43 protein-coding genes (1 of these 43 running past the window's edge) are annotated in these 57,671 nt (G+C 73.4%); 17 read left to right on the top strand and 26 right to left on the bottom strand.

The window, feature by feature from the left end; translation table 11 throughout:
• The 9 genes from ACWEJ6_RS37710 to ACWEJ6_RS37670 all read right to left on the bottom strand — a co-directional run.
• A protein-coding gene (locus ACWEJ6_RS37710; RefSeq protein ID WP_452430064.1) for an amino acid adenylation domain-containing protein crosses the window boundary here: on the bottom strand, window positions 1-314 show its 5' portion. The gene continues 2,818 nt to the left of window position 1, outside the view; only the first 314 of its 3,132 coding nucleotides appear in the window; it begins with the start codon at window positions 312-314; the stop codon falls past the left edge of the window.
• A complete protein-coding gene (locus ACWEJ6_RS37705) occupies window positions 311-3,451 on the bottom strand; it encodes a non-ribosomal peptide synthetase (RefSeq protein ID WP_452430062.1) in 3,141 nt (1,046 codons plus the stop codon). Before ACWEJ6_RS37705 ends, ACWEJ6_RS37710 begins: the two co-directional genes overlap by 4 nt.
• Window positions 3,444-3,659 (bottom strand): MbtH family protein, encoded by a 216-nt coding sequence (locus ACWEJ6_RS37700; protein ID WP_452430060.1) that lies wholly within the window; start codon window positions 3,657-3,659, stop codon window positions 3,444-3,446. Before ACWEJ6_RS37700 ends, ACWEJ6_RS37705 begins: the two co-directional genes overlap by 8 nt.
• Window positions 3,656-9,073, bottom strand: coding sequence for an SDR family NAD(P)-dependent oxidoreductase (locus ACWEJ6_RS37695; RefSeq protein ID WP_452430058.1), 5,418 nt, complete (start codon window positions 9,071-9,073; stop codon window positions 3,656-3,658). The genes ACWEJ6_RS37700 and ACWEJ6_RS37695 overlap by 4 nt, the downstream gene beginning before the upstream one ends.
• Window positions 9,070-13,680: an amino acid adenylation domain-containing protein gene (locus ACWEJ6_RS37690; protein WP_452430056.1), complete on the bottom strand. Its 4,611-nt coding sequence runs from the start codon at window positions 13,678-13,680 to the stop codon at window positions 9,070-9,072. Before ACWEJ6_RS37690 ends, ACWEJ6_RS37695 begins: the two co-directional genes overlap by 4 nt.
• Window positions 13,677-15,155 (bottom strand): thioesterase domain-containing protein, encoded by a 1,479-nt coding sequence (locus ACWEJ6_RS37685; protein ID WP_452430054.1) that lies wholly within the window; start codon window positions 15,153-15,155, stop codon window positions 13,677-13,679. Before ACWEJ6_RS37685 ends, ACWEJ6_RS37690 begins: the two co-directional genes overlap by 4 nt.
• Before the next feature lie 598 nt (window positions 15,156-15,753).
• Complete coding sequence (locus ACWEJ6_RS37680) at window positions 15,754-17,043, bottom strand: phosphatase PAP2 family protein (RefSeq protein WP_452430052.1); 1,290 nt, start codon at window positions 17,041-17,043, stop codon at window positions 15,754-15,756.
• A gap of 115 nt (window positions 17,044-17,158) precedes the next feature.
• Complete coding sequence (locus ACWEJ6_RS37675; protein WP_452430050.1) at window positions 17,159-17,632, bottom strand: DUF6463 family protein; 474 nt, start codon at window positions 17,630-17,632, stop codon at window positions 17,159-17,161.
• An 86-nt stretch (window positions 17,633-17,718) separates the two neighbouring features.
• Window positions 17,719-19,650, bottom strand: a complete 1,932-nt coding sequence (locus ACWEJ6_RS37670; RefSeq protein ID WP_452430048.1) for a fumarylacetoacetate hydrolase family protein — start codon at window positions 19,648-19,650, stop codon at window positions 17,719-17,721.
• Window positions 19,651-19,774: 124 nt separating this feature from the next.
• Between ACWEJ6_RS37670 and ACWEJ6_RS37665 the strand changes: the two genes are divergently transcribed.
• Both ACWEJ6_RS37665 and ACWEJ6_RS37660 read left to right on the top strand, forming a co-directional pair.
• Window positions 19,775-20,494, top strand: a complete 720-nt coding sequence (locus tag ACWEJ6_RS37665) for a helix-turn-helix domain-containing protein (protein WP_452430046.1) — start codon at window positions 19,775-19,777, stop codon at window positions 20,492-20,494.
• A gap of 48 nt (window positions 20,495-20,542) precedes the next feature.
• Complete coding sequence (locus ACWEJ6_RS37660) at window positions 20,543-21,613, top strand: flavin-containing monooxygenase (protein WP_452430044.1); 1,071 nt, start codon at window positions 20,543-20,545, stop codon at window positions 21,611-21,613.
• Here the strand turns inward: ACWEJ6_RS37660 and selA are convergent.
• Window positions 21,591-22,901 carry an L-seryl-tRNA(Sec) selenium transferase gene (gene selA / locus ACWEJ6_RS37655; RefSeq protein ID WP_449921818.1) on the bottom strand — a complete coding sequence of 437 codons (1,311 nt, stop codon included), beginning with the start codon at window positions 22,899-22,901 and terminating at the stop codon, window positions 21,591-21,593. The genes ACWEJ6_RS37660 and selA overlap by 23 nt on opposite strands.
• 127 nt (window positions 22,902-23,028) lie before the next feature.
• On the opposite strand from selA, the gene selD reads away from it, so the two are divergent.
• Window positions 23,029-24,021, top strand: coding sequence for a selenide, water dikinase SelD (gene selD, locus ACWEJ6_RS37650; RefSeq protein ID WP_452430042.1), 993 nt, complete (start codon window positions 23,029-23,031; stop codon window positions 24,019-24,021).
• A 31-nt stretch (window positions 24,022-24,052) separates the two neighbouring features.
• Here selD and ACWEJ6_RS37645 read toward each other — a convergent pair whose 3' ends face one another.
• From ACWEJ6_RS37645 to ACWEJ6_RS37615, 7 genes are all read right to left on the bottom strand, one after another.
• A complete protein-coding gene (locus tag ACWEJ6_RS37645) occupies window positions 24,053-25,129 on the bottom strand; it encodes a hypothetical protein (protein WP_452430040.1) in 1,077 nt (358 codons plus the stop codon).
• 71 nt (window positions 25,130-25,200) lie between these two features.
• Window positions 25,201-25,593: a MauE/DoxX family redox-associated membrane protein gene (locus ACWEJ6_RS37640; RefSeq protein ID WP_452430038.1), complete on the bottom strand. Its 393-nt coding sequence runs from the start codon at window positions 25,591-25,593 to the stop codon at window positions 25,201-25,203.
• Entirely contained in the window at window positions 25,590-26,132 is a 543-nt protein-coding gene (locus ACWEJ6_RS37635) for a hypothetical protein (RefSeq protein ID WP_452430036.1), read from the bottom strand. Before ACWEJ6_RS37635 ends, ACWEJ6_RS37640 begins: the two co-directional genes overlap by 4 nt.
• An 18-nt stretch (window positions 26,133-26,150) precedes the next feature.
• Window positions 26,151-26,324: a hypothetical protein gene (locus tag ACWEJ6_RS37630; protein ID WP_452430034.1), complete on the bottom strand. Its 174-nt coding sequence runs from the start codon at window positions 26,322-26,324 to the stop codon at window positions 26,151-26,153.
• Window positions 26,325-26,333: 9 nt separating this feature from the next.
• A complete protein-coding gene (locus tag ACWEJ6_RS37625; RefSeq protein WP_397159905.1) occupies window positions 26,334-26,846 on the bottom strand; it encodes a hypothetical protein in 513 nt (170 codons plus the stop codon).
• Window positions 26,843-27,352: a hypothetical protein gene (locus ACWEJ6_RS37620; RefSeq protein ID WP_452430031.1), complete on the bottom strand. Its 510-nt coding sequence runs from the start codon at window positions 27,350-27,352 to the stop codon at window positions 26,843-26,845. The genes ACWEJ6_RS37625 and ACWEJ6_RS37620 overlap by 4 nt, the downstream gene beginning before the upstream one ends.
• A 1-nt stretch (window position 27,353) precedes the next feature.
• Window positions 27,354-28,103 carry a hypothetical protein gene (locus ACWEJ6_RS37615; protein WP_452430029.1) on the bottom strand — a complete coding sequence of 250 codons (750 nt, stop codon included), beginning with the start codon at window positions 28,101-28,103 and terminating at the stop codon, window positions 27,354-27,356.
• Window positions 28,104-28,466: 363 nt separating this feature from the next.
• On the opposite strand from ACWEJ6_RS37615, the gene ACWEJ6_RS37610 reads away from it, so the two are divergent.
• The 3 genes from ACWEJ6_RS37610 (at window position 28,467) to ACWEJ6_RS37600 (ending at window position 31,532) form a co-directional block, all read left to right on the top strand.
• The gene (locus ACWEJ6_RS37610; RefSeq protein ID WP_452430027.1) at window positions 28,467-28,994 is read left to right on the top strand and encodes a hypothetical protein; all 528 of its coding nucleotides are present in this window, start codon (window positions 28,467-28,469) and stop codon (window positions 28,992-28,994) included.
• A gap of 190 nt (window positions 28,995-29,184) precedes the next feature.
• Window positions 29,185-29,841, top strand: a complete 657-nt coding sequence (locus tag ACWEJ6_RS37605) for a CBS domain-containing protein (protein ID WP_387676402.1) — start codon at window positions 29,185-29,187, stop codon at window positions 29,839-29,841.
• A gap of 275 nt (window positions 29,842-30,116) precedes the next feature.
• Window positions 30,117-31,532 (top strand): OmpA family protein, encoded by a 1,416-nt coding sequence (locus ACWEJ6_RS37600; RefSeq protein ID WP_452430025.1) that lies wholly within the window; start codon window positions 30,117-30,119, stop codon window positions 31,530-31,532.
• Window positions 31,533-31,556: 24 nt separating this feature from the next.
• Here ACWEJ6_RS37600 and ACWEJ6_RS37595 read toward each other — a convergent pair whose 3' ends face one another.
• Entirely contained in the window at window positions 31,557-32,426 is an 870-nt protein-coding gene (locus ACWEJ6_RS37595; RefSeq protein ID WP_452430094.1) for a LysR substrate-binding domain-containing protein, read from the bottom strand.
• Window positions 32,427-32,577: 151 nt separating this feature from the next.
• Here ACWEJ6_RS37595 and ACWEJ6_RS37590 point away from each other — a divergent pair, with 151 nt between their 5' ends.
• Window positions 32,578-33,723, top strand: coding sequence for an alpha/beta hydrolase (locus ACWEJ6_RS37590; protein WP_452430022.1), 1,146 nt, complete (start codon window positions 32,578-32,580; stop codon window positions 33,721-33,723).
• Window positions 33,724-34,000: 277 nt separating this feature from the next.
• Here the strand turns inward: ACWEJ6_RS37590 and ACWEJ6_RS37585 are convergent, their stop codons facing one another.
• A complete protein-coding gene (locus ACWEJ6_RS37585; protein ID WP_452430020.1) occupies window positions 34,001-34,333 on the bottom strand; it encodes an STAS domain-containing protein in 333 nt (110 codons plus the stop codon).
• 284 nt (window positions 34,334-34,617) lie between these two features.
• On the opposite strand from ACWEJ6_RS37585, the gene ACWEJ6_RS37580 reads away from it, so the two are divergent.
• Window positions 34,618-35,145, top strand: a complete 528-nt coding sequence (locus tag ACWEJ6_RS37580) for a hypothetical protein (protein WP_452430018.1) — start codon at window positions 34,618-34,620, stop codon at window positions 35,143-35,145.
• A gap of 88 nt (window positions 35,146-35,233) precedes the next feature.
• Here ACWEJ6_RS37580 and ACWEJ6_RS37575 read toward each other — a convergent pair whose 3' ends face one another.
• The 4 genes from ACWEJ6_RS37575 to ACWEJ6_RS37560 all read right to left on the bottom strand — a co-directional run bounded on the left by ACWEJ6_RS37575 (window position 35,234) and on the right by ACWEJ6_RS37560 (window position 42,633).
• Entirely contained in the window at window positions 35,234-36,670 is a 1,437-nt protein-coding gene (locus ACWEJ6_RS37575; RefSeq protein WP_452430016.1) for a non-reducing end alpha-L-arabinofuranosidase family hydrolase, read from the bottom strand.
• Entirely contained in the window at window positions 36,667-39,387 is a 2,721-nt protein-coding gene (locus ACWEJ6_RS37570) for a beta-L-arabinofuranosidase domain-containing protein (protein WP_452430014.1), read from the bottom strand. Before ACWEJ6_RS37570 ends, ACWEJ6_RS37575 begins: the two co-directional genes overlap by 4 nt.
• 476 nt (window positions 39,388-39,863) lie before the next feature.
• Window positions 39,864-41,327 carry an endo-1,4-beta-xylanase gene (locus ACWEJ6_RS37565; protein WP_452430012.1) on the bottom strand — a complete coding sequence of 488 codons (1,464 nt, stop codon included), beginning with the start codon at window positions 41,325-41,327 and terminating at the stop codon, window positions 39,864-39,866.
• 484 nt (window positions 41,328-41,811) lie between these two features.
• A complete protein-coding gene (locus ACWEJ6_RS37560) occupies window positions 41,812-42,633 on the bottom strand; it encodes a MerR family transcriptional regulator (protein ID WP_397159927.1) in 822 nt (273 codons plus the stop codon).
• A gap of 127 nt (window positions 42,634-42,760) precedes the next feature.
• Between ACWEJ6_RS37560 and ACWEJ6_RS37555 the strand changes: the two genes are divergently transcribed.
• Window positions 42,761-43,774: an outer membrane protein assembly factor BamB family protein gene (locus ACWEJ6_RS37555; RefSeq protein ID WP_452430010.1), complete on the top strand. Its 1,014-nt coding sequence runs from the start codon at window positions 42,761-42,763 to the stop codon at window positions 43,772-43,774.
• A 75-nt stretch (window positions 43,775-43,849) separates the two neighbouring features.
• On the opposite strand, the gene ACWEJ6_RS37550 is transcribed toward ACWEJ6_RS37555, so the two are convergent.
• A complete protein-coding gene (locus tag ACWEJ6_RS37550; protein WP_387676442.1) occupies window positions 43,850-44,455 on the bottom strand; it encodes a CBS domain-containing protein in 606 nt (201 codons plus the stop codon).
• 202 nt (window positions 44,456-44,657) lie between these two features.
• Between ACWEJ6_RS37550 and ACWEJ6_RS37545 the strand changes: the two genes are divergently transcribed.
• On the top strand, window positions 44,658-45,839 hold the full coding sequence (locus ACWEJ6_RS37545) for an acetate/propionate family kinase (protein ID WP_387676445.1): 1,182 nt from the start codon (window positions 44,658-44,660) through the stop codon (window positions 45,837-45,839).
• 15 nt (window positions 45,840-45,854) lie between these two features.
• On the opposite strand, the gene ACWEJ6_RS37540 is transcribed toward ACWEJ6_RS37545, so the two are convergent.
• Complete coding sequence (locus tag ACWEJ6_RS37540) at window positions 45,855-47,108, bottom strand: hypothetical protein (protein ID WP_452430007.1); 1,254 nt, start codon at window positions 47,106-47,108, stop codon at window positions 45,855-45,857.
• 228 nt (window positions 47,109-47,336) lie between these two features.
• Between ACWEJ6_RS37540 and ACWEJ6_RS37535 the strand changes: the two genes are divergently transcribed.
• From ACWEJ6_RS37535 to ACWEJ6_RS37525, 3 genes are read left to right on the top strand one after another with little or no spacing between them, the layout of a single operon-like run.
• The gene (locus tag ACWEJ6_RS37535) at window positions 47,337-48,182 is read left to right on the top strand and encodes a universal stress protein (RefSeq protein WP_452430005.1); all 846 of its coding nucleotides are present in this window, start codon (window positions 47,337-47,339) and stop codon (window positions 48,180-48,182) included.
• Window positions 48,179-48,679, top strand: a complete 501-nt coding sequence (locus tag ACWEJ6_RS37530; protein ID WP_452430003.1) for a CBS domain-containing protein — start codon at window positions 48,179-48,181, stop codon at window positions 48,677-48,679. The genes ACWEJ6_RS37535 and ACWEJ6_RS37530 overlap by 4 nt, the downstream gene beginning before the upstream one ends.
• 1 nt (window position 48,680) lies before the next feature.
• A complete protein-coding gene (locus ACWEJ6_RS37525) occupies window positions 48,681-49,199 on the top strand; it encodes a flavodoxin family protein (protein ID WP_387676455.1) in 519 nt (172 codons plus the stop codon).
• Window positions 49,200-49,244: 45 nt separating this feature from the next.
• Here ACWEJ6_RS37525 and ACWEJ6_RS37520 read toward each other — a convergent pair whose 3' ends face one another.
• Complete coding sequence (locus ACWEJ6_RS37520) at window positions 49,245-51,758, bottom strand: cation-translocating P-type ATPase (protein ID WP_452430001.1); 2,514 nt, start codon at window positions 51,756-51,758, stop codon at window positions 49,245-49,247.
• A gap of 218 nt (window positions 51,759-51,976) precedes the next feature.
• On the opposite strand from ACWEJ6_RS37520, the gene ACWEJ6_RS37515 reads away from it, so the two are divergent.
• The 4 genes from ACWEJ6_RS37515 to ACWEJ6_RS37500 form a co-directional block, all read left to right on the top strand.
• Window positions 51,977-52,537, top strand: coding sequence for a universal stress protein (locus ACWEJ6_RS37515; protein ID WP_452429999.1), 561 nt, complete (start codon window positions 51,977-51,979; stop codon window positions 52,535-52,537).
• A gap of 16 nt (window positions 52,538-52,553) precedes the next feature.
• Window positions 52,554-53,402 (top strand): universal stress protein, encoded by an 849-nt coding sequence (locus ACWEJ6_RS37510; protein WP_387676464.1) that lies wholly within the window; start codon window positions 52,554-52,556, stop codon window positions 53,400-53,402.
• A 73-nt stretch (window positions 53,403-53,475) separates the two neighbouring features.
• The gene (mgtA, locus tag ACWEJ6_RS37505; protein WP_452429997.1) at window positions 53,476-56,226 is read left to right on the top strand and encodes a magnesium-translocating P-type ATPase; all 2,751 of its coding nucleotides are present in this window, start codon (window positions 53,476-53,478) and stop codon (window positions 56,224-56,226) included.
• 42 nt (window positions 56,227-56,268) lie between these two features.
• A partial coding sequence (locus ACWEJ6_RS37500) for a phosphoketolase family protein (RefSeq protein ID WP_452429995.1) occupies window positions 56,269-57,671 on the top strand: 1,403 nt, incomplete at its 3' end.

Below are 57,671 nucleotides of genomic sequence, written 5' to 3'. Positions count from 1 at the left end.
TCCACCGCGGGGAAGCGGGCCCGCAGCATCGGGTGCCGCGCCGCCACGGTGGCCAGCGCCCCGGCCAGGTCACGGATGGACAGCTCGCCGCGCAGCCGCTGCACCATGTACATGTTGTAGGAGGCGTCGGCGGGGTCGAGCCGCTGCAGGAACCAGAGCCGCTCCTGCCCGTAGGAGAGCGGCGCCGGCGCGTCCGGATCGCTGCGCGGGGGGATCCCGGCGGGCCGGGCCTTCGGCTGCCGCTGGAGCCTGCGCTCCAGCGCCGCGCGCTGCTCCGGGCTGAGGCGGGCCAGCCGCCCTCTCACCTCGCTCATCCGTCCGCGTCCTCCGCCAGGAGATCGTCCAGCTCGACGTCGCCGAGCTGGAGTTCCAGCACGGCCAGCGCGTGCTCGGCCACCGTGGTGAGCTCGAAGCAGACCCGCAGATCCATCTCGATCCCGTACGCCTCCCGGTACCGGGTGATCAGCAGGACGGCCAGCAGCGAGTGCCCGCCGAGCGCGAAGAAGTCGTCCTCGACGCCCACCCGGTCACGGCCGAGCAGCTCGCCCCAGAGCGCGCACAGCTCCTCCTCCAGCGGCGTCTCCGGCGCGACGTAGGTGGTGCCCAGATCGCTGCGGCCGGGCCCGGTGGGCGGCGGCAGCGCGGCCCGGTCGAGCTTCCCGCTCGGGCCCAAGGGGAACTCGGTGACCTGCACGAACGCCTGCGGCACCAGCGCCGCCGGCAACGTGCGGGCCGGCCCGGTGCGCAGCTCGTGCGACAACTGGCTGGGCTCGCCCGTCCAGTCCACGTAGGCCACCAGCCCGCGGCCGCCCGGCGCGTCGTCGCGCAGCGCGACGACGACCCCGCGCACCCGCGGGTCAGCGGCCAGCGCCGCCTCGACCTCGCCCAGCTCGACCCGCCAGCCGTGCACCTTGACCTGGTCGTCGATGCGGCCGAGGAACTCCAGCTCACCGTCGGCGCGCAGCCTGGCCAGGTCGCCGGTGGCGTACAACCGCGCGCCCGGCGGGCCGTACGGGGCGGGGACGAAGCGCTCGGCCGTCAGCCCCGGCCGTCCCGCGTAGCCGCGGGCCACCTGGACGCCGCCGATGTGCAGCTGGCCGGGCACGCCGACGGGCATCGGCTCCAGGCGCTCGTCGAGGACGTGCAGGCGGCAGCCGGGCATCGGACGGCCGATGGGGATCACCGTCTCGCCCGGCCGGCAGGCGTGCCAGGAGACGTCGACGGCCGCCTCGGTGGGGCCGTACAGGTTGTGCAGCTCCACGCCGGGCAGGCGCTCGAAGAAGCGGGCCGCCGTCCTGGGCGGCAGTTCCTCGCCGCTGCACACCACGCGCCGCAGGGACGTGCACGACTCGATGTTCGCCTCCTCCAGGAAGAGGGCGAGCATCGACGGCACGAAGTGCATCGTGGTCACCGCGTGCCGCTTGACCAGGTCGCGCTGGTGGGCGGGGTCGCGGTGGCCGCCCGGCCGCACCGGCACGAGGCAGGCGCCCCGCAGCAGCGGCCAGAAGAACTCCCACACCGACACGTCGAAGCTGGTCGGCGTCTTCTGCATCACCACGTCGCCGGCCGTCAGGCCGAACGTCTCCTGCATCCAGGCCAGCCGGTTGACGATGCCGCGATGGGTGTTGACCACGGCCTTCGGCCGCCCGGTCGAGCCCGAGGTGTAGATCAGGTACGCGGCGTCGTCCGGCCCGGTCACCGGGTCGAGGTCGCCGGAGCCGAGGTCGTGGTCGTCCTCCAGCAGCACCGTCTCGACCGGCCCGAAGGACGGCAGGTGGCGCTGGGTGAGCAGCACCCGCGCGCCGGAGTCGGACAGCATGAACTCCAGCCGGTCCCGCGGGTACTCCGGATCCAGCGGCACGTACGCCCCGCCCGCCTTGAGCACCGCGAGCAGCGCGACGACCAGCTCGGGCGAGCGTTCCGCGCACACCGCGACGGGCCGGCCGCGCTCCACGCCGATCTGCCGCAACCGCCGGGCCAGCCGGTTGGCGCGGCCGTTGAGCTCGGCGTAGGTGAGCGTGACGTCGCCGAAGAGCACCGCGGGGGCGTCGGGGGTCGCGGCGGCCCGGGCCTCGATCAACGTGTGCAGGGTGGCGGGCTCGGCCGGCGGACCGCCGTCCCCGAGGGCCAGCACGCGCGCACGCTCGTCCGCGGCGAGCACGGGGAGCTCGGGGACCGCCCGGCCGGGGTCGGCGGCGGCCGCCTCGACCAGCGTGCGCAGGTTCGCCTCGAAGCGTTCGATCGTCTCCGGGTCGAACAGGTCGGTGGCGTACTCCAGCCGGGTGTGCAGCACCCCGTCGCGCATGTTGACGTCGAGCTGGAGGTCCACCTTGGCGGTGCCGTTGGCGATCTGCCCCTCGTTGGTGCGGATCGCCAGGTTGAACATCACCTGGTAGAGCGGCGGCACGCTCAGGTCCCGGGCCGGCTGCAGGTCCTCCACGAGCCGCTCGAACGGCAGCTCCTGGTGGTCCAGCGCCTCGGCGACCGTCGCCCGCACGCGCCCGGCCGCCTCGCGAAAGCTGGGCGCGCCCGACAGGTCCACGCGCAGCGGCACCGCGTTGACGAACATGCCGATGACCGGCTCGGTCTCGGGCAGCAGCCGGCCCGCGACCGGCGTGCCCACCACGATGTCGTCGATCCCCGACCAGCGCGACAGCACGGCGGCGTACGCGGTGAGCATCACCGTGAACAACGTCGTGTTGAGCTCCTTGGCCAGCCGCTCCACGCCCGCCGACAGCTCGGGGGAGTAGGCGCCGAGCCGGATCCCGCCCCGGTAGCTCCGGCGGGCCGGCCGCGGCCGGTCGCCCGGCAGGGCGAGGTCGGCGGGCACCCCGGCCAGCCGGTCGCGCCAGTGCACCAGCTCGGTCTCCAGGAACTCGCCGGACAACCTGCCGCGCTGCCACACGGCGAAGTCGGCGAACTGGATCGGCAGCTCGGGCAGCTTCGGCGGCCGGTCCTCGCCGAGCGCGTCGTAGCACTCCTCCACCTCGTCCATGAAGACCATGGAGGAGACGCCGTCGAAGATCGTGTGGTCGAAGACGACGGCCAGCCGCAGGTCGTCCTCGGCCAGCTTGACGTGCCGGCCCCGGTACAGCGGCGCCCGTTCCATGTCGAACGGCTGCACCGCGTCCGCCCTGGCCAGGCGGGCCAGCTCCGCCTCGGCGGCGGCCCGCGGCAGGTGGCTCAGGTCCGTCTCGGTCAGCGCCGTGGGCGGCGCGCCGGGGTGGACGATCTGCACGACCTGCCCGTCCCGGAAGTCGAACGTGGTGCGCAGCGCCTCATGACGCCGCACGACCAGATCGATCGCCCGCTCCAGCCGGCGGGGGTCCACCGGCTGCCTGGCCGCCATCGGCATGACCATGCCGATGTTGTAGACGGCCAGATCGGGCTCGAAGCGCGAAAGGAACCACATCCGCTCCTGGCCGGAGGATGCGGGGAAGGCATCACTCACTGTCCATGGCCTCTCGCAGACTCTTCGGCCGCATGTCGGTCCACACCTGCTCGATGTGCGCCAGACAGGCGTCCTTGGTGCCGGAGAAACCGGCGTCGTACCAGCCGGAGGGGTTGTCCCGGCCGGCGGGCCAGATGGAGTACTGCTCCTCGTCGTTGCGTACGACCTTGGTGTCCGTGCTGGTCTCTGTGCTGGTCTCTGGGCTCATGCGGAACTCCGGGGGAGGCGGGGGATGGTCTGGGCGGCGGGCCCGGCGGGGGCGGGCTCGGGGGCGGCGGCCGTGGCGGCGTCGATCAGGGCCGCGACCCCGGCCACGGTCGGCTCCTCGAAGAGGTTGCGCATCGGCAGCCGGACCCCGAGCTCCTTGCGGATCAGGGCGATCAGCTGCACCGCGATGAGCGAGTTGCCGCCCAGCTCGAAGAAGTCGTCGTCGACGCCGATGTGGTCGCCGCCGAGCACCTCGCCCCACAGGCGGGCGATCGTGGCCTCGGCGTCGTTGCGCGGCGCGACGTAGCCCTCGGCGGGCGCCTTGTCCTGCCGGTCGGCGACCGCCGCCGGATCGAGCTCGCTCTCGACGGTCTCCTGGGTCAGCGAGCCGACGCCGGCGACGAGCTCGGCCACCGTGCTGGCCGCCACCACGACCTGGGGGCCGAGCGGGGCGGCGAGCAGCCTGCGCAGGGCGAGGGCCCCGTCGGCCGGCCTGATCCCGGCCGCGTCGTCGGCCGCGACCGGCGACGCGGCCGGGGCGGCGACCTGGGACCCGGCGCTGGAGCGGACCCCGGAGACCACGGCCTCGGTGTCGATCCTGCGCAGGACGTAGTCGGAGATCTGCACCAGCACCGTGCCGTCGGGCGCGATCAACGTGACGTCGACGACCAGCACCTCGTCGGTGTCGGTGCTGGTGATGCGCAGATGGCTCCAGAACGCCTCGGGCAGGCTGCCGAACACGGTGATGCGGCCGTAGCCGAGCGGCAGGTAGTGGCCCTCGACCGCGACCCAGCTGAAGGTGGTGGCGGCGTCGAGCAGGGCCGGGTGCAGCCCCCACCGGTCGAGGTCGGCCATCAGCGCGTCGTTGGCCTCGAACAGGCCGAGCGCCTCCTGCTGGCCGACATGCGTGGCGGTCAGCGTCCGGTGCCAGTGCGCGCCGAGCGTGAGCAGGCCCGACAGCGGGACGCCGCCCTGCTCGTCCGCCGAGGACACGCAGCGGTCCATGATGGCGCGCAGGTCCACGCGGTCGGCGGGCGGCGGGCTCACCTTGGCCGCCGTGCCCCTGGCGTGGGTGCGGTGCGAGCCGCCGATGATGCTCTGCACCTGGAACTCGGCGCCGTCCGCCTCCGGGGTGAAGAGCACCCGTACCTCGGCGGTCGCGCCGTCGGCCACCGACAGCGGCTCGACGAACACCACGTCCCGCAGCTCGACGAGCCCGCCGTCGGGCAGCACCGCCTCGGCGGCCGTCCTGGCCAGCTCGACGTGGCCGGTGCCGGGCAGCACCGGCACGTCGGCGATGCGGTGCTCGTCCAGCACCCAGTGCGTGCCGGGCGAGAGCGTGCCGCTGCACCAGTCGAGCCCGCCGATCTCGCCGGCGTGCCGCGCGTCGAGGACCGGGTGGTCGAGCGCCTTGATCCGGTCGCCGCGCTGCAACGCGACGAATCCGGCGGGCGCCGCGGTCTCCACCGCCATGCCGACTTCCAGCCATCTGCCCCAGTTGACGCTGACGATCTGGGCGGCGTTCCAGCCTCGTCCGGCGCGGGCGTGCGCGTCGAGGAAGTTGTTGGCCGCGCAGTAGTCGATCTGCCCGAACCCGCCGGCCACCGCGGTGATCGACGAGCAGAGCACCACGGCCTCCAGCTCCAGGTCGCCGAACGCCTCCTGCAGCGCCAGCGTGCCGAGCAGCTTGGGCCGGAGCACGGCCTCGGCCGCCTCCCGCTCCTTGATCTGGGCCATGCCGCCGCCGGGCAGGCCGGCCGCGTGCACGAGCACGTCCACCCGGCCGAAGGCGGCGAGCGTCTCGTCCCTGACCCGGCGCATGTCCGCCGGATCGGTCACGTCGGCGGCCAGGGTCAGCACCCGCGCCCCGGCGGCCTCCATCCGGCCGATCGCCTCGGCGGCGCGCGCCTCGCGGGCCGACCGCGGCGGGCCTTCGGGCAGCCCGCTCCTGGACAGCAGGACGATGCCGACGCGGGCCCGCGCCGCCAGGTCCTCGGCCAGCGAGACGCCGATGCCGCCCAGACCGCCGGTGATCACGTACACCTGGCCGTCGCGCGGCTCGCCCGGCTCGCTGGTCACCTCCACCTGCTCGTACCCGAGCAGCCACCGCTTCCCGCCGCGCAGGGCGACCGGGGCCAGCAGCCCGGCCTCGCCGGGCTCCGCCGTACGGCCCAGCTCGGCGGCGACGCCCCGCACCGCCGCCGGCCGGTTCGCGTCCCCGTCCGGCGCGTCGATGTGGCGGACGCGCAGCCACGGCGTCTCCAGCGGGACGACCCGCGCGAAGGCCGCCAGCGTGGCGTGCTCCGGCCTGGTCAGGTCGCCGCCGACGACGTCCATCGTGCCCGCGGTCACCAGGTCGAGCTGCACCCCGCCCGGCGGCTGAGCCGCCGACAGCGCCTGCACGAGACCCAGGACGCCGAAGAAGCCGCGGTCCTGCGCCGCCCACGTCTGCTCGCCGCCGGTGAGCGCCCAGGCGTGCACGACCCGCTCGGGGATCTCGCCGACCGCCTCCAGCAGCGCGTCGTAGTCCTCCCGTACGGCCGGCCGCACCGTGAAGTGCCCGTCGAAGGCGCCGAACGCGGCGCCCGGCCGCACCTCCAGCACCTCGGCCCCGGAGGCGCGCAGCGCGTCGGCCAGCGCGGCGGAGTCCTCGTCCACGAAGGCCAGGCAGCGCGTGACCGGCGACGGCGTCCCAGGACGGGCCGGCGCCTGGTGCCAGACGGGCACGCCGTACCACCGCTCGGGCGGCAGGGGACCGTCGGCCTGCTGCGGGTGGGCGACGCCGCCGGCGAAGGCGCCCTGCGGGTCGGGGTCGATCCAGGCGCGCTGCCGCTCCCACGGATAACCCGGCAGCGAGACGCGGAAGCCGGGGGCGCCGAAGTCGTTCAGCTCGATGCCGTGCACCCACAGCGCGCCCACGGCCTGCGAGAAGACCGCGACGTCACCGGCCCGGTCGCGCGGGCCGGGCAGCGACGGCAGCGGGGCGATCGCGCCGGCGGCCAGCTGGGTGCCGGCCAGGCCGCACAGCTGCCGGCCCGGCCCGCACTCGATCATGATCCATTCGCCGTCGGCCAGCAGCGTCGAGACGCAGTCGCCGAAGCGGACCGGTTCGCGCACGTGCCTGGCCCAGTAGGACGGGTCAGTGGCCTCCGCGGCGGTGATCCAGGTGCCGGTCACGTTGGACAGGAACGGCAGGCTCGGCGCGGCCGGCCGGGCCGCCGCGACCAGCTCGCGGAACTCGCGCAGCATCGGCTCCATCATCGCCGAGTGGAAGGCGTGCGAGGTGCGCAGCCGGGTGCAGCCGATGCCCTCCTCCTCCAGCATCTCGGCCAGCTCCGCGATCGACTCCGACGGGCCGGACACGACGCACGTGCCGGGGCCGTTGACGGTGGCCACGGAGACGTCGTCGGGCAGCATCGGCGCGATCTCGTCGGGCATGAGCTGCACGGCCAGCATGGAGCCCGGCGGCAGCGCCTGGATCAGCCGGCCGCGCGCCGCGACCAGCCGCATCGCGTCGGGCAGGGTGAAGACGCCGGCGATGGTGGCCGCCGCGTACTCGCCGATGCTGTGGCCGATCATCGCGGCGGGCTCGACGCCCAGCGACAGCCAGAGCCTGGCCAGCGCGTACTCCACGGTGAACAGGGCGGGCTGGGTGAGCGAGGTCTGCCGCAGCGCCTCGTCGGCCTCCTCGCCGGTGGCGAAGATCTGGTCGCGCACGTCCAGGACGGCCGCGCACTCGTCGACCGCCTCGCGGAAGATCGGCTCGTTGCGGTACAGCTCCGCGGCCATGCCGCCGTACTGGGCGCCCTGGCCGGAGAAGAGGAAGGCCACCTGCGCCGGCCGCTTCGGCTTGGCGCCGGTGACCGTCCGCCTGGGGTCGGACAGCGCGGCCACCGCGTCGCCCGGCGAGGTGGCGACGACGACGGCCCGGTGCTTGAGCTCCCGGCGGCCCACGCGCAGCGTGAACGCGGCGTCGGCCAGGTCCGTCTCGGGGTGCGCGGCCAGGTGCGCGGCCAGCCGTTCGCGCGCGGCGGCCAGTGCCGACTCCGTCCTGGCCGACAGCTTCAGCAGGTGCGCGGGCCGCTCACGGGGCAGCGACGGGCGCGGCGGGGCCTCCTCCAGCACGGCGTGCGCGTTCGTGCCGCCGATGCCGAACGAGCTGACCCCCGCGCGCCGCGGGAACTCGTCGCGCTCCCACTTCGTCGGCGAGGAGACGACGTAGAACGGGCTCGCCGGGAAGTCGATCTTCGGGTTGGGGCTCTTGAAGTGCAACGTCGGCGGGATCAGCTTGTTCTCCAGCGCCAGCACCGTCTTGACCAGGCTGGGGATGCCGGCCGACTGGCCGAGGTGGCCGATGTTGCTCTTGACCGAGCCGATGCCGCACCACTGGGTGTCGCTCGTGTGCTGGGCGAACACGCTGGACAGCGCGGCCACCTCGATCGGGTCGCCGAGCGCCGTGCCGGTGCCGTGCGCCTCGACGTAGGTGACCGTACGGGGATCCACGCCGCCGACGCCCAGCGCCTGCGCGATCACCGCGGCCTGGCCGTCCAGGCTGGGCGCGGAGAAGCCGACCTTGCCCGCGCCGTCGTTGTTGATCGCGTTGCCCAGGACCACCGCGCGGATGTTGTCGCGGTCCTCGATCGCCTCCGACAGCCGCTTCAGCACCAGGACGCCGCCGCCGCTGCCCCAGGTCGTGCCGCCGGCGTCGGCGTCGAAGGAGCGGGTGTGCCCGTCGGGGGAGACGATGCCGTCCTGGTCGTAGATGTAGCCCTCGCCCTGCGGCAGGTCCAGCATGGCCGCGCCGGCCAGCGCCATGTCGCATTCGCCGTTGCGCAGCGCCTCGCACGCGATGTGGAAGGCCACCAGCGCGGTCGAGCACGCCGTGTGCACGGTGTAGCTGGGGCCGCGCAGGTCGAGCTTGTAGGAGGTCAGGGTGGCGCAGTAGTCGACGTGGTTGCCCACCATGACCGCCAGCCAGCCGGCGTTCTTGTGGGCCTGGGCGTTGCTGCGGATGTTGCGCCACTGGTAGGTGTCCGTCCCGGTCCCGGCGTAGACGCCGATCTCGCCCGGGTAGCGGAACGGGTCGTAGCCCGCGTCCTCCAGCGCCGTGTGCGACAGCTCCAGGAACAGCCGGTGTTGCGGGTCGCGGACCTCGGCCTCCCTGATCGACATGCCGAAGAACGCCGCGTCGAAGCCCTCGTAGTCGTCCAGCGTCATGGCGGCCGGCACGAAGTTCGGGTCGGCCAGCAGGCTCTCCGCCGTGCCCAGCGCCCTTTGCTCCTCCAGGGTGTACGTGGTCAGCGACTCGACGCCGTCGGCGAGGTTGCGCCAGAACTGCTGCGCGTCACCCGCTCCCGGGACTCGGCACGACAAGCCGATGATCGCGATCGGCTCGGCCGTGGGCTCGTCCGTCATGGGGCAATCCCCTTCTCGTTGCGGTTCCTCAACCTGTCTCGCCGTGAGGCCAGGCGGCGCGCCGCCCGGTCCAGCCCCGGACTGCCGCCCGCTCCATCGAGATGAGCGGCCAGCGTCCGGATCGTGGGATGCCTGAACAGCTCCGTGATCGGGATCTCGCGGCCGGTCGCCGCCCGCAGCCGGGCCTGGACCGCCGCCACGGCCAGCGAGTGGCCGCCGATCTCGAAGAAGTTGTCGTCGGGGCCGAGCCGCGGCACGCCCAGCACGGCGCGCCACACCTGGGCGACCGTCTTCTGGGTGGGGCCGTCGAGGCCGCCGCCGGCCTTCGGCTGCTCGACCGGCCGGCCGCGCAGCGCGGCGCGGTCCACCTTGCCGTTGGGCGTCAGCGGCAGCGCGGGCAGTGCCACCACCTCGCTGGGGACGGCGTGCTCGGGCAGCGCGCCGCGCAGCTCGTCCAGGATGCGGTGCGCCGCCAGGCCAGGCCGGGCGGGCACCACGTAGCCGATGAGCGTGCCGTCCTCGACCCGGGCCGCGGCGGCGCGCACGTCCCGGCAGGCGGCGAGCGCGGCCTCCACCTCGCCCAGCTCGACCCGGAAGCCGCGCACCTTCACCTGGTCGTCGGCGCGCCCGGCCGGGGTGATCGTGCCGTCGGGGTTGCGCCGGCCGAGGTCGCCGGTGCGGAACCGGTCGCCGGCGAAGCGCCGGCCGGTCAGCGCCGGATCCAGGTAGCCGTCGGCCAGGTGGCGGCTGCGGACGACCACCTCGCCGAGCTCGCCCACACCGGCCCGCCTGCCGTCCGGCGTCACGACGATGATCTCGCTGCCCTCGACGGGCCGGCCGATCGGCACGACCTCCGGGTACGGCTCCGCGAGCTCGTGCCACGCGTGCGCCTGCGGCGTCTCGGTCGTGCCGTAGAAGGCGACGATCCGGGCATCGGGCACGAGCCCCCGCAGCCGGGCCGCCTGGATGCCGGTGAACAGGTCGCCGCCCACGCCAGCCAGCCGCACGTCGGGCAGCGTGCCGCCGGTGCCCGCCAGCATCGCCGCGAGCTGCGGCGTCAGGTGCAGGACGGTGATCGCGTGCTCGCGCAGCCAGGTGACGAGCTTGCCGGGATCGCGGACCAGCTCGTGCTCGGGCACGAACAGCTCGGCGCCCGCCACGGCCGGCACGAACATGTCGCGCAGCGCCGGATCGTGCGCCGGCCCGTGCAGCAGCGCGAACCGGTCGTGCGGCCCGACGGCGAAGGTGCGGACGTACCAGGACAGGAAATGGGCCAGCGGCCGCTCGCCGGTGACCACCGCCTTGGGGTCGCCCGTGGTGCCCGAGGTCATCGAGAGGTAGCCGGGACCCGGCAGCAGGGCGCCGCCCTCGCGCAGCTCGACCGCGCCGTCCCGCAGGACCGCCCGCGCTCCGGCGGCGGCGATCTGCCGCTCCTGGACGGCGGCGGGATAGGCCGAGTCGATCACCACCCACCGCGCCCCCGCCGCCAGCACGCCGAGCAGCACCCCCGGCAGCTCGGGCACCCGGGAGGCGACGACGGCCACCACGGCCCCCGGCTCGACCCCCGCGCCGCGCAGCGCCGCCTCGGTCCGCCGCCGCGCCCCGGCGTGCGCGTCGCCGGCCAGCTCCAGCAGGCCGGGCCCGTCCCAGGCCGGCAGCTCGGCGTCGGGGGGCTCAGGGCGTACCTGCCCGGTCAGCGACTCGCCGAGCAGCTCGACATAGCCGTCCACCAGCGCCGTCATGCGCTCGGCGGAGAACAGGTCGGGGTTGTAGACCAGCTCCAGCGCGTAACCGCCGCGCTGCTCGCCCACGTACATCGTCAGGTCGAACAGCGCGCCCGGCAGCCCCGGCCGCAGCGTCTCGCTGGCGCAGCCGTCCAGGTCCAGATGGGCCTGCGCGAAGTTGTACATGTTGAACATGACCTGCGTGATCGGGTTGCGGCTCAGGTCGCGCGGCAGCCGCAGCGACTCCAGCAGCTGCCCGAGCGGCACGTCCCGGTGCCTGATCGCGGCGTTCAGCTCGGCCGCGCACGCCGTCACCTGCCCGGCGAAGTCGCCCCGGGGGCGCAGCCGCAGCGGCAGGACCTGCACGCACATCCCCACCAGCGACTCGAACGCCACGTGCGGCCGGTCGGCGTAGGCCGCCCCCACCACCAGGTCGTCCCGTCCCGCCAGGGTGGCCAGGCGGCGTCCGAAGGCGGCCAGCAGCACCGCGTACGGCGTGGTGCCGAGCTCCGCCGCCAGCTCGGCCACCCGGCCGGCCAGTTCCGCGTCCACCTCGCCCCGGACGGCGGCGCCGCGGAAGGTCTGCGCGGGCGGCCTGGCCGCGTCCCTGGGCAGGTCCAGCACCAGCGGGGCGTCGTGCAGGCGCTCGCGCCACCAGCCCAGCGCCTGGCCGTCGCCGTTCGCGCGCAGCCAGCGCACGTAGTCGGCGAACGTGTGCTCGCCCGCCTCGACCGGCTCGCCGCGGTAGGCGGCCGACAGGCCGCGGAAGAGCACGTCCTGCGACCAGCCGTCGAACACCAGGTGGTGCGCCGTCAGGCAGAGCACGTGCTCGTCGGGGGCCAGCCGGAGCAGCCGCGCCCGGAACAGCGGCCCGGCGGCCAGGTCGAACCGTTCCCGCGCCTCCTTCTGCAGCGCCGCGTCCAGCTCGGCGGGGGAGAGGTCGTCGATCGGCAGCGGCACCTCGCTCGGCGGCGCGACCGTCACGTCGGGGATCCCGTCGCGCGAGGCCACCCGCCAGCGCAGCGCCTCGTGGGCCGCCACCACGGCGGTGAGCGCCCGGCGGAGCGCGGCGACGTCGAGCGGGCCCCGGATCCGCTCGGCCATCGCGATGTTGTGCGCGGCCGACTCGGGCGCCAGCTGCTCGACGAACCACATCCGGCGCTGGGCGGGGGAGAACGCGGCCGGGCTGCCGGTGGGCGGCGCGGCGGCGGACGCCCGCTCCGCGCCCGCCACCAGCGCGCGCAGCGCGCCGTAGGTCCGGCCCTCGTACACGTCCTGGACCGAGACCACCCGGCCCAGCTCCGCGCGCACCGCGGCCACCAGCCGCATCGCCCGCAGCGAGTGGCCGCCGCGCTGGAAGAAGTCGTCCTCGTCGTCGGGGACGGGCGCCTCCAGCACCCGCGCCCAGATCCCGGCCAGCCCGCTCGCCGTTCCCCGCTCCCGCTGCGACTGCGCCCGCAGGGCGGCCAGGTCCACCTTGCCCGAGGCGTTCAGCGGGAGGAGCGGCAGCCGGACCAGCCTGGTCGGCAGCATGTACGGCGGCAGCCGCACCGCCAGGTCCTCGCGCAGGGCGGCCAGGTCGGGCGCGTCCTCGGGCGTCACGTAGGCGACCAGCTCGCCCGCGAAGTCCACCACCGCCTGCCGCACCCCGGGATGGGCGCGCAGCGTCGTCTCCACCTCGCCGATCTCCACGCGCTGCCCCTGGACCTTGACCTGGCGGTCGAGGCGGCCCATGAACGCGATCTGGCCGTCCTCCTGCCACGCGACGTGGTCGCCGGTCCGGTACAGCCGCGCGCCGGGCTCGTCCGAGAACGGGTCGGGCACGAACCGCTCGGCCGTCAGCGCCGGCCGGTCCAGGTAGCCGCGGCTGACCTGCGGGCCGCCGATCAGCAGCTCGCCGGGGACGCCCGGCGGGCACTCGTTCATGTCCTCGTCCACGATGTACGCCCGGCAGCCGGTCAACGGCCGGCCGATCGGCAGCGGACGCTCCCACACGCCGTGGAACTCGCCGCCCACCACGACGACGGTCAGCTCGGTCGGGCCGTACAGGTTGTGGAAGCGGGTGTGCGCCGACCAGCGCGCCACCTGCTCGGGCGGGGGCGGCTCGCCCGCCGTCACCACGTCCCGCAGGTGCGGCAGCCGGCTCGGGTCCACCAGCGGCAGCAGCGCGGGCGGGAGGTAACCCCAGGTGACGTCGTGCCCCTCCAGGAAGTGCTGCAACCGGGCCGGGTCCACGCGGTCCTCGTCCGGCACGAGCTGCACGCAGCCGCCGACGGTCAGCGGGAGCACCATGTCCATGATCGAGGCGTCGAAGCCCAGCGCGGAGAAGGCCATCGAGCTGCAGCTCGCGTCCAGGCCGAAGCGCGCGACGGTCGCGGTGACGAAGAAGACCGCGTTGGCGTGGCTCACCACCACGCCCTTGGGCCGTCCGGTGGAGCCGGAGGTGTAGATCACCCACGCCGCGTTGCCCGCGACGGCGCCGCTCTCCCGGGGTTCGGCCGGCCCCGGCTGGAAGGCGTCGACGAGCGTGGCGGCGCAGCCGTCCAGGAGCTCGTGGCCGCGCTCGTCCACGACGACCACCGCGATCCCGGCGTCCGCCAGCACCTCATCCAGCCGCCGGCGCGGATGCCCCGGGTCCAGCGGCACGTACGCCCCGCCCGCCAGGTGCACGGCCAGCACCGCCACCGGCATCAGCGGCGTGCGGCGGGTGCACAACCCCACCCGCGACTCCGGCCCGACGCCGAGCTCGCGCAGCCGGGCCGCCAGCGCCCACGCCCGCTCGACCAGCTCGGCGTAGGTGAGCACGTTCTCCCACTGCCGGACCGCCGGGGCGTCCGGGGTCCGCGCGGCCTGAGCCGTGATCAGACTGCTGAGGAGTGTCATCCTGCGGCCTCCACACCCGGCCGTACCAGCCGGCCTCGCCGTACCGTCTCGAAACGCAGCAGGAAGCTCGGCGCGCGCAGGGCGATCGCGGCCATCGCCCGGCCCAGCGGCAGGTGCGTCACCCGCCACCCCGCCAGCCACTCCGCCTCAGCACCTGCTTCGGGGGACGCCTCGGGCACCCACGTCCGGCCCGGACGCTGCCCGGCGAACCCGAACCGCGCCGGGTCCACCCGCAGCCCGTCACCGGACGCCTTCAGCAGCGCCTCCTTGGCCGTCCACGTGCGCAACGCGCTGTGCAACCGCAGTTCCTCGGGCAACGCGGCGAACTCGTCGCGCTCCCGCTCGTCCAGCATCCGCTCGAAGAACGTCTGCTCGTCCGCCGGCGGGCGGAAGCGCTCCAGGTCGGCGCCCACCTCCCGGCCGGTCGTCAGCGCGACCAGCACGAGCCCGCCCGACTGGGCGACGCTGTAGGTCAGCGCGGTCCCGCCGTACGGCAGGCCGCCGGACCGGCCGGGCGGCTCGGCGAGGCCCGGCTCGACCCCGTACTCCCTGAGCAGCCGCCGCAGCAGCACCGACCTGCCGACGAAGCCGCGCCGGCCGTCCTCCTGCCGGAACCTGGCCGCCCGCGCCGCCTCCCGCGGCGACAGCTCGTCGAGGGACGCGCACATCTCGGGCAGTTCGTCGAGGTCGGCCAGCCACACGTGCACCTCGTCCGCGGCCAGGCTCCGCTCCGGGCCGGCCGCGATCGTCCGCGCCACCTCCTCACCGTGCGTGGCGAGGAAGAGGTGGGCGGCGTCGAGCGTGTGCAGGCGGAAGGTCGAGGAGGTGTGGCGGGCCCAGGCGAGCATGGTCGGGTGGGTGACCTCCCGGTCGTGCGCGCCGGCGAAGGCGACGATGGGCACGTCCAGGGGCTCCTGGCGGGTGAAGCGGTAGCGGCGCAGCCACTCCATGTCCGTCCGCAGCGCGGGGATGAGCAGGGCCTTGACCTCGGGCTGCGTGCGTAACTCCGGGGGCGCGCCGAGCCGCAGGATGAGCTCGTCGACCAGGTCCTCGTCGCCCAGGCCCGTCCACCGTCCCAGCGTCTCCTGGCGCTCCGGCGGGTGCGCGGCGCCGACGTAGAGGCATTCGGGCGCCCGCACGCCGAGCCGCCGCAGCTCGCGGACCACCTCGAAGGCGACCCGGCCGCCCATGCTGTGCCCGTAGATCGAGTACGGCGTGCGCTGCCGGGCGACGACGGCGCCGATGGACCGGGCGATCAGCTCGGGGGAGAGGGCTCCGGGCTCGGCCACCCGGCCCTCCCGGCCGGGCAGCATGGCCACCCGCACGTCCAGGACGCCGTCGAACGCCTGCCGCCAGGCCCAGAAGGCGGTGACGTCCCCACCGGCGTAGGGGAGGCAGAAGAGGGTCCGAGCGCCGGGCGGGTATCGCGTCAGCGAGGCGAACGGTGTCTCGGACAGCGGCTGTTCTTCTGGCATCGCGACGCGAAGTCACCCTCCGGCAGGTCTGCCGCGCCGGGCGAGGTCGTCGCGCGGGCAGCAGGAAATATGGGCCGCTCGTCAGGGTTCGACCTGGCGAGGGGCGGCTCACGGCTGAAGCCACGCCATTCCTATTATTTTGTCCGAAAGTCAGTCAAGGGATGAAATTTAAACCAATGATGGAATGCTGGTTTCGGGCATCGACAAAACCCGCTTCCGGCGGGTGCGTCTACGGGCGGTGGACCTCCCCGGCTGGGCGGATGATCTCTGCCTGCCCTCGCGTTCTGGGGTTCTGCCACCCTGCGTGATGATCTTGTCCCTCTATGGAATGCCCGTAATTAGGGTTTCGGTCCTGTCGTTTGAAGGGGTCTCTGTCCCTATTGACTGATTGAGTCGGGTCCGATTCTCCATATCGGTCAGATCGGCGGTCATCCCGCTGGCAGTGGCCTCGCGGGGTGCTGACAGCCGTCGGCCCCCGTCCTGTCAGGGCCGGGATCAGGAAGACCTCCCCGTTCGCGACGAGCACGGGGAGGTCTCGAGATCACTGCGATTCCGGTCTCAGCGGCGGGCGGGCGGGTCGCCCGGACTCACTACGGCCTCACCGCTTCGGCCGGAAGTAGTGCCTCACCATGTAGGCGGTGACCTGGGCGCCGATCTTCGCGCCCTGTACGTCCGCCGTGCGCGTGTGGATGCCGCCCCACACGCGGGCCTCGATGACCTCGGCCAGGGCGTGGGAGAAGCCGCGGAAGCTCCTGGTGGTGCCCGAGTCGGAGCTGTAGCCGCTGAAGGGGATGTCGTCCCTGCCGAAGAAGTGGGCCAGCGCCGACATGCTGGCCGCCGTGAAGCACGTGTGCCCGGAGGTGTAGTCGGGGTGCGGCGGGGTGACGAGCAGCGGCGTCCAGTCCGGGTCGGCCGTGGTGCGGGGGTTGCCGTCGGTGTCGGCCAGGCGGATCGCCGTCACCGGCCGCCAGAAGGCCCACGCCGCCTTCTCGTTGTAACAGGCGGTCGTGGCGTCGGCCTCGGCCAGGTCGACCATGGCGAACATGCGGGCCGCCTGGAGCGGGTTCAGCCGCCGGGTCGTGGCGAGCTGGCGTTTGATCTCCCATTCGGCCAGGTGCCGGTCGTGCCACCAGATCGCGGCCTGCGTCTGGTCCTGCGTCCTGGCCGTGCTGTCCGCCCCGCCGATCCGCTTCAGCTCGTTGACGTCCTTGGCGTAGCGGGAGCTGGTCAGCGCGGGTGGGCCCGAGGTGCGGAACATCGACGCGCTGGGGATGAGGAACGGCTTGAGGTCGCCGACCCAGGCCCCGTCCGAGGCGTTCGTGGGCGGTGTCGGCCGCCACTGGCCGGGCTGGGTGCCGATCGGCCAGGTCTGGTCGCCGAACGCGCCGTCGTTCTCCCTGGCGGCGATCATCGCGGCCGCCGCCTGCTCGCCCACGGCGACGCCGCGTCGTCTCGCGTCGCCGTCGGCGATCGTGGCGAGGTACTCGTCGTACTGGGTCGTCAGCCGGGCCTGCTGGGCGGGGAAGAGCTTGTTCAGCACGCGGAAGGCCGCGGTGGCGACGGCGGCCTCCGTCGACTCCCCGCCGTCGGCCCGGGGCGCGGTCAGGTACGGCTGGTAGGGGGTGCCGGCGATCGCGTTCACCGCGTCGTAGACGGCTCCGTGCACCATGGCGAAGCTGCGCGCCTGGACCTGCGGCTGCTGGCCGGCGACGTCCCAGATGGCGGTCTGGGCGTTGCGGTCCCAGACGACGACGGCGTTCTCGGGCGATTGTGAGCCCGACGCGTACGCGGTTGCTGAGCCCTGTCCCGCCGGGACGACGGCGGCGATGACGAGGACGGCCAGCCATCGTGCGATGACCGGCCGTCGCCTACCACGTGATTGAGGCATTCGAGAAAATTACTATGTCGCCTCAAGGCCGTTAAGCGGCCAAATAAGCGAAAACCCGATAACGACACGTCCGAAAAACGGGCCCGCCGGAACGGCGGCGGGCCATCGCGCCCTCTCAGGGGGTCTGACGTCGAGCGATGCCGTCGGCGCGGTCATGGCCGCCGCGCCCGGCACGCCGGTCGCGCTTTTCCCGCACCGCGATGACGTTCGCCGCGATGAGCAGCCCGGAAGGCACGATCGCGGTAATGAAACCGCTCATTCCGATCAGGCCGACGCCTATGGCCCCCCAGACGAGGATCGCCCAGCCGACATATCCGGGAACCTGCTGCCCCTGCCGCCCCGCCCGCGCCACCAGCAGGCCCAGCAGCGCCAGCACCACGACGAACCCGCCGGGCAGCGCCCAGAAGACCGCCTGCGAGTCGCCGTCCGCGAGGCCGTTGCGCAGGTCTCCGGCGAGCCAGCTCGCCCAGGGGGCGAGGGGGACGAACACGGCGGTGTGCGCCAGGGCGATGAAGATCATGGCTCGCCCGGCCCAGCTGGTGAGCCGGTCCGGCGGTGTGGCCGTCGCGAGCGGGGAGGAGGTGCTCATGCCTGCCAGCCTTTCCCGGGAGCCGCCCGGTGTGCTCCCTCGCGAGGGGGATGCCGCTCCCTCTCCCGGGGCGGTCTCCGGCGGCCTCATGCGAGCGCCCTCTCGGCCATCATGGCCATCAGCGTCATCTGGTCCAGCGGGGGCGTGGCGGCGGGGTCGAGCTCGCGGTAGCGGCGGTGCAGGTTGACCACGATCCGCTCGGCGTCCAGCCAGGTGGCGTACTCGTCCAGGTCCACCGCGCCGACCGCCTCGGGGAAGGACAGGCCGCGGGCGTGGGCGGCGTCCGCCTGGTCGACCACGTGGGCGAGGTAGCCGCGCACCGCGCGGATCCCGTCGGGGTCGGTGACCGGGCCGTGGCCGGGGACGATCGTGTGGGCGCCGGTGGCGAGCATCCTGTCGCAGGCGTCGATCCAGTTGGCGATCGGGCCGCTCCACACGATCGGCGTGCAGCCGACGAACAGCAGGTCGCCCGCGAAGAGCACGCCCGCGTCCGGCACGTGCACGACGGTGTCGGCGCCGGTGTGGGCGGGGCCGAGGTCCATCAGGCGCACCTCCCGGCCGCCGATGTCGAGGGTGAGCTCCCGGTCGTACGTCCGGGTGGGCAGCCGCAGGCGGATGCCGCCGAAGTCGAAGGCGCCGAAGCGTTCGCGGAAGTAGGGCGTCGCCGGGCCGATGTCCATCACCTGGGCGGCGGTCAGCAGGTCGGGGCGCATCTCGTGCCGCATCTCCGCGCGGGTGGCCGCCGCGGAGACGATGTCGACGCGCTCGCCCAGCAGCTGGGTGCCGTGGCAGTGGTCGCCGTTGGAGTGCGTGATGGCGGCGTGGGTCAGCGGATGCCGGTCGGTGACCTCCCGCATGGCGGCCAGCATCTCGGCCGTCAGCGGCAGGTCGAACAGCGTGTCCACCAGCAGGGACGCGCCCTCGCCGGTGACGAGCCCGGCGTTGCTCAGGCCGTACCCGCCGTCGGGCAGCAGCCAGGCCCACACGCCCGCGCCGACCTCGTGCAGGCCGCGGGTGTAGGGCAGCCTGGAGCGGGCGTTGTTGACGCGCGGGCGCGGCGGGCGGCGGTCGGGGTCGTGCCGCGGCGTCAACGGGTACGGCCTGGCGGACGCCCGGACGGTCTGACGGGTCCGGCCCAGCCCCTCGACCGTCAGCTCGACGACGTCGCCGTCCCCCAGCCAGCCTGGGAACGCGGACGGGTCGGCCATCGACAGGTGCTCGACGAGACAGCAGCCGGGCACGGTGCCGGAGCCGAACACGTCGCCGGGCAGCAGGTCCACGCCGCGCGAGGCGTAGGAGACGACCTCGCCGAAGCTCCAGTCCATGCTGTCGGTGCGGCCCGAGCCGACGATCTCGCCGTTGACGGCGGCCTCGACGCGCAGGGCGAGCCGGCCGTCGCGGCGGTAGGGCGCCAGCTCGTCCGGGGTGACCAGGAACGGGCCGAGCGTGGTCGCGCCGTCCTTGCCCTTGGCCTGGCCGATCGCCAGCGGGGACTCCCGCAGCTGCAGGTCCCGCGCCGACCAGTCGTTGTAGACGGTGTAGCCGATGATGTGCGCCTCGGCCTCCTCCGGCGTGAGGTCCCGGCCGCCCGGCCCGATGACCGCGGCGATCTCCAGTTCGAAGTCGAACCAGACGCTGCCCGGCGAGATCGTCACGTCGTCGTACGGGCCGACGACCGTCGAGGGGCAGGCGAAGTAGAAGGCCGGGACCTGGTACCAGGCGTCCGGCAGGGTGCGCGGCTGACCGGCGGCCTGCCGGCAGTTGCGCATGTGGTCGAGGAAGCACAGGCAGTCGCGGATCGAGGGCGGGCGCGGGACGGGCGCCCGCAGCCTCGCCTGGGCCAGTGGAACCGTCTCCGCCGACGACGCGAGCGCCTGCTCGCCCGTCGCGCGCAGCGCCTCGGCGCCGCCGCCGAGGAGATCGAGCAGCCGGACACCGGGCGCGACGGGGTGGATCAGGTCCTCGCCGAGCACGCCGACGCGGTCGCCGGCGCCGGTCGCGTAGGTCACCCAACGCATGGGGGAGCTCCTTCGTCTCTATGTTGACCAACACAGGCTATATTTGCTGACATTCGCTCGGTCATCCGGCATAGCCGATCGCATGGCATCATCGCCACATGGCGATCGATCACCATGGCGGCCTGTGAACGCGCCGAGCCCGCGGCGGGGATGGGCGGCGATCACGCCCGGCCGCCTGTACTACGCCGGGCACGTCGGCGCGGGCGGCCTGCACGCCCACCACGCCGTGCAGCTCCTGGTCGGCGACGGCCTGGTCCTGCGCGGCGGCACCGGGCCCGCGCACGAGGTGCGGGCCGCGCTCATCCCGGCCGACACCCCGCACGAGATCGTGCGCGGCGCCGACGACGCCCTGCTCGTCCTGATCGACCCCGCCCAGGCCGGGCGGCCGTCCCGCGGACAGGCCGCCGGTCCGGCCGCCTCGTGGAGCCTCGACGTGCGCCCGCCGGCCCCTCGTGACCTGCCCGGCCTGGCCGCCCTGGCCGACGAGCTGACGGGCACGGCGCCGCCGCCACCCCTCCACCCCGCTCTGGCGCACGCGATGCGGCTGGTCGAGGCGGCCCTGCCCGCGCAGGTGCGGCTCGCCACGGTGGCCGGCGCCGTGCACCTGTCGGAGAGCAGGCTGGCCCACCTGTTCCGGCAGGAGGCGGGCCTGCCGTTCCGGCCGTACGTGTTGTGGACGAGGCTGCGGGTCGCGCTCTCCTCACTGTCGCGGGGAGCCACGCTGACCGCCGCCGCGCACGCGGCCGGCTTCTCCGACGCCGCCCACCTGACCCGGACCGTGCGCCGCATGATGGGCGACGCGCCCTCGGCGCTGGCCACCGGGGTGCGCTGGCTGGAGGGTTAGCAGGTTCGTTCAAGCCCGCGGGGCCCCGGCCAGGCCAGGCTGGTCCATGTGATCATCATCATCGGCGCCGGTCAGGCAGGGCTCGCCGCAGGCCGGGAACTGCGCCTGGCCGGGCACGACGTGCTCCTCCTTGAGGCCCATTCCCGTGTGGGAGAGTCCTGGCGGCGGCGCTGGGACTCCCTGCGCCTGTTCACCCCCGCCCGGCTCAGCTCGCTCCCCGGCCTGCCGCTGCCCGGCGACGGCGACCGCCACCCCGGCAAGGACGAGGTGGCCGGCTACCTGGAGGACTACGCGGCGCAGTTCGAGCTGCCCGTCCGGCTCGGCGCCTCCGTCTCACGACTGCGCCGCGCCGCGGACGGGAGGTTCGAGGCGGTCACCGACCGGGACGTCCTCACCGCCGACGGCGTCGTGGTCGCGACGGGCCCCTTCCAGCGGCCGCACGTCCCCGCCCTGCCGCTCGGGCCGGACATCGTCTCCCTGCACAGTGCCGACTACCGCAACCCGGGCCTCCTGCCCGACGGGCCCGTGCTCGTGGTCGGCGGCGGCAACTCCGGCCTGCAGATCGCCGCCGAGCTGAGCCGGGAACGGCAGGTCACGCTCGCGGTCGGCAAGCGTCAGCCGGTGCTGCCCCAGCGTGTCCTCGGCCGCGACGTCTTCGCCTGGCTGCGGGCCCTCGGGGTGGTCACCGCCCCGGTCGGCGGGCGGTTCGGCCGCTCCGTCCGCGAGCGCGACCCGCTGATCGGCATCGGCCCAGGGCGACTGCGCCGCCTGGGCGTCCGCGTCGTCGACGGCGTCGTCTCCGCCGACGGCGGCCGGCTGCGGACGGCCGGCGGGCAGACCGTCACGCCGTCCGTCGTGATCTGGGCGACCGGCTACCGGCCCGACTACGGCTGGCTGCGGGTGCCCGGCGCGCTGGCCGGCGGCGTGCCGCTGCACACCGGCGGCATCAGCCCGGTGCCCGGCCTGACGTACGTCGGCCTGCCCTTCCAGCGCAACCGCGGCTCCGCCCTGCTCGGCTGGGTGGGACACGACGCGGCCCTGGTGGCACGGAGCTACCCGGTCACGCCGCCGCCGCGGTCGTCCACGGCGGGCCCGGTCAGCCCTCCGGCCACGCGGTGAGGACGGCGGCCAGCAGCGTCCCGTCGTGGCCGGACGGCACCGCGCGCAGGTCGAGCAGGCAGCGGCCGTTCTCCACCCGGGCGAGCACGGGCGGCTGCGCCCGGCGCAGCGCGGCGGCCGCCCGCCGGTCCAGCGCGACGGCGGCGCTCGGCAGGGACACCCCTGGCGCGCCCCCGCCGCCGACCACGCTCCGGCTGTCGACGGCCTCGGCGTCGATCCCCTTGTCGCGCAGCCGGGCCGCCAGGTCCTCGGCGCGGGAGCGCAGCGTGGCCTGATCGGCGTGCAGGCTCTCCCAGGTCGGCGTCGGCGGGCCCGCGACCGTGGCCTCCAGCGCCGCCAGGGTGATCTTGTCCACCCGCAGCGCGCGGGCGAGGGGATGGCGGCGCAGCCGGTCCACGAGGTCGGCGCGGCCGAACAGCAGCCCGCATTGAGGGCCGCCGAGCAGTTTGTCCCCGCTGGTGGTGACGAGGTCCGCGCCCTCGGTCAGCCAGCTCGTGACGTCGGGCTCGCGGGGCAGCAGCGGCTCGTGGGCCAGCAGCCCCGAGCCGGCGTCGGCGACGAGGGGGACACCCCGCTCGCGGCACAACGCCGCCAGCCGCGACACCGGGACGTCGGCCGTGAACCCTTCGATCCGGTAGTTGGACGGGTGCACCTTCAGCACCAGGCCCGTCCGCGGCCCGATCGCGTCGGCGTAGTCCGCCAGGGCGGTGCGGTTGGTCATGCCGACCTCGCGCAGCCGGGCACCCGTGGAGACGAGCAGGTCGGGAAGGCGGAAGCCGTCCCCGATCTCGATCAGCTCCCCCCGGCTGACCACGATCTCGCCGCCCGCCGCCAGCGCGGTGGCCGCCAGCACGAGCGCCGCCGCGTTGTTGTTCACGACGTGGACCGCCTCGGCCGCGGGCACGGCGGCGGCCAGGGCGGCCAGCGCCGTGCGTCCCCGTCTGCCCCGGTCGCCCGTGTCGAGGTCGAGCTCGACGTCGGTGACCCCGGCGGCCAGCTGCACCGCCTGGCGGGCGGCGTCCGACAGCGGGGCGCGGCCCAGGTTGGTGTGCAGCAGCACGCCGGTGGCGTTGATCACCGGCCGCAGGCCGGCGGCGGAGGCGGGCAGGGCCGCCAGCGCCGCGGTCAGGACGTCCTCCGGCGCGAGCTCGCCCTCTCTGGCCCGCCGCTGCGCGGCGACGATCACGGCCTTGACCTGGGCGTGGCCGAACCGCCGGCGGGCCTCGACCAGCCGGGGGTCGGCGAGCAGCGTGTCCGTCCGCGGGATGGATCGACGATGGTCGGTCATGCTAGGGACGTCCGTTCGGCGTGAGAAGCACGGTGTCTCCAGGTCTCGTACCGGGGCCGATCAGGCATCATATGATCAACCGCCAGAAAAGCGATCATGACGGCCGTGATCGCCCTATGGTGTGATCATGAAGAGGCTCACGCAGTACGCCCAAGGCGGCGGCTGCGCCTGCAAGATCCCCGCGGCGGACCTGGAATCGCTGCTCGGCGACGCACGCATGCCGTTCCCCCGAGATCCCGAGGCGGAGCTCGTGGTGGGGCTGGAATCCGGCGACGACGCAGCCGTGGTCCGCACCCAGGACGGATCCGTGCTCATCAGCACGGCCGACTTCTTCACCCCGGTGGTCGACGACCCCTACGACTGGGGCCGCATCGCCGCGGCGAACGCCCTCTCCGACGTCTACGCCATGGGCGGGCGGCCCGTGGTCGCGCTCAACCTCCTGTGCTGGCCCACCGACCTCCTGCCCTACGACCTGGCCGCCGAGGTGCTGCGGGGCGGCGCGGAGGTGGCCGCCCAGGCGGGCTGCCACCTGGCCGGCGGGCACAGCGTCGTGGACGCCGAACCCAAGTACGGCCTGGCCGTCACCGGCGTCGCCGACCCCGACCGGCTGCTGCGCAACGACGCCGGCCGCCCCGGCCTGCCGCTGTCCCTGACCAAGCCGCTCGGCCTGGGCGTGCTCAACAACCGGCACAAGAACACCGGCGAGGTGTTCCCGCACGCCGTGGAGACCATGACCCGGCTGAACGCGGACGCCGCGCGCCAGGCCGTGGCCGCCGGGATCCGCTGCGCCACCGACGTCACCGGCTTCGGCCTGCTGGGCCACCTCCACAAGCTGGCCCGCGCCTCCGGCGTCACCGCCGTGCTGCACGCCTCGGCCGTGCCGATGCTGGACGGCGCGGCGCAGGCCGTGAAGGAGGGGTTCGTCCCCGGCGGCTCGCGGCGCAACCTCGACTGGGTGGCCCCGCATCTCGACCCCGGCGACGTCCCGGAGGAGACCCTGCTGCTGCTCGCCGACGCGCAGACCTCAGGGGGGCTGCTGGTCGCCGGGGAGATCCCCGGCGCCCCGGTGGTCGGCGAGCTGATCGAGCACACCGGGCACACCGTCGTCATCCGTCCCTGAACGCCGACGCCGGGCGAAACCCCACGGCCGTCTAGTGCCGGGCCCCGCCCGGCAGGACGACGGCCGCCAGGCCGGGCACGTCGAACAGCGGCCGGCCGCCCGACGGGGAGAGCACCACCAGCTCCTGCCGCCCACGGACCTGGTCCTGGGGCACCTGGACGACGGCGAAGCCGCCGTCCACCGGCCCGACCGGGAACCGGCCGGCCGGCAGCGGCAGGCGGGCCACCTGCCGTCCCGTGACGTCGAACTCCAGCACCGTGATCCGGTCGCCGGAGTACTCCAGGGTGAAGATCCGCTCGCCGCTCACCTGGACGGACAGCCCGTGGTCGGTGTCGCTGAGGACGCCCGCGCCGGACGTCAGGGTGAGGGCGCGGCCGGTGCCGGCGTGCTCCAGCGTGACCCGGTCGAGCGGCGGCCTGTCGTGCCGTCCGGTGTCGAGGAGGAGCGGCTCGCCCGACGGCGGCAGGCCGACCGGCTCCCGTCCGGGCGGCAGGTCGAGTTCGCGGGCATTGCCGCTCGGGAGCTCCAGCGTCCGGTAGGAGCGCACGTCCCCGCTGGCGTGGTAGCCGACGATCAGCCGCCGGGAGTCCGCCGACCACGCCCATGGGCTGTACGCGCTGTACGCGCCGCCGCCGGCCGGCGGTTCGAGCCGGTGGACCGCGACGCCCAGCAGGTCTCTGACCTCGTACCCGCCTCTGACGGGTTGCCCGAGCCAGCGCCCGTCGGGGGAGAGCGTGATGTTGCCCGGCGGGCTGACGGTCCGCGCGCCCAGCAGGAACTGCCGGCCGTCGGCGAGCAGCAGGAAGGTGGGGCACTGCGACTGGCAGGCGGTGTAGACCAGGACGCCCCGCCCGGCCGGGCCGGTGACGGGCAGCGCCGGCGCCTGGGCGGGCGGCCGGACGGTGTGCGGCGGCGAGGCCACCGTCACGCCGGTGTCCGGACCGGCGGGCGAACGCGCCTGGAAGACGGTGAGACCGCCGACGACCACCATGACGGCGGCCGACCCGGCGACCAGCGCCCTGCGCGGGACGAACGCCGGCCCGCGGGGCCGTCGCCACGTGCGCAGCCGATCGATCATGACCTTCCCGCCGAACCCGTCGTCGGTCACCGGTCCAACCCTCCGTCGTGGACGCCTCACTTGCAACACCCGGCGAGGCCGGCGGAGGGTCGGGCCGGTTCTCAGACCGCGGCGCCCCACAGCGCCAGCCCCATCAGCAGGACCAGCGCCGCCCGGCCGAACGTGCGGGCCGAGGCCCGCTCCGCGGCGCCGAAGCACAGGCAGGGAGCCGCCTGCTCGCCCATGACCAGAAGATACGTCTGCGCCACCGTGAACGACAGGCCCAGACACGTCCCGGCCACGCCCACCAGCACGTCGCCGGTGACGGGGGAGAAGGCGGCGAGGGCGACGAGCGCCTCCACGGTCACCACCGTGAAGGCGCCCGCCCGGGCCACCCGTCCATGGAGCCCGAAGGCCGCCAGGCCGCTCCGGAAGGCGCCGAGGTCGCGCGCCTTCCCGAGCACCGCCAGTACCAGGACGAGACCCAGCCCGTAGCGGGCGACGAGGGCGATCATCCGATCACCAGCAACGCCACCACGGGCACCGCGAGCACGACGAACAGGACCTTCATCTTCGGCAATGTGAAGTAGAACGCCGTGTCCGCCTCCATCCGGTCCCGCGCGAGGGCGAAGGTCAGGAGCATCATCGCCCGCGCCGCCGCGAAGCCGGCGCCCGCCAGGAGCGCCTCCTGCCAGGACGCCAGGAACAGGATCGCCACCGCCATGATGTGCGGCAGCCCTGTCGGCGAGTACGTGCGCATCCCCGTGCCCATCTCGGCGCCGAACTGCACGGCGCCCCAGAAGGGGATCCTGGTGACGAACTGCGGCACGAGCCGCGCGTTCTGGAGCAACGGGAAGGACAACACGTCCAGCTCGCGCAGCAGGAAGATCACCGCAGCCGCGGCGACCATGATCTGCAGAACCACTGCGGGGAACGGAGCCCGCAGCACGGAGCCGACGACCACCAGCACGAACGTGACGGCGCCCGCTCCCACGAACAATCCGGCGATGAAGCCGGCGACATCAGCACCCCGCCGGACCGACGAGGACAGCACCCAGGCGCTGTTCAGGCTTCAAACGGAGCCCGAGAGGGAGAAGCCGGCGACGAGGGCGGCCACCAGCCAGGTGAAGCCCTTCGTGTCCGCGCCCGCAACCCTCGAACACAGCACCAGGGCCTCCGCCGCCGCGATCAGTGCCAGTCCGGGCACCAGCAGGCGGACGGATCTTCTGGTGGCGGAGTCGCTCATGGACCCGGGTCAGATCGCCGTGCGGCAGATGGAGAAGCGGGAGACGTTGCCGCCGCCGCAGTCGTGGTACTCGTACCAGCCGTCGGAGCACATGCGGCGGGTGCTGGTGGTGCCGCCGCCGTACCACTTCCAGGCGTTGTTGCCGTCACAGCTGGAGGGGTTGTGGGTGTAGCGGAGGTTGTAGCAGGTGCCGGACGCGCCGTCGTTGCGGTGCCAGGAGCCGGAGCAGTTGCCCGAGTAGAGCGCGGAGGACGGCACGCAGACGGAACCGGCGTCGGCGAAGCCGTGGCAGGTCTCCCACGCGGTGTAGGCGGCGGCCGTCGCGCCGCGCGGCTTCGACCAGGGCAGCAGGTCGAGGACGCCGAGCCCGGTCGCCACGGCGGCGCCGGTGGCGATGCCGAGCACGCGCCGCCTGCTCCAGCCCTCGCGCGTGGCGCCCACCCGCGTCGGCAACGCCTGCGCGGGCATCTCCTCGGCGCTGGGTATCTGGTCGAGTATCGAGGTCCGCTTCTCGGCCTTCACAGCTTCACTCCCTTTCTGTTCGCGACCGCTCGGTCGACGATCTCCGTGAGCGCCTCTCCCGACCCCACCGGAGCCGTGAACACCACGACGCCGTTCTCGTCCACGACGAGCAGGGCCGGGCTGTAGGGCACGCTCGCCGCGCGCCAGATCGCCGGGTCCTTGATCACCCGGATGGAATCGGGCAGGGACTTGTCGAACCCGGGGTCGTCCGACAACACGGTGAACGACAGGTCCGAGGGCAGGCCGGGCGCCATCCCGGCGGCGGCGCGCAGGACGTCGTCGCAGATGGGGCAGCGACGGTTGACCTTGATGACCATGGTCGTGGCGCCGGGCACGCCCAGCCCGTTCGCCTGGGTCTCGGACCCGGCCGCGGCGAAGCGCACGCCGACCCCGTTGTAGGTGGCCAGTTCCAGTTCGCGTACCCGCCGGTAGAGTCCGGCCCCCGCCGCGAACAGCAGAGCGACCAGGACGGCCAGGATGATGACCACCGCGGTCAGCGGTTCCACGTCAGGCCCGCCACTCGACGCGCTTGACCTTGTTCAGGAAGTCGGCCGCGGTCTCCGGGGTGCCCGCGCCCGAGCGGGCCGCCACGCCCGCCTTGTTGTAGCTCGGGGCGTTCCAGGGATGCAGCGTGACGATGGCGGTGTCGGTGACCAGCAGGAAGGGGGCCACCGAGTCGGACGGGGGCGCGGGCAGCCGCCACAGCTCGCCCGAGGGCGCTCCGTAGCCCCGCCACTTGGGGATGCGGTTGATCCCCGCCTGCTTCGGCTCGACCGTCATGGTGCCGACACCCGCGATCGAGATCGCGTAGAGCTCCATGGAGACGTCGAACCGCTTGCCGCCGTCGGCCATCATGCCTTCGGGGGTGTCCTGCCACGTCACGCGGCTGAACATGTCGACGATGTCGGCCGACTCCCATTCGGGGGAGTAGAAGAGCCCGTGCGCCATGTGCCAGGGGCCGAGCCAGGCGGCCCACCTGGCGTCGGACGGGTCCTCGCAGTCGTAGACGACGACCTCGCCGCCCGCCAGGGAGAAGCGCTCTCGTTCGCGTCCGCGGACCGAGTTGACGCCTGCCGTGAGGGAGGACAGGGGAGCGAGTTCGAGCCCCCAGGTTTCCGCGGTGGTCTTCCGCGACCCGTATTTCGGGGTGTAGCGGACGTGGCCGGTCCAGGAGGCCAGCGAGGCGGCCTCGGTGTCCTCGACCTCCAGTTGGAGGAGAGAATTCTTGACGGTACGAAGAGAGGATAAATGCGCCATTAAGCCCCAGCCTTTCGTGGCAGATCGCGGGCGCTAGATCATTTGGCACGAAGCCTTACACGCGCCATCACCCAGGTCAAGACACAAGATCCACACGTTTTTCCGTGGGAAAATTCGGGAGAAAGGTGCCATTACGGCCCGGTCACTTCGGCGTCGGTAAATGGCCATATTTTCGTCATTTACGGGTGTGGCGTCGGTGCCTGGGCGCTGCACCGAAGACGGGGTCGCGGCCACCGCGGCGGCACGGCGGTGAGGACCAAGGTCCTTCGACCGACGGTCGTAGGACACTGCCCGCGGCGCGCGGAAAACGGTGCGATGGAGGCGCGGAAGAGAACGACGAACCATCGCTGAAAGGGGATCGTCATGGCCGCCACGATCGACAGGCCCGTCACCTACCCGAGCATCACCGCCGCCGGCCGCCGTCCGGTCGACTACGTCTGGGCCGTCGCCCGGATCGCGATCGGCTGGATCTTCCTGTGGGCGTTCCTGGACAAGACGTTCGGGTGGGGGTTCGCGACCCCGGCGGGCAAGGCGTGGATCGCGGGCGGCAGCCCGACGACGGGCTTCCTCAAGGGCACCGGCGAGAACGCGCTGGGCGGCCTGTTCTCGGCCCTGGCCGGACAGGCGTGGGTGGACTGGCTGTTCATGGCCGGCCTGGCCGGCATCGGCCTGGCGCTGGTGCTGGGCGTGGGCACCCAGATCGCGGCGGTCGCCGGCACGCTCATGCTGACCCTGATGTGGGCCGCCGAGCTCCCGCTGGCCAACAACCCCTTCATGGACGAGCACATTGTCTACGCCATCGTCCTGATCGGCCTGGCCATGACCGGCGCGGGCGCCACGCTCGGGCTGGGCAACCTGCCGATCGTCCGCCGCAACGCCTGGCTCAGGTAGTGCCCGGACGCGAACGCCCACCCCGCACCACGGGGTGGGCGTTCCGCCGTCACCGTGGGCCGTGCCGGGCACGCAGGGACGAAAGCCCCGTCACATGAGTGCCTTCGGCCCCGCCGCCGGGGACGTTCGCTCCTGCGTGGACCGCTCCGGACAGGCGCAGGATGGAGAGAGAGGGGCAAGGAGGTACACCATGTCGATCGAGGTCAAGGACGTCATGGGCCGGGTGGCCATCGCCGTGCTGGCGGACGCGTCGTTCGCCGACGTCCTCAACGCGATGAAACGGTACGCGGTGGGCGCGGTCACCGTGATAGACGCCGACCGGCGCCCGGTGGGCGTGGTCTCCGAGGACGACCTGCTGCTCAAGGAGATCGACCCGGTACGGCACAGCGTGTCGATGTACGAGCCCCACCGCCGGCGGGACGAGCACCACCGGGCGACGGCCGTCACCGCGGCCCGGCTCATGTCCACCCCGGCGATCACCGTCACGCCGGGCACGTCCGTGCGCGAGGCGGCCCGGATCATGCACGACCGGCGCATCAAGCAGCTCCCGGTGATCGACCCGGCGAGCGGGCGCATCGTCGGCACCCTGCACCAGCGCGACGTGCTGCGCGTCTTCGCCCGTCCGCGGGCGGAGCTGGAGGCCGAGGTCCGGGCCGTGCTCCCGGCGTCCGGGGCGATCTCCGTGGAGATCGAGCAGGGCGTGGTGAAGCTCGGCGGGCGCGTGGAACGCCGGTCGCAGGCGATCGCGGCGGTGGAGGCCGTGCGCGCCGTCGAGGGCGTCGTCGACGTCACCAGCGAGGTGACCGCCGACCATGACGACCTGGTCAGTGTTCCGCCGCCGCGGTAGAGCGGGGGAGCGCTGCGCCACCCGTGACCGGGCGCGCGATGGAGGCCAGTCCAGGGTGCTCGGCGAGAAGCGCGCGTCCGTCCACGCTGTCCTTGACTGATCGCCTTTGAGGTGGTCATGGCACAATGCCCGGCATGCGTATCCGGATCATGGCCCTGGCCGCCGTCGCCTTGACAGCCGCGGGGTGTGGTCAACCACCCCTCGCGCCCTCGGCGAGCGGGACCACCGCACCGCCTTCCGCGCCTTCGGCCGGCGCTCCTTCGCCCTCCGCGAGTGTGAGCGCGACGTCCGGCGGCGGCGACACCCGGCCCGCGCTGGCCACCGTCCAGGGGACCGTCGAGCCGAACTACAAGGCCGAACTCGTCGGGCTCAACCGCGTCGGCGGCAAGCACCTGATCGTGCAGTTGCGCCTGTCCGCCGGCATCGGCAAGCCGCTGCACTGGCAGGCGCCGCTCGCCGACCCGATGCGGCCGCTCAAGTGGCGCGGGCCCGCCGGCATCGCGGTGCTCGACGCCCCGGCCCATCGATGGCTCATGCCGTACAAGCCCGCCGACGGCGAATGCCTGTGCAGCGACCCCGACCGCGACGACCTCGAAGCGATCATCGACCCCGGCGAGTCGCTGACGGTCTACGCCGTGCTGCCCGCGCCGTCCGGCAACCCGGCGACCACGACGATCGTCACACCGATCGGCCCGCCGATGGCCGACGTCCCGATCAGCGACGACCCGCCCGTGCCGCCGCCCGGCCAGCAACTGCCCGACGCCGACGCGTCCCGGGTCGAGACCGTCAGCCACCTCATCGAGACGCCGTCGCAGTCGCTCGACCGCACCGAGGAGACGACCGACGACGGCGCCGACCTCAAGGTCAGCCTCTCCTCCGACGTGCTGTTCGCGCTGAACAAGGCGACGCTCACGCCGCGCGCCCGCACGGTGCTGGCCAAGGCGGCCAAGCTCATCGACACGTCCGCGGACACGACGATCGAGGTCGACGGCCACGCCGACTCCTCCGGCACCGACGCCGTCAACGAGCCGCTGTCCCGCCGCCGCGCGGAGGCGGTGCGCCGGGCCCTCATGCCTCTGATCACGCGCGACCAGGTGACGTTCAGGGCCCGTGGATACGGCTCCCGCCGCCCGCTGTACAGCAACAGCTCCGACGAGGGACGGCGCCGCAACCGCCGGGTGACGATCACGTTCGCCAAGCCCGCACCGGCTGACGTGCCGGCCGCCGGCACCACGGCGTCCCCGCTGCCCGAGGGCGAGGGGACGACGGCGACCGTGCGCGCGAAGGGGGTGCCCTTCGACCTGAAGGTGACGTCCTTCCGCCGGATGCCCGGTGACCTGGGCCTGCTCCGCTACACGATCACCAACCGGGGTGACGGCGAGGCGTGGTACCACGACCTCAACTGGGCCGACGACTGGAACGCCTTCAAGCACCACGCCGCGACGAACATCCAGGTGACCGACCCCGCCGCGCGCCGCCTGTACCGCCCGGCCCGCGTGATCGTGGCCGAGGGGGAGGAGCCGGGCACGTACTGCGCATGCACGAACACCTCAGGGGTGGCCTTGTCGGCGATGAACTTCGAGGCGGGGGAGACGAAGGAGTTCTGGTCGCTGTACGCCCTGCCCGCCCAGGCTGACGCGCTGACCGTCAAGGTGGCCACCTGGCGCCCCTTGCAGGTGCCCCTGTCCTGAGCCCGCGCCCCCGTGCGGGCTCCTTCATGAGACGTCGGCCGCTGCTCGGGCGAAGGCGCGGATGAGCGGCGTCTCGGCCGCCGTACGCCAGGCGAACGTCCACCGGCACGGCGGAGCGTCGCGGATCGGGACGAAGGCGAGGCTGGGCCAGGGGTAGAAGGCCGCGGCCTCGGCGGTGACCCCGGCGGTGGCCTGACCCGTGGCGACGGCGCTGAGGGTCTCCTGCCAGGTGGTGACCTTGTGCCCGCGGCGGACGGGGCGGCCGGAAGGGGTGTGGTACGGGTTGAAGATCTCCTCCATGCAGGAGGGGATCGACCGGCCCTCGACCACGGTGCAGTCGCCGAGGTCCTCCAGGCAGATGGAGTCTCGTCCCGCGTAGGGGTGGTCGGCGGAGACCATCAACACCACGTCGGAGGCGTGCGAGGTCGGTCTGATGGTCAGGTCGGGCTCGCGGATCGGCAGCCACAGGTGCGCCACGTCCACCTCGCCCGACTTCAGCAGGTCCAGCGGAGAGGCGGGCTGGATCTCGCGGTGCTGGAGCCGGGCGTTCGGGTGGCGGGCGAGGAACAGGTCGAGAACGTCCTTGATCTGCGTGGAGAGCGGACCGACCGTGCCGAGGGTCAGTGTGCCCGCGGTGCCGTCGGCGGTGGCCTGAGCGGTCGCGATCCCCTGCGTGATCTGCCGGTGGCCGCTCTTGAGCGCTTGGTAGAGCTGCTCACCGAGCGGTGAGAGGCGGACCGCTCGGGTGGTGCGGTCGAACAGGGGCGCGCCGATGCGCCGCTCCTGCTTCTTGATCGATTGGCTGACGCGGGCGGGGCTGATGCCCAGCCGCTCGGCCGTACGGCTGAAGTGCAGCTCCTCGGCCAGCGTCAGGAAGATCTCGATCTCCCGCATCTCCACGGGCGGGCCTCCGCATTCTTCATCTCAGGGTTAAAGGACGTTATCGGATCCGTCGTAGATGCGGGGCGGCCGGGTGGGAGAGGCTTGGCGTGTTCGAAGGACGTGCGGCTTTGGAGGTTCGGTGCCCGTCGGATATCTGATCCCTGTGGCACTCGTCGCGATCGGGACGCTGTTCGCGCTGCGGCCGCTGCCGGGGTGGAGCGCGCTCGGCCGGGTGAGCTACTTCTTCGGGCTGGCCGCCAACGAACTGCCGTTCGCCGCCTTCTTCTGGCTGCTGCTGGCCCCGACGGCGCTGGCGTTCGCCGAGGGGGACATCCACACGCCGGGCGGCTGGGCGGTCGTCGCCCTGGCCGCCGTGACGACGATCGGGCTCACCGTCATCGCCTGCCGCGGTCTGGGGGAGCGGGCCAGGATCTGGCGGGCGATGGACGCCGGCCTGGGCGCGGGCTGGCGCGCCGCCATCGACGCCGACCTCGCCGCCGGACTGCGCCGTCGTCCGCCGTGGGGTCGCATCCTGTTCCTGCCCATCCTCAAGCGCCGCGCGGACGTCCGCCGGGTGGCCGATCTCTCCTACGGCGAAGCAGGCCGGCGCAACCTGCTCGACGTCTACCACCACCGCTCGCGTCCGCAGGGCGCGCCCGTCATGATCCACCTGCACGGCGGCCACTACGACAGCGGCCACAAGAACAGCCAGTCGCTGCCGTTGCTCTACCGGCTCGCCTCCCAGGGGTGGGTGTGCGTCAGCGCCAACTACCGGCTGCGGCCCCAGTCCCAGCACCCGGACCACCTGATCGACCTCAAGAAGATCATCGCCTGGGTGCGCGAGCACGGCCACGAGTACGGCGCCGACCCCTCGACGCTGTTCGTCGCGGGCAGCTCGGCGGGCGGGCACATGGCGGCGCTGGCCGCGCTCACCCCGAACGACCCCGCCTACCAGCCGGGCTTCGAGCAGGCCGACACCTCCGTGACCGGCGCCGTCTACCTGAACGGCTGGTACGGCACCTACTTCGACGGGGACCCGCAGTCCGCGCCGCTGGCCCACGCCACCGCGGACGCGCCGCCGTTCTTCGTGGCCCACGGCGATCTGGACCCGCTGGTGCCGGTGGCCGAGGCCAGGCACTTCGCCGACCAGCTCCGCCGTACGTCGGCCGCCCCCGTCGTCTACGCCGAGTTGCGTGGCGGCAACCACGCCTTCGACCTGTACCACTCGGTACGCTTCGAGGCGCTCGTGGACGCCATCGAGGCCTTCACCGCCCGGGTGAGATCGCAGCAGCGGACCCCGCAGCCTTAGCCCTGCCTTCGCCCAGCTCGACCTGCTGCTGATGGCCGAGACTGCGGGGGAGTTCACCCGCTTCGGCGGGGCCTACGAGGCGTACCACCAGCACCTGGTCATGCTGATCGGGCAGATCAAGCCGGAGGCGGACGCGGGCTTCCTCGCCGACGCCCTGCTCGCGCCGGTCGCGGCCAACCTGGTCGTCCATCGGGGCCGTACGGCCTCCGCGGTGAAGGCGGGCCTCGACGCGCTGCTCACGGGCCTGCGACAGCGGTGCTCTGGAGCTGAGCGCCGTTCACGCGGCCGGGCGGACGTCCGCGAGGGAGACCGGGGAGAAGGTCCGGTCGAGCCGGGTCACCTCCAGCAACCGCAGGACGGCCGGCGTCACCCCCGTCAGCCGGAGGCTGCCGTGGCGGGCGGCCGCCAGGTCGCGCGCGGCCACCAGCGCGGCCAGCCCGCGGGCGTCCATGAAGGTCACCCCGCTGAGGTCGAGGACGAGACGCGTGCCCTGCTCGGCGAGGGCGGCGGCGATCCGGGCGCGGAACCCCGCCTGCGTGGCCAGGTCCAGGTCGCCGGCGACCTTCAGCACCGCCCGCCTGCCCGTGCCAGGCCGCGCCTGAGAACCCATGTCCGTCTCCTTACCTTCGGCGGGCGGCCGGTGGCCGGCGTTCGTCAGCGGAAGCACGATGCCCCCAAAGCGAAGCTACGAGAACGCCGGCGATCGGGATAGGGCCCAAAGTCCCACCTCCGGCAGCCGAAGGACCGGGCCCGGCCGGGCGGCCACGGAACGGACGGCCCTGAGGACCAAGGTCCTTCCAGCGAGGGGCGTACGACACTGACCGGGAGCGGGCGCCCGCAGTGGAATAGGGGTGAGACAAGGACGTACACCCCCCACCGAAAGGGAGGCCCGCCATGGCCACCACCATCAACCGGCCCGTGATGGACGTCGCCCCCGTGCAGGCGGCGCGTACCCCGGTCGACTACGTCTGGGCCGTCGCCCGGATCGCGATCGGCTGGATCTTCCTGTGGGCGTTCCTGGACAAGACGTTCGGGTGGGGGTTCGCGACCCCGGCGGGCAAGGCGTGGATCGCGGGCGGCAGCCCGACGACGGGCTTCCTCAAGGGCACCGGCGAGAACGCGCTGGGCGGCCTGTTCTCGACCCTGGCCGGACAGGCGTGGGTGGACTGGCTGTTCATGGCCGGCCTGGCCGGCATCGGCCTGGCGCTGGTGCTGGGCGTGGGCACCCGGATCGCGGCGGTCGCCGGCACGCTCATGCTGACCCTGATGTGGGCCGCCGAGCTCCCGCTGGCCACCAACCCCTTCATGGACGAGCACATCGTCTACGCCATCGTCCTGATCGGCCTGGCCATGGCCGGCGCGGGCGCCACGCTCGGGCTGGGCAACCTGCCGATCGTCCGCCGCAACGCCTGGCTCAGGTAGCTCGGACCCGTCACGGGCCCACCCCTCGGCGGAGGGGTGGGCCCGTGGCATTTCAGGTGGGAGCCGCGAGGGTCACCGGCTCACGGCGTCAGCGCTGCAGTGTCAGCACCCCCGGCCGGTAGGGCAGGAGGCCGTAGTCGCCGCCCGAGCTGGGGCTGCGGCCCTGGTAGAGGAGTTGCAGGTTGCACGGGTCGACGGTCATGGTCTGGTCGGCGCCGGTGCGGACCAGCTCGCCGTGGCTGATGTCGTTCGTCCAGGTGGCGCCGCTGTTGGCCTTGCCGGCGAACGGGTTGCCCTCGGTCGCGGCCTGGGGCGTCCAGGAGCCGTTCAGGCTGGTGGCGGTGAACGAGCGGAAGTAGCGGCCCTGCGCGCCGATCGCCTCGACGATCATCAGGTACCGGTTCTGGCCCTGAAGCTTGTAGACCTGGACGGCTTCGAACAGGTTGTTCGTCGTGTCGCTCATGACCACGGTCGAGGCCGTGCCGAAACTGCCGGGGAAGTTCCCGATGGGCATGCTCGCCCGGTAGATCTTGCCGTTGTCCCCGGCGAAGAACAGGTACATGTCAGTGTTGTCGCCGATGACCGTCTGGTCGATGGGGCCCGTCCCGGACCCCGAGATGCTGCCGGAGAAGAGCGTCTGCGGCGCCGACCAGCTGTTGGGGTTGGCGGGGTCGGTGGAGGTCCGGTACGAGAAGGCGGGCCCGCCCCACTGGTAGGCGAGCACCCAGACGTTCTTGGGGGCGAAGAAGAAGAGCGTGGGGGCGACGGCTGAGAAGGACATCGTGTTCTGTGTGGCCGAGGCCATGTCGGACCAGCTGGCGAGCGGGCTGAAGTTCATCGACCCCCACTTCGTCCCCGTGTCGTGGGTCGTGGCGTAGACCAGATGCCGCCCGTTGTAGGGGGCGACGGTGAAGTCCTTGAGCGAGACCCAGCCCGCCTTCGGGGTCGCCAGCGGGCCGGTCGAGGTCCAGCGGTAGGTCGAGGGGAGGTCACACATGCCGGGGTTGCCACCGTCCGTCCGTACGAGTTGCCATTGCTGGTTGGCGCCGCCCCAGTCGTCGTACTGGACGATGTTGGCGCCGTCGGCCGTGGAGGCTCCTTGGACCTCCAGGGCCTTGTTGCTGTGGCGGGAGATGAGTCTGACGTAGCCGTCGGGGCTGTCGGCGAGCTTCCATTGCTGGTTGGCGCCGTTGAGGTCGGTCCATTGGACGATGGGGCCGCCGTTGGCGGTGGAGAAGTTGTAGACGTCCAGGACCTTGCCGGAGTGGCGGGATTTGATGCGGTAGTAGCCGCCGCCTGAGTCGACGAACTGCCATTGTTGCTGGTTCTGGTTGTTCCTGGTCCATTGGGTGATGCGGCCGCCGTCGGCGGTGGACAGGTTGTAGACGTCCAGGGCCTTGCCGCTGTTGCGGTTGACCAGGACGTACCAGGCGTTGGTGTCGACCGTCGCGGCCGACGCCTCCTGGGCGGTGAGCAGCACGCCCACGAGAAGCAGGGCCGTGACGGCCGCGAGGACACGTCTCACAGGAACCTCCAGAGGTTGTCGTCCGAGCCGTTGTCGTCGGCGAGCACGACCTGCGCGCCCTGGGACGCGCCGGCGACGCCGAGGACGCGCCCGCCGCCCGCGCACTGGACGCGGAAGGCGGCGCCCGACCCGTGGCGCAGCCGCCAGCGATGATCGGCGGTGCCGTTGTCGGCCCACTGCACGACCCGCGACCCGGCGGCGGTGCCCATGTTCTCCACGCCCAGCACCTTCTGGCTGTGGGAGTTGCGCAGCCGCAGGTAGCCGCCGGTGTCGTTGACGGCGGTCCACAGGTGGTCGGCGGTGCCGTTGTCGCCCCACTGGACGACGAGCGCGCCGTCGGCCGTGGACATGCCGGAGATCCCGAGCACCATCCCGGTGCCCACGTTCTGCAGGCGCCGCGCGCCGTTCGGCAGGAACCGCCACTGGTTGTCCGGGCTGCCGTCGTCGGCGTCCTGGACCACCTGGGCGCCGTTCGCGGTCGAGCCGTTCAGGATGCCGAGCAGCTTGGAGCTGTGGACGTTGCGGATCTTGACGGAGCCGTCGCCGGCGTCGGTGACCGTCCAGCGGTGGTCGGCGGTGCCGGTGTCGCCCCACTGGAGCACCCGGGCGCCCGCGGCGGTCGACATGTTCTCGACGCCGAGCACCTTGCCGCTGTGCGCGTTGCGGAACCGCAGGGCGGTCCCGTCGACGATCAGGACCCAGTCGTGGTCGGCGGTGCCGCTGTCCGTCCACTGCAGGGCCGCGCCGCCGTCGGCGGTGGACATGTCCCTGATGCCCAGGACGAGCCCGCTGGCCGCGTTGACCAGCCGGAAGCTCGCCGTGCCGGTCCCGCCCTGGACGTTCCAGTAGACGACGTAGTTGTGGCCGGTGGCGTCGTGGAAGGGGCCGAGCCGCACCGGCGCGCCGTCGGCCGTGGCCGTGAAGGCCAGGGAGGAGCCGCCGGTCCGGGTGATCGAGGAGGGGTTCAGGGCCGGGGCCGACGACAGAACGGTGTCGCCGTAGTCGCCCGACAACACGACCGGGCCGTAGGTCACGGCCTGCACGCCGGGGTTGTCCGCGGCGGCCTTCATGACCACCCGCATGGGCAGGCGCACGGTCACGGTGTCGCCGGACGACCACGACCGGGTGAGGCCGGCGTAGCTGCCCGGCGCGGCCGCGATGTCCTGCCGGACCCCGTTGACGCTGATCGTCGCGCCCTGCGTCCAGGCCGGGATCCGGACGCGCATCGTCCACGATCCGCTCACGTTGCCGGTGACCTGCAGCGACGTGGTGTCGCTGACCGGATAGGAGGTGGTCTGGGTGACCGTGATGCCGCGCCGGCTCCAGTCGAGGACGGAGGGCACGAACAGGTTGACGAACAGGGTGGTGTCGTCGTGGAAGTAGATCGAGTCCATGAGCTTGGTGTTGGTCTCGATCCCGGTGCCCTGGCAGCACCAGAACGTCCCGTAGTCCGTGCTCCAGGTGCCGCCGCCCCAGGCCGGTCCGACGCCCCGCCGTCCGCCGGGGTTGAGCGGGGTGAAGTAGGTGACGTGCCCATGCGCGTCGGCCGGGTTCTGCTGGCCGAGCAGGTGGTTGAGCAGGGCGTTCTCGTAGTAGTCGAAGTAGTCGGCCCGGTCGGGGGACAGCAGCCACAGCTCCCGGGTCAGCTTGAGCATGTTGTAGGTGTTGCACGCCTCGCCGGTGTCCCTGGTCAGGTAGGAGGCGATCGCGCCGGGCGCGCGGAAGTGCTCGGCCTGGCTGTTGGAGCCGTTCACGTACGTGTGCGCGCCGACCGTGATGGCCCAGGCGTTGACGGCGATGTCGCGGTAGCGGGTGGCGCCCGTCGCCTTGTACTCGCGGGCCGCGCCGATCCACTTGGGCACCTGGGTGTTGGCGTGCAGGCCGTTGAGCCGGTCCTGGTTCGCGGCCAGCGGGTCGAACACGGCCGCGTGGTCGAACCGCTGGGCCGCGGCCAGCCAGCGGGGGTCCCCGGTCGCCTGGTACAGGTCCGTCAGCACGGCGTTCATGCCGCCGAACTCGGTGCCGAGCATGGCCTGCGCCTGGGCGGCGGACAGCCGCGACGTCCGGGCGTCCACCCAGCCCGCCAGGGCGAGCAGCACGGTCCTGGCCTGGGTGTCGCCGATCAGCCGCCAGACGTCCAGCAGCCCGGCCAGGGTCTTGTGGACGCAGTAGTAGGGCACGTTGCCGTTGGTCAGCGTGCGGTTCTCCAGGGCCGTGAAGTCCGACTCCGGGAAACCGGACAGGTAACCGCCGGTGAACCCGGCGGCCGGGTTGTTCGCCTGGCACTTGGCCAGTTCCGCCACCATGTAGCGCGCCTTGTCGCGGCAGGCGGTGTCACCGAGCACGGCGTACGCCTGCGCCCACGCCGTCAGGAAATGGCCCTGCGCGTGCGACCGGAAGGGGAAGCCGGGCGCGTCCCAGCCGCCGTTGGGCGCGGCGCCGCCGGTGGACAGCCGGTGGTTGGCGCGGAAGACGTACAGCAGCCGGTCGACGTCGACGAAGCGCAGGTAGGCGAGGGCGCGGTTCTGGTTGTCCAGCAGGCGGCCGGCGGTCAGCCGGACCTGGCCGAGGTCGAACTCGTAGGCTGAGACGCCGAGGTCGGGCCTGCTCCAGGGGACTGCGGCCAGGGCGGGGGACGCGCCGGCCATCTGACCGACGACGGAGAGCGCGGCGGTCGCGCCCGTGGCCTGGAAGAGCTGACGGCGGCTCAAGGACATGCGGAGCTCCTTGGGATGGGGGGCGGTGAACGGCCGGGGCCGGTCACGGGGGCAGCAGGTCAGGGCCTTCGAAGGGCCGTTGCCTGGTCTTTCGGCTGGTCTTGTTAGCGCTAACAACTGGCCGATCGGGTCACCGTCGTGTCCCGTGCCGGCGGTCGTGACATGTCGGGGCTCCTTGGAGTGAAGGGATGGTGTTAGCGCTAACATCGTCTTGCCGATGGGACTACTCCGTAGTGAGGGAGTACAACCGACGGTCCGTTCCGGTGTCAACGAGGGGATTGCCGGCCGAGCCGGGCTTCGTCCTGTGCGTGCCTTCCCGCCTGGAGTTCTGTCTCCACGGGGACGGGCCGTCACCATGAAAGTTTCACGGGCGTCACCCGGCCCCCTTCCCCGGCCTCGCCGGGCCGGGGGAGGGGGTGGTCAGCGGGCGAGGTCGCGCCGGGGCGCCGGGCCCCGGCGCGACGGGTCGGTGACGCTCACGCGGCGCCCGCGTTGTAGGTCCACTTCTGGTTGCTGCCGCCCCAGCAGGTGTACAGCTGCAGCCCCGTGCCGTTGCCGGTGCCGGTGCCGCCGCCCACGGCGTCCAGGCACAGTCCGGACTGCACGCCCACGATCGTGCCGTCGGTGTTGACGCGCCATTTCTGGTTGTCGCCGCCCCAGCAGGAGTAGATCTGGATCTTGGCGCCGTTGCCCGTGCCTCCGGCGTCCAGGCACTTGTTGCCGTACACCTTCAGTTCCCCTGCGGAGGTCTGGGTCCACTGCTGGTTGCTCTGACCGTTGCAGTCCCAGAGCTGGACGGCCGTGCCGTCGGTGGTGCTGGAGCCGGGCACGTCGACGCAGCGGCCGGCGGCCGTGCTCCTGATCTGCCCCGCGCCGCCGCCGGGCGGCGGTGTCGTGCCGCCGCCGTTCAGCGCGTTGAGCACGGCCGTGTAGGCGGCCTTCTTGTTGCCGTTGCCGTCGAAGAGCAGCGCGGCGGCGCCGGAGCCGAGCCAGGAGTCGGTGTCGCGCACGCCCCAGGTGGTGATGCCGGCGCACCGCGGCACCGCCAGGCAGTCGTTGACGACGCCGGCGTACGTGGTGGCCGAGCCGCCCTGGATGTCCAGCTCGGTGATCTGCACGTCCACGCCGAGCGCGGCGAAGCTCTGGATCGTCGTGTGGTAGTTGCTGTTGTACGGGCTGTTGCCGTTGAAGTGCGACTGCAGGCCGACGCAGTCGATCGGCACGCCCCGGGCCTTGAAGTCCTTGACCATGTTGTAGACGCCCTGCGTCTTGGCCCAGGTCCAGTTGTCGATGTTGTAGTCGTTGTAGCACAGCTTGGCGGCCGGGTCGGCGGCGCGCGCGGTGCGGAAGGCCACCTCGATCCAGTCGTTGCCGGTGCGCTGGAGGTTGGAGTCGCGCCGGCCGCCGCCGCTGTCGGCGTAGGCCTCGTTGACCACGTCCCAGGCGTAGATCTTGCCCTTGTAGTGGGACATGACGCCGTTGATGTGGTCGATCATCGCCTGGCGCAGCGAGCTGCCCGACAACGACTGCATCCAGCCGGGCTGCTGGGAGTGCCAGGCCAGGGTGTGGCCGCGTACCCGCTTGCCGTTCTGCACGGCCCAGTTGTAGACCCGGTCGCCGTTGGTGAAGGTGAACTGCCCCTGGTTGGGCTCGGTGGCGTCGATCTTCATCTCGTTCTCGGCCGTCACCATGGTGAACTCGCGGTTGGCGATCGTCGTGTAGGCGGAGTCGCCGAGTTTGCCCGCGGCGATGGCGGTGCCGAAGTAGCGGCCGCTCTGCGCGGCGGCCGCGCCGAGCGTGCTCGCCGCGGCATCGGCCGGAATCGCCGTCGCCAGTGCCGTGAGCAGGCCGAGCGCGCCGAGTGCGCCGGTGATCAGCGCCCGGCGGCGCGCGCGGGGCGGCCGTCCGGCGGTCGGTGGGGACATGGCGTTGACACGCATGCTTGAGCCTCCGTACGCGAATCATGGGGGGAAGGTCGTGCGGACGCACTTCGGAGGGGTGCGCCCAGGGCGTTCGGGAGCGGGTAGGGGGAGCCGGGCTCGGGCACTCAGTGTGTGGATCTCGCCGAAAGTTGTCAAGATTCGGGTAAAACTTTCGGAGCCGTCTTGCTGGTGTGGGCATGTCATCCAGGGCCGCTAGCTGTCGAAAGTTTTCGGCCGACGGGTCGTGAAAGTTTCACGGGGACGGGCGGCGGCCGGTCCGAGGTGAGGGCCGTTTCGGGCGCTTCGGGCTTCGGGGGCTCTTGACGGGGTCGTCAAGCTCGTATTTGCTCCGTCCCGCGGGCACCGCGACTTGTTGGCGTTGACACACGAACGGGCGGAACCATGAAGCGAGACTCCGACGGAACCAACCAGAGGCGGACCTGGACCCGATGACCCTGGCTGTTCGGCGCGGCCCGGCCCGAGCCGCGCCGAGGGCCGTCGCTCAGGAGGGCGGCGCGAACGGGGCCGCCACGTCGGTGACGTGCTCCGCCGGGGCCGCCGTCTCCCGGTTCGGGTGGTAGATCTCGCGCATGGACAGCGCCGGGGCCAGCCCGTGGTCGTCCAGCCAGGCTTTGAGCGTGTCGTACGCCGGCAGGATCGCCGGGTAGTGCGACCGCTCCTTGCTGACCTCGACGTACGCGGCCCGGTGGGACGGCTCCAGCCGGACGCCGATCCGGCCGGCGGGCTCGATCGGGCTCCCGGTCGGCAGGCACACCTCCACCGGGCCGTTGGAGTCCTCGCCCACCGTGCCGTGGAAGACGGCGAACGGCGGCCCGGACAGGCAGCCGCCGGCCGCCCCCAGATGGGCGAAGAGCGCGGCCGAGGCGTCCGTGATGAAGTCCGCCAGGCCGGAGGCGCGCGCATGGCCGTGGATGAAGATCACGCGCTGCTCGGGCACGTCCCGCAGGCGCACCTCGTACGCGGGGGTCGCCTCCTCCAGGAAGACCTGCCGGATGTAGGCCAGCAGCGACTGACGTGCCCGCCACTGCTCCTCGCGGTGACTCCAGTGCTTCGCGATGGCCTCGACCGCCGCGGGGCCGTCCAGCCGCAGCACCCTGCCGACCTCGGCGAGCGGCATGTCGATGGCGCGCAGCAGCGTGATGCGCCGGGCCACGGCGAGCTGCGCCCGGCCGTAACGGCGGAAACCGGTGCGGGGATCGACCTCGGCGGGCGGCAGCAGCCCCTTGGCGTCGTAGAGCCGCAGCGCCTTGAGCGTCAGGTTGGACCGCGCGGCGAACTGTCCAGTGGTCATCAGATCGGACACCGCCCGAGTATGGACCCTGCCCTTGGGGCGGACACAAACAACCCGAATCACAGCCCCGGGCAGGCCACCGAGTCCCTTGAAGGGGTGGGCGTCCGGAACTGGCGGCAGCCGGGTGATCTTTCGGTTGATGATCCACTGGCGTCCGGCGGGATGGGGGACGCGGTCGATCGACGTCGTCGGCAGGGCGCCGTTCGCCGCCGACGTCTTCGGTGACGTGGCGGTGCGCCCGGTGTGGAGCCCGCACGCCGAGGGGCTGGCGGTGGAGCGGGTCACGGACGGATCCCCGGTCTGGCGGTACGAGAACGCCTGGGCCGACGACTTGGTGGGCCCCGTACGGGTGGACGACCGCCGGATCGCGGCCGTCCGGCGGGACGGCCGGGTCAGCCTCGTCGACGTGCCGGACGGCCGCGTCGTCTGGCGGGCCGACCTGCCGCAGGGGCCGTACCACGAGGCCAACCGGGCCTACGACGAGGAATGGGCGGCGGCCTGGGAGATCTCGGTGGCCAGGGACGGCTCCGTGCCCCTCGTGGTGATCCTGCACGAGGGCCGGCTCGACGTGCTGGGCGGACGCACGGGAGCGATCCGCTGGTCCTTCCCCTCCGGATCGTCCGCCTCCTGCCCCACGGGGGACGCAGGCCTCGGGGTCCGCGGCGAGGGCGAGCTCGTCCTGGTCTTCCGGGACTGCGCGGGCGCGGAGTCCGACGTCGCGCTGGCCGCCGCGGACGGCAGGCGGCTGTGGGGGTTCGACGGCGGCGAGTTGTGGCACGCGCGTGCGCTCGGCGCCGGGCGTCTGGCGTCCGTGGACGGCGGCGGCGCCCTGGTCGTCCGCGGGGTACGGGACGGGGAGGTCCTGTGGCGCGTCCCGTCGGCGGGGCTGCGGGACAACCCGTACGGGAGCGCCATGGGGGTGTCGGACGAGCTGCTGACCGTGCGCTCGAAGACCGCGGTGACCGCCTACCGCATCGCCGACGGCGCGGTCGCCTGGCGGCGTGACCTGGACGCGGCGCGCGACGGCACCGTGCTGACGGACGGCGTGCACACCTACGTCGCCGAGGACACGACGACACTGGTCAAGCTCGACGCCCGCACGGGACGCGTCGTCGACCGGCGTCGCTTCGACGACGACGTGCTGGTCGGCTGACCCGGCCGAGAAGGCGACCACGTCATGGACGGCCGGTCGTCACAGCGACGGCGGTCTTGACCGTGCGGGCCGGATTCACGGCGACGGCCGGACATGTCTGACCCGGACGACGCCGGGCACCGTGCGGGCCAGCACGCCGGCGATGTGGTCGGCCTGCTGCCGGGACGGCCCGCGCAGCTCGGCCACGCCGTCGCGGACGGAGACGTCCCAGCTCGGGCCCGCCGGGTACTGCTCGCGCAGCGCGGCCTCGACCGCCTGGCGCAGGTCTTCGTCGGGGCGGGCGAGCATGGCCATCAGGTCACGGCGGCTGACCATCCCGGCGATCCGGCCGCCGGTCACGACGGGCAGGCTCTTGACCCGCTCGCGGACCATGAGATCGACGGCGACGGTGACGTCGGTGGTCTCGGTGACCGTGACGACGTCGCGGCTCATGACGTCCATGACCTGGCGGGGCGGCGGCTCGTCGGCCGGCGCGGCCGGGCGGACGGTCGCGCGGGGATCGGGCTCGAACTCCCCCCGCAGCAGGTCCAGTTCGCTGACCACGCCGACGAGCCGGCCGTCGTCGCCGACGACGGGCGCGGCGGTGATGTCGTGGCCGTGCAGGACCCGCACGGCCCGCCGCACCGGATCGGTGTCGCGGACGGTGACGGCCGGGCTGCTCATGACCTCGCGGACGAGCATCGCTGTCTGGCCTCCCACTCGAAGTCGTCGGTCTTCCAGGTCAGCTTGCCACGACGGTCGTCCCACGGCCCGCTCCGCCGGGGGTGGCGGCCTCGTGGCTCTCCCATCACAACGCGGGACGCGACCGGGCCGGTAGGGCCGGAAGTCCCGAACGAGATCCGTGCCGCCACCCGACCCCCGGAACGGACTTAGGGTCATGGGCATGGCCGACCCCATTCTCGTGCTGAACACGGGATCCTCCTCCATCAAGTACGAGCTCGTCGATCCGCACACCCGCGAGCGCGCCGCCCGAGGGCTGGTCGAGCGCATCGGCGAGGACCGCGGGCGGATCACGCACCACGGCGGGGACGGGCCGCCGTACGTCCGGGAACGTCCCTTCCCCAGCCACGGGGACGGGCTGGAGGCGATGCTGGCGGCGTTCGCCGCCGCCGGGCCCGAGCCGGCGCCGGTCGCGGTCGGGCACCGGGTGGTGCACGGCGGCACCCGGTTCACCGACGCGGTGCTGATCGACGACGACGTCATCGCCGCGATCGAGGAGCTGGCCCCGCTCGCGCCCCTGCACAACCCGGTCAACCTGACCGGCATCCGGCTGGCGCTCAAGGTGTTCCCTGACGTGCCGCAGGTGGCCGTGTTCGACACCGCGTTCCACCGCACGCTGCCGCCCGAGGCGTACACGTACGCGGTGCCGCGCGAGTGGCGGGCGCAGGGCGTGCGGCGCTTCGGCTTCCACGGCACCTCGTGCGCGTACGTCTCCCGCCGCGCCGCCGCCGTCCTGGGCCGCGACCTCGCCGGGCTCAACCTGATCGTGCTCCACCTCGGCAACGGCGCCAGCGCCACCGCGATCTCCGGCGGGCGCAGCGTCGACACCTCCATGGGCATGACGCCGCTGGAAGGGCTGGTCATGGGCACCCGCTCGGGCGACGTCGACCCGGCGTTGGCCGCGTACCTGGCCCGCACCGGCGGCCTGGACGCCCAGCAGGTGGAGCACGAGCTCAGCCACCGCGGCGGCCTGCTCGCGCTCACCGGGTCCGGCGACATGCGCCAGGTACGCGCCCGCGACGACGACGAGGCCAGGCTGGCCCTGGAGATCTACACCCGGCGCATCCGCAAGTACGTCGGCGCCTACCACGCGCTGCTCGGCTGCCGGGTGGACGCGATCGTGCTCACCGGCGGCGTCGGCGAGCACGACGCCGCCACCCGCGCCGCCTGCCTGGCGGGGCTGGAGCGGCTCGGCATCGCGGTGGACCCCGTGCTCAACGCCGCGGGGGCGTCCGGCGAGCGCGCGGTGTCCGTCCCCGGCGCCGAGGTGCCCGTGCTCGTCATCCCCACCGACGAGGAGTGGGAGATCGCCCACCAGACGCTCGCGCGGCTGACGTCCTCCTGACCGGACCGGGCCGCGCTACGCGCCTTTGTCGGTGTTCCGGTTGAACGTCGGGAGCGTGGTCAGGTCGCGGGCGGCGGCCAGGTGGGAGGCGAAGTTCGGGTCGAGGAACCCCAGGAGGAGCACGACGGCCCAGGCCACGACGGCGATCATGGCGCCGTCGTCGAAGGGGGCCGGGAGCCTGAGGCCCAGCCGGTCGGCGGCCACCAGCCCGGCCACCGGCAGCAGGGCGATGACCAGGGTCCGGACGGTCTCCAGGACGCGGGCGTGCCACGTCCGGCGGGTCTCCTCCGGAGTGGTGTCGCGGGTGGGGAGCCGGTCGTACTCGCCCGTGATGACGGTGCGGGTCAGCTCGGCGACGCGGGTGCGGAGGTCGTCGAAGGCGGTCGGGGACGGCAGCGCCACCCACAGCTGGAGGTCGATGACGGCCCTGGACGCCTCGACCGCGCGGGCGCGGACCACGGCCCTGGTCAGCGGCGTCCCGCCCCGGGCGGCGGTCGGGATGCCGACCCGCAGCAGGAAGGAGACCTTGCCCAGGAGAGCGAGGATCTCCCTGCGCGTCCCCGGCGGGAGCTGCCCGCGGCGGTCGGGTTCGGCGCAGGCCAGGATGGCCGCCAGCTGCTCGAAGAGCGGCTCGGTGGGCGAGGCGCGGGACTCGCGGTCCCACTGCCACATCACCGCCTTGACCGGGATGATCCCGAGGACCAGGGCGCAGCAGACGGTGCCGATGCTCTGGGGGATCGGCATCCATCCCCGGCCCGCCAGGTCGACCGCCCACGCCGGGGCGGTGGCGTGGCGGAGGTACAGGGCGGCCGGGAAGCAGCCGATTCCCAGCATGGTGATCAGCGGGTCGAGGAGGTAGCGGAAGAGCGGGCGATGCCGCCGGTTCTCGATCCAGACGGAGACCCAGATGAAGACCGTGAGCCCCACGACGGCCAGGAAGATCTTCTGCACGGAGGTGACGGAGAACACCGAGACCACGAAGACGCCGGCCGCGCCGAGCATGGGCAGCAGGACCCAGGCGCTCACACAGTCCTCGACGTGCTTGCGCCGCACCGACCAGCGGGCGGTGGACGCGGCCACCGCCCGGTAGCGGCCGCGCAGGGATGCCGGGTCGTCGGCGGGATCCAAGCTCCGAGCGAAGACCGGCCAGGTGCCGTCCAGCTTCTTGGCCAGGGCGAACATCTCCGCCAGCTGGGGTCTTTCCAGCAGGTCGCCGGTGCGGGCGGGCGCGGCGGGCGCTGCGACGGGGGGAACCGCTTCTTCGGTCATGAGGACGTCCTCACGTTGAGCGGGCTACTGCGCGAAGAGGGGGCGCTCATCGACACTACAGAGCGTGGGGAGGGTGAGCCGATGGCGTGACCGGATCGTGCCAGATCGTCTCCCCGCGACGCCGATGAGGACCAACGGCCCTGCCGGGCGGGACTTCCTCCTCCGGCGCCGCGCCGCCGCCCGGAGGAGCCTGAGAGTGAGAGCTTCGACCGGTGAAGGAGATGCGCGATGAGCACTCACATCGTCGTCGGTGTGGACGGGTCCGTCCCGGCGACCGGAGCGGTGGAATGGGCGGCCGCCGACGCGCGGCGGCGGGGCCTGGACCTGCGTCTCGTGCACGTCGGCCCGCAGTGGCTGCACGAAGCGAACGCCGAGCACTGCGCCCGCCTGCTGGCGGAGGCCGCCGACCGGGCCCGCGCGCTGGCCGGCGACGTCAAGGTGACGACGGAGCTGCTGTCCGGGAACGTGGCCGGGGAGCTGATCCGCGAGTCGGCGACGGCCCGTGGAGTGGTGCTGGGCAGCCGGGGGCTCGGCGGGTTCGCCGGGATGACGGTCGGCTCGGTGAGCCTGGCGGTGGCCGGGCACGCGTCCGGGCCGGTCGTGGTCGTCCGCGCCCCCGCCGCCGCCCCCGCCGAGCACGGCAGGGTGGTGGTGGGCTACGACGGGTCGCAGGACGCGCAGGCGGCCATGGAGTACGCCGTCGAGCAGGCCAGGGCCCGCGGCGCCCGGCTGCACGTGGTCTCGGCCTGGCAGATGCCCGTCTTCTCCCCGTACGCGGTCACGTACAACAGCCTGATCGAGGACCTGATGCGCGAGGAGACCGGCGCGGCGCGCGAGCGGGTCGTGCCCTGGCGGGAGGCCAACCCGGACCTGGTCGTCACCGACGAGCAGCCGTGCGCCCACCCGGTCACCGCCCTTATGCAGGCGGCCGGATCGGCCGACCTGGTCGTCGTGGGCTCGCGCGGCCGGGGCGGGTTCGCCTCCGCCGTGCTCGGCTCGGTCAGCCACGGCGTGCTGCACCACGTGACCTGCCCGGTCGCCGTGGTCCGGCCGGGCGCGGAGGAGCGGTCATGAACGGGTCATCGACGGCTGGACAGGTCATGAACGGGTCGCCGACGGCGGGACAGGTCATGAGCCGGGTCCTGGTGGCCGTCAAGGCCGAGGAGTCGCCGCTGATGGCGTGGGAGCTGATGCGCCGGGCCGGCGTGCACCACCTGCCGGTCCTCGACGGAGGGCGGCTGCTGGGCATCCTGACCAGGGAGTGCCTGGCCGCGTCCTGGTCCGGCGGGCCGCAGGAGCAGGCCGGCCGCGAGGTGCGGGACCTGCTCGGCGGCGCGCGCACGCCCCGGGTGGGGCCGGACACCCCGCTGAGCAGGGTCGCCGCCGCCATGCTGGACGCCGACGTGGACGCCGTGCCCGTGCTGTCCGACGACGGCCTGGTGGGCCTGATCACCGCCCGGGACGTCCTGTCGGCGGTCGCCGGACGGATCGAGCCGCGGCCCGAGCCGAGCGAGGTGGTGACCGGGATGTTCCACCTCGAACCCATCCTGCCGGAACGGCGGGAGGCGTGAGATGAAGGCACTGGTCGTCTACGAGTCCATGTACGGCAACACCGAGCGGATCGCCCAGGCCGTGGCCGAGGGGCTGGCCACCCGGATGCGGGCCGAGGTGGCGGAGGTCGGCTCGGCCCCCGCGCACGTGGGGGACGAGGTCACCCTCCTGGTGGTGGGCGGCCCGACGCACGCCTTCTCCATGAGCCGGGCCTCCACTCGCGAGTCGGCCGCCCAGCAGGCCGCCGGGCCGCTGGTGTCGCGCGGCAGGGGCGTGCGCGAGTGGCTGGCCACGCTCAGCACGTCGTCGGCCGGGCTCTGCTCGGCGGCGTTCGACACCCGCGTGGCCAAGCCCCGCCTGCCGGGCTCGGCGGGCCGGGCGGTCGCCAAGCGGCTGCGCCGCCTCGGCGTCCGGCTCGCCGTGCCGCCGTGCAGCTTCTACGTGACCGGGACGCAGGGGCCGCTGGTGCCGGGCGAGCTGGAGCGGGCCAGGCAGTGGGGCGAGAGCCTGGCGGCGTCCTTCCCGGTCCCCGCGTCCTGACGACTGTTGACACGGCGCCCGGCGGTTCTCCGCCGGGCGCCGTTCTCAGTCCTGCGCGGGAGTGGGGGACGGGTGCAGGATCCGGTCCAGGCGGGCGGCCGCGTAGCCCAGCGTGGACAGCGCGACGACGACCAGCAGATCCCCCGGCGACAGCGGCCGGGTGCCGAGCAGCTCGCGCAGCGGCGGCAGGTAGATCCCGGCCAGCTGCAGGACGAACGCGCCGCCCACGGCGAGCAGCAACATCGGGTTGGCCAGGGTGCCGGGACGCGTCCGGGTGCCCAGCGCCACGCCGAGCTGGGTGGCGCCGAGGGCGAAGAAGGCCATGCTCTGCCAGGGCCGCCCGGTCATCGACCCCCAGACGGCGACGCCCAGGGTGACGGCCGTGAGCACCACGGCGATGCGGACGACCCGCTGCCACAGGCCCGCTCCCATGATGCTCTGACCCGGCGGGCGCGGCGGCTGCGACATGGTTCCCGGCACCGTCGGCTCCCCGCCCAGCGCCACGCCGGGCAGGCCGTGGGTGAGCAGGTTGATCCACAGGATCTGCGCGGGCAGCAGCGGCAGCGGCAACCCGAGGAACGGGCCCAGCACCATCACCGCGATCTCCGCCGCGCCGCCCGACAGGCCGTAGACCAGGAACCGGCGGATGTTGGCGTAGACCCGGCGGCCCTCCTCGACGGCCGCCACGACGGTGTCCAGGTTGTCGTCGGCGAGCACGAGGTCGGCGGCCTGCCGGGCGACCTCGGTGCCGCGCCTGCCCATGGCCACCCCGATGTCGGCGCGGCGCAGCGCCGGGCCGTCGTTGACGCCGTCGCCGGTCATCGCCAGGACCTCGCCCCGGCCGCGCAGGCCCTCGATGATGTCGAGTTTCTGCTCGGGGGTGGCCCGCGCGTAGACGCCGGCCGGGCCCGCGGCGAGCGCGCCGGGCTCCCGGCAGTCGACGACCCGGTCGGCGGCGCCGACGATGCCCAGGTCGGCGGCGACCGCGCGGGCGGTGCCCGGATGGTCGCCGGTGATGAGGACCGTCCTGATGCCGGCCCGCGCGCAGTCGGCCACGGCCGCGGCCGCCGCCGCGCGCGGCGGGTCGAGGATCGCGACCAGCCCGAGCAGCCTCAGCCCGTCCTCCCGCACGGGATGCGGGACGGCGTCGAGGTCGGCGGCGGCGACCGCCAGCACGCGGTAGCCGTCCCGGGCGAACCGGTCGGCGCGTTCGGCGGCGCGGGCCGGCAGCTCCGGGTCGTCGGTCAGCACGTCCGGGCGCAGCAGCGCCTCCGGGGCGCCCTTGCAGATCAGGCGGACGCCGCCGCCCGGCAGCAGGTGCACCGTGCTCATCCGCTTGCGGTCGCTGTCGAAGGGCAGCTCGGCGATTCTGGGGAACCGTTCCTGGAGGTCCGCGCGGTCGAGGCCGAGCCGGGCGGCGGCGGCCAGCAGCGCGGCCTCGGTGGGGTCGCCCAGCGCCGTCCATTCCTCCCCCTTCTCCTGGGGCGGGCGCAGGCGGGCGTCGTTGCACAGCGCCGCGGCGGTCAGCAGCTCGGCGAACTCGTCCGGGTCCCGGTCGGTGGCGAGGCCGCCGTCGGGCGCGTAGCCGGAGCCGGTGACCGCGGCCTCGGCCGCCGGGGTCCACAGGTGCCGGGCGACCATCCGGCCCTCGGTGAGGGTGCCCGTCTTGTCGGTGGCGAGCACCGTCACCGAGCCCAGCGTCTCCACGGCGGGCAGGTTGCGGACGAGCGCGTCACGGGCCGCCATCCGGCGGGCGCCCAGGGCCAGGCTCAGGGTCACGACCGCGGGCAGCGACTCGGGCACGGCGGCGACCACCAGGCTGATCGCGGTCACCACCATCAGCTCGACCGGCTGGCCGCGGACCAGGCCCAGGACCAGCACCAGCGCCGACAGCAGCACCGCGACACCGGCCAGCAGCCGTCCGACCCCGACCAGGCGGCGCTGCAGCGGCGTGAGCCCGGCCCCCTTGACCATGAGGGAGGCGATGCGCCCGCTCGCGCTCGCCGCGCCGATCGCGGTGACCACCGCCCGGCCCCTGCCGCGGGCCACGACGGTGCCCGAGGAGACCGCCGCGCCCGCGTCCTTGTCCACCGGGACGGACTCGCCCGTCAGCGCCGACTCGTCGACCAGCAGCGCCGCCGACTCCACCACCTCGGCGTCGGCCGGGACGATGTCGCCCTCGGCGAGCACCAGCAGGTCTCCGACCACGACGTCACCGGCCGGGATCTGCCGCTGGTGGCCGTCGCGCACCACGCGGGCCTCCGGGGTGGCCAGCTCGGCCAGGGCCGTGATGGCGCGGTCGGCGCGCACCTCCTGCGTCACGCCGACGGCCGTGTTGACCACGATGACCAGCGCGATCACCGCGGCGTCCGTCCAGTCGCCGGTGCCGACGGTCAGCGCCGCCGCGATCAGCAGCACGATGATCAGCGGATCGCGGAGCTGGGTGACGACGCGCCGCCACAGCGGGGTGGGCGGTTTGCGCGGGAGCAGGTTGGGGCCGTCGCGTTCCAGGCGGACGGCTGCCTCCGCCGACGACAGGCCAGAGGACGAGGGCGTCACGTGGATGTCCTTCCTGCCCGCCGTGGCCCTCGGGCCGGCGGAATCGCTGCGAGGTGTCTTCAGGATCTAGTCTTCGCCCTGCTCAGGGCGGTAAACGTGCAGGTCTCCCCGCCCCTCCAGCCTCCGGACACCGGCCGGACGGCGGCAGGGTCGAAAGTCACCGGAAGCGGGGCCTTCGGCACTGTTCCGCCCAGGTCGTGCGGGCGGATCGTGGAGATATGAGCATTCGCCTGATCGTGGCCGGGACCGACGGCACCGAGGACTGCGTGGCCGCGCTGCTGTGGGCCGCCGACGAGGCGGCCCGTCGCGGGGCGCGGCTGGTCGTGGTGCACGCCTGGGAGTCCTCGATCGAGCACAGGGCGCCGTACGCGCCCTGCCCGTCCCGGCCCGCCGGGTTGGAGGAGGCGCGCGCGAGCGCCGTGCTCGATCAGGCGGTGGCCCTGGTCATGGACCGGTTCCCCGGCGTCGCCGTCGAGGCGCGGCTCGTGCGGGGCCGCCCGGAGACGGCGCTCGCGGACCAGGCGCGCGGGGCCGGCCTGCTGGTGCTCGGTTCCGCCGCGCGGCCCGCCGGGGACGGGCGGCTGGGCGCGGTGCTGCTGTCGTGCCTGCGCCTGCCGCCGTGTCCCGTGGTCGTGGTGCAGGCCGCGGCGACGGACGGGGGGACGCCGTCGAGGCCGCCCGCCCTCGCCGGACGGCATCGGGGAAGGCCCTTCGGCCCTGGCCCGGCCGACCTTCGGCTCTGCGAGGGACGGCGGGAGGCCGGGTCTCATGGGAGGTGACGAAGGAGGGAACATCATGATCGTTGTTGGAGCCGACGGCTCGGTGGCCTCGCGCGCCGCCGTCGCATGGGCCGCCGACGACGCCTTCCGCATGCGGCTGCCGCTGCGGATCGTGCACGCCGTGGACCGTACGCCGTACCAGATCCACCGGTTCTCCCCGGGCTGGGCGCCCGACCTGCCGGCGGACGAGGGCGAGCGGATCCTGCGGGAGGCCGAGGCGCTGGCCCGGGAACGGCAGCCGTCCGTCGAGGTCACGACGCAGGACGTCGAAGGTCTGCCGGCGGTCGTGCTGCGCGGGCAGGAGAAGGAGGCCGCCGAGATCGTGCTCGGCAGCCGCGGCCTCGGCGGGTTCGCCGGCGCGCTGCTGGGCTCGGTCAGCACGCACGTCGCCGGGCACGCCCGCTGTCCCGTCGTGGTGGTGCGCGGCGACCGGCAGCAGGTGCGCGGCGAGGTGGTGGCCGGGGTTGACGACTCGCCGGAGTGCGAGCCCGCCCTGGCCCACGCCTTCGAGCAGGCCCGGCTGCGGGCCGCCACGCTGCGGGTGCTGCACGCCTGGCAGCTGCCCGTGCACGCGTTCGCGCCGGAGGCCGCCTACGCCATGGACGAGGTCCGCGCCGCACAGCAGCAGGTCGTCGACGATCGGGTGAACGTGTTCGCCGCCGACTACCCCGAGGTCGTCGTCGTGCGGGAGACGCCGTCGGCGCACCCCGTGGACGCGCTCACCGCGGCCTCCGACCACGCCGACCTGCTGGTGGTGGGGTCGCACGGGCGCGGCGGGCTGGGATCGGCGCTGCTCGGGTCGGTCAGCCGCGGCGTGCTGCACCACGCCCGCTGCCCGGTGGCGGTCGTCCGGCCGCGGGACTGACGGCACGTCGCCGCGTCGGCACGGGCGTCGGCACGGGCGTCGGGACGGGCGTTGGGACGGGCGTGGAGCGCCTTTGCCTTTGTCTTGGCGGCGGGCCGGTTACCAGAACCAGGGGGAGGCCGGGCGGGACGGCCCGGACAGTGACATGACCGGAGAGGGCGCGCTGGACGTCGCGGTCGCGGCCGCGCTGCCGGTCGACGACGTCATGGCCCGGCTGGGCGCCACCGGCGGCGGCCTGAGCCAGGCCGAGGCGGAGCGCCGCCTGGCCGCCGTCGGCCCCAACTCCCTGCGCACCCACCGGGCCCGGCGGGTCGCGGTGCTGGCCCGCCAGCTGCGCTCGCCCCTGCTGATCCTGCTGGCGGTCACCGCCGCCGCGTCGTTCTTCCTCGGCGAGTCGACGGACGCGATCATCATCGGCGTGATCCTGACGGTGTCGGTCGGGCTGGGCTTCTTCAACGAGTACCGGGCGGAGAAGGCCGCCGAGGCGCTGCACTCCCAGATCCGGCACCGCTGCCTGGCCCTGCGGGACGGCGGTCCCCGGCTGGTGGACGTGGTCACGCTGGTCCCGGGCGACGTCGTCACGCTGCGGCTGGGCGACATCGTCCCGGCCGATCTGCGGCTGGTGTCGTCGGCGGGGCTGGAGTGCGAGGAGTCGGTGCTGACCGGCGAGTCGCTGCCGGTGGCCAAGGCCGTCGAGCCCGTCGCCCCGGACCGCGCGCTGGCCGAGCTGGCCAGTTGCGCGCTGATGGGCACCGTCGTGCACGCCGGGTCCGGCACCGGCGTGGTGGTGGCCACCGCCGGACGGACCGAGTTCGGGCGCATCGCGCTCCGGCTCGGCGACCGTCATCCGGACACCGAGTTCCAGATCGGGCTGCGCCGGTTCTCCATGCTGCTGGTGCGCGTCGCCGCCGCGCTCACCGCCGGGATCTTCGTCGTCAACCTCGTGCTGCACCGCCCGGTGCTGGACGCGCTGCTGTTCTCGCTGGCGATCGCCGTCGGCATCTCCCCGCAGCTCCTGCCCGCCGTGGTCTCGACCAGCCTGGCCGCCGGCACCCACCGGCTGGCCCGGCACCGGGTGCTGGTCAAGCGGCTGGTCTGCATCGAGGACCTGGGCGACATCGACGTGCTGTTCACCGACAAGACCGGAACCCTGACCGAGGGACGGATCAGCTTCACGCGCTCACTCGGGCCGGACGGCAGCCCCGACGACCGCGTCCTGGAGCTGGGCCTGCTCTGCAACGAGGCCGTCGTCAGCGGCCAGGACGGGGAACCGGGCCGCTCGGCGAGCGGCAACCCCCTGGACGTCGCCCTGTGGGAGGCGCCCGCCGCCGCCGCGCTCCGGCCCGGGCCGCCCGGCCGACGCCTGGCCGTCGTGCCCTTCGACCACGAACGCAGAACCGCCTCCGTCCTGGTCGAGGACGACGACGGCCGGATGATCGTCACCAAGGGCGCTCCGGAGGCCGTGCTGGCGCGCTGCACCCCGGTCGCCGACCGGGCCAGGGCCGTCCTGGAGGCCGAGTTCGCCGCCGGCAACCGGGTGGTGGCGGTGGCCACCCGGCGGCTGACCGGCGACGCCGCCCGCCGGACGACCCTCAGCCAGGCCGACGAGCACGACCTCGCCTTCCGCGGCCTGCTGGTCTTCCTCGACCCGCCCAAGGCCGGCGCCGAGCAGGCGCTGCGCCGCCTGGCCGGGCTCGGCATCACCGTCAAGGTGCTCACCGGGGACAACCCCGCGGTCGCGGCCAAGCTGTGCGCCGATCTCGGCCTGCCCGGCGGGCGGGTGCTGACCGGCCAGGACGTCGAGGACGCCGACGACTCCCGGCTGGCCGAGCTCATCGAGCAGGCCGTCGTGTTCGCCCGGGTCAGCCCCGAGCACAAGGCGCGCATCGTGCGGGCCCAGCGGCGCAACGGCCTGGACGTGGCCTTCCTCGGCGACGGCGTCAACGACGCGCTCGCGCTGCACGCCGCCGACGTGGGCATCTCCGTCGACGCGGCCACCGACGTCGCCAAGGACGCCGCCGACGTGCTGCTGCTGGAGAAGGACCTCGCCATCCTGGCCGACGGCGTCATCCAGGGCCGGCAGATCTTCGCCAACACCATGAAGTACGTGCTGATGGGGACGTCCAGCAACTTCGGCAACATGTTCTCCGCCGCCGCGGCCTCGGCGTTCCTGCCGTTCCTGCCGATGCTGCCGTCCCAGATCCTGCTCAACAACCTGCTCTACGACTCCAGCCAGCTCGCCATCCCCACCGACAACGTCGATCCCGAGCAGCTGCGGCGCCCGTCCCGGTGGGACGTGTCGTCGATCCGGCGGTTCATGTTGTTCTTCGGGCCGGTCAGCTCGCTGTTCGACTTCGCCACCTTCGCCGTCATGCTCGGCGTCCTGCACGCCGGGCCGCCGCTGTTCCGCACCGGCTGGTTCGTCGAGTCCCTGGCCACCCAGGTATTGGTGGTCTTCGCGATCAGGACCAGGCGGGTGCCGTTCTTCCGCAGCCGTCCGAGCCTGCCGCTGACGGCCGCCGCCCTGAGCGTCGTGGTGCTCGGCGCGGTCATCCCGGTCACCCCGCTCGCCGGCGCCCTGGGCTTCCAGCCGCTGCCCGGCCCGTTCTTCGCGGTGCTGGGCCTGATGGTGGTCGCCTACCTGGCCCTCGTCGAGCTGGCCAAGCGCCGTTTCTACCGGGCCGCCCCGGAGACCCTGGCCGGGGGCGGGCGCACCGCCGCCCACCCGACGCACCGCAGGGCCCACCGGTTCAGCACGGTGGCCGCCGCCCTCGCCGCCGGACGTCCGCCCTCCGCCCCCCGAGAAGGGGACCAAGGTCCCTAGGGCGCGGGAGCGCATCCGGAAATCATCGTCATCATGACGACGATGCAGCACATCGATGCCTACTGGCGCGCGGCGAACTACCTGTCCGTGGGGCAGATCTACCTGCTGGACAACCCGCTGCTCACCGAGCCGCTGCGCCCCGAGCACGTCAAGCCGCGGCTGCTCGGCCACTGGGGCACCACCCCTGGGCTGAACTTCTGCTTCGCCCACCTCAACCGGATCATCGCCGAACGCCGGCAGGACATGATCTACGTCGCCGGTCCCGGCCACGGCGGGCCCGCCGCCGTCGCGCACGCCTGGCTGGAGGGCTCCTACTCGGAGAAGTACCCCGAGGTCTCCCAGGACGCCGCCGGGATGCGCCGGCTGTTCCGGCAGTTCTCCTTCCCCGGCGGCATCCCCAGCCACGTCGCGCCCGAGACGCCCGGCTCCATCCACGAGGGCGGCGAGCTGGGTTACTCGCTCGCGCACGCGTTCGGCGCGGCCTTCGACAACCCGCGCCTGGTGGTCGCCTGCGTCGTCGGCGACGGCGAGGCCGAGACCGGCCCGCTGGCCGCCAGCTGGCACTCCAACAAGTTCCTCGACCCCTACCGCGACGGCGTCGTCCTGCCGATCCTGCACCTGAACGGCTACAAGATCGCCAACCCGACCGTCCTGGCCCGCATCCCGCAGGACGAGCTGGTCAAGCTCATGGAGGGCTACGGCTACCGCCCCCACCTCGTCGGCCCCGACCACGAGGAGATGGCGCGCACGCTCGACACCGCCTTCGACGAGATCGCCGCCTACAAGGAGGGCCGCCTGGAGCGCCTCCCCATGATCGTCCTGCGCACGCCGAAGGGCTGGACCGGCCCGCGCGAGGTGGACGGCAAGCCGGTCGAGGGCACCTGGCGGGCCCACCAGGTGCCGCTGTCGGGCGTCCGCGACAACCCGGCGCACCTGGCCATGCTGGAGGAGTGGATGCGCTCGTACCGGCCGCAGGAGCTGTTCGACGCCGAGGGCCGCCCGGCGCCCGTCCTGCTGGGGACGGTCCCCGAGGGGCCGCTGCGGATGAGCGCGAACCCGCACGCCAACGGCGGCGAGCTGCTGCGCCCGCTGGCGCTGCCCGACTTCCGCGACCACGCGGTGGAGGTCAAGTCGCCCGCGGCGCAGTCGACCGAGCCGACCAGGGTGCTGGGCGCCTTCCTGCGGGACGTGATCGCCGCCAACCCGCACGACTTCCGGCTGATGGGCCCGGACGAGACCGCCTCCAACCGGCTGCAGGCCGTCTTCGAGACGACCACGCGGGCCTGGAACGCCGAGGTCGAGCCCACGGACGAGAACCTGGCGCCGGGCGGCCGGGTGATGGAGGTGCTCAGCGAGCACCTGTGCCAGGGCTGGCTGGAGGGTTACCTGCTGACCGGCCGGCACGGCCTGTTCAACTGCTACGAGGCGTTCATCCACATCATCGA

This window comes from Nonomuraea sp. NPDC004702 (assembly GCF_053601695.1).
This window is presented reverse-complemented; position numbering and strand designations above follow the sequence as displayed.

What these genes read in the sequence shown, in the direction of transcription:
- ACWEJ6_RS37700 (WP_452430060.1), bottom strand. Translation starts at nt 3,659, where the DNA reads ATGAGCCCAGAGACCAGCACAGAGACCAGCACGGACACCAAGGTCGTA.
- ACWEJ6_RS37695 (WP_452430058.1), bottom strand. Translation starts at nt 9,073, where the DNA reads ATGACGGACGAGCCCACGGCCGAGCCGATCGCGATCATCGGCTTGTCG.
- ACWEJ6_RS37690 (WP_452430056.1), bottom strand. Translation starts at nt 13,680, where the DNA reads ATGACACTCCTCAGCAGTCTGATCACGGCTCAGGCCGCGCGGACCCCG.
- ACWEJ6_RS37685 (WP_452430054.1), bottom strand. Translation starts at nt 15,155, where the DNA reads ATGCCAGAAGAACAGCCGCTGTCCGAGACACCGTTCGCCTCGCTGACG.
- ACWEJ6_RS37680 (WP_452430052.1), bottom strand. Translation starts at nt 17,043, where the DNA reads ATGCCTCAATCACGTGGTAGGCGACGGCCGGTCATCGCACGATGGCTG.
- ACWEJ6_RS37675 (WP_452430050.1), bottom strand. Translation starts at nt 17,632, where the DNA reads ATGAGCACCTCCTCCCCGCTCGCGACGGCCACACCGCCGGACCGGCTC.
- ACWEJ6_RS37670 (WP_452430048.1), bottom strand. Translation starts at nt 19,650, where the DNA reads ATGCGTTGGGTGACCTACGCGACCGGCGCCGGCGACCGCGTCGGCGTG.
- selA (WP_449921818.1), bottom strand. Translation starts at nt 22,901, where the DNA reads ATGACCGACCATCGTCGATCCATCCCGCGGACGGACACGCTGCTCGCC.
- selD (WP_452430042.1), top strand. Translation starts at nt 23,029, where the DNA reads ATGAAGAGGCTCACGCAGTACGCCCAAGGCGGCGGCTGCGCCTGCAAG.
- ACWEJ6_RS37640 (WP_452430038.1), bottom strand. Translation starts at nt 25,593, where the DNA reads ATGATCGCCCTCGTCGCCCGCTACGGGCTGGGTCTCGTCCTGGTACTG.
- ACWEJ6_RS37630 (WP_452430034.1), bottom strand. Translation starts at nt 26,324, where the DNA reads ATGAGCGACTCCGCCACCAGAAGATCCGTCCGCCTGCTGGTGCCCGGA.
- ACWEJ6_RS37615 (WP_452430029.1), bottom strand. Translation starts at nt 28,103, where the DNA reads ATGGCGCATTTATCCTCTCTTCGTACCGTCAAGAATTCTCTCCTCCAA.
- ACWEJ6_RS37610 (WP_452430027.1), top strand. Translation starts at nt 28,467, where the DNA reads ATGGCCGCCACGATCGACAGGCCCGTCACCTACCCGAGCATCACCGCC.
- ACWEJ6_RS37605 (WP_387676402.1), top strand. Translation starts at nt 29,185, where the DNA reads ATGTCGATCGAGGTCAAGGACGTCATGGGCCGGGTGGCCATCGCCGTG.
- ACWEJ6_RS37595 (WP_452430094.1), bottom strand. Translation starts at nt 32,426, where the DNA reads ATGCGGGAGATCGAGATCTTCCTGACGCTGGCCGAGGAGCTGCACTTC.
- ACWEJ6_RS37585 (WP_452430020.1), bottom strand. Translation starts at nt 34,333, where the DNA reads ATGGGTTCTCAGGCGCGGCCTGGCACGGGCAGGCGGGCGGTGCTGAAG.
- ACWEJ6_RS37580 (WP_452430018.1), top strand. Translation starts at nt 34,618, where the DNA reads ATGGCCACCACCATCAACCGGCCCGTGATGGACGTCGCCCCCGTGCAG.
- ACWEJ6_RS37570 (WP_452430014.1), bottom strand. Translation starts at nt 39,387, where the DNA reads ATGTCCTTGAGCCGCCGTCAGCTCTTCCAGGCCACGGGCGCGACCGCC.
- ACWEJ6_RS37565 (WP_452430012.1), bottom strand. Translation starts at nt 41,327, where the DNA reads ATGCGTGTCAACGCCATGTCCCCACCGACCGCCGGACGGCCGCCCCGC.
- ACWEJ6_RS37555 (WP_452430010.1), top strand. Translation starts at nt 42,761, where the DNA reads ATGATCCACTGGCGTCCGGCGGGATGGGGGACGCGGTCGATCGACGTC.
- ACWEJ6_RS37550 (WP_387676442.1), bottom strand. Translation starts at nt 44,455, where the DNA reads ATGCTCGTCCGCGAGGTCATGAGCAGCCCGGCCGTCACCGTCCGCGAC.
- ACWEJ6_RS37545 (WP_387676445.1), top strand. Translation starts at nt 44,658, where the DNA reads ATGGCCGACCCCATTCTCGTGCTGAACACGGGATCCTCCTCCATCAAG.
- ACWEJ6_RS37540 (WP_452430007.1), bottom strand. Translation starts at nt 47,108, where the DNA reads ATGACCGAAGAAGCGGTTCCCCCCGTCGCAGCGCCCGCCGCGCCCGCC.
- ACWEJ6_RS37535 (WP_452430005.1), top strand. Translation starts at nt 47,337, where the DNA reads ATGAGCACTCACATCGTCGTCGGTGTGGACGGGTCCGTCCCGGCGACC.
- ACWEJ6_RS37530 (WP_452430003.1), top strand. Translation starts at nt 48,179, where the DNA reads ATGAACGGGTCATCGACGGCTGGACAGGTCATGAACGGGTCGCCGACG.
- ACWEJ6_RS37525 (WP_387676455.1), top strand. Translation starts at nt 48,681, where the DNA reads ATGAAGGCACTGGTCGTCTACGAGTCCATGTACGGCAACACCGAGCGG.
- ACWEJ6_RS37515 (WP_452429999.1), top strand. Translation starts at nt 51,977, where the DNA reads ATGAGCATTCGCCTGATCGTGGCCGGGACCGACGGCACCGAGGACTGC.
- ACWEJ6_RS37510 (WP_387676464.1), top strand. Translation starts at nt 52,554, where the DNA reads ATGATCGTTGTTGGAGCCGACGGCTCGGTGGCCTCGCGCGCCGCCGTC.